42 protein-coding genes and 1 pseudogene are annotated in these 44,544 nt (G+C 42.3%); 31 read left to right on the forward strand and 12 right to left on the reverse strand.

Going from position 1 to position 44,544, the window contains the following annotated elements; all coding sequences use genetic code 11:
• Nucleotides 1-157: 157 nt before the first annotated feature.
• From NT178_06220 to NT178_06325, 22 genes and pseudogenes are all read left to right on the forward strand, one after another.
• Complete coding sequence (locus tag NT178_06220; protein MCX5812125.1) at nt 158-280, forward strand: hypothetical protein; 123 nt, start codon at nt 158-160, stop codon at nt 278-280.
• Nucleotides 281-325: 45 nt separating this feature from the next.
• Nucleotides 326-700 carry a hypothetical protein gene (locus NT178_06225; protein ID MCX5812126.1) on the forward strand — a complete coding sequence of 125 codons (375 nt, stop codon included), beginning with the start codon at nt 326-328 and terminating at the stop codon, nt 698-700.
• A gap of 13 nt (nt 701-713) precedes the next feature.
• A complete protein-coding gene (locus tag NT178_06230; GenBank protein MCX5812127.1) occupies nt 714-902 on the forward strand; it encodes a hypothetical protein in 189 nt (62 codons plus the stop codon).
• Between the two features lie 26 nt (nt 903-928).
• Entirely contained in the window at nt 929-2,113 is a 1,185-nt protein-coding gene (locus NT178_06235) for an aminotransferase class I/II-fold pyridoxal phosphate-dependent enzyme (protein ID MCX5812128.1), read from the forward strand.
• Entirely contained in the window at nt 2,110-3,402 is a 1,293-nt protein-coding gene (locus NT178_06240) for a homoserine dehydrogenase (GenBank protein MCX5812129.1), read from the forward strand. Before NT178_06235 ends, NT178_06240 begins: the two co-directional genes overlap by 4 nt.
• 74 nt (nt 3,403-3,476) lie before the next feature.
• A complete protein-coding gene (locus NT178_06245; protein MCX5812130.1) occupies nt 3,477-4,667 on the forward strand; it encodes a cofactor-independent phosphoglycerate mutase in 1,191 nt (396 codons plus the stop codon).
• Nucleotides 4,664-6,313, forward strand: a pseudogene (locus tag NT178_06250) (CTP synthase). The gene NT178_06245 and the pseudogene NT178_06250 overlap by 4 nt, the downstream one beginning before the upstream one ends.
• A complete protein-coding gene (gene kdsA, locus NT178_06255; protein ID MCX5812131.1) occupies nt 6,298-7,110 on the forward strand; it encodes a 3-deoxy-8-phosphooctulonate synthase in 813 nt (270 codons plus the stop codon). The pseudogene NT178_06250 and the gene kdsA overlap by 16 nt, the downstream one beginning before the upstream one ends.
• Nucleotides 7,111-7,200: 90 nt before the next feature.
• Complete coding sequence (locus NT178_06260; protein ID MCX5812132.1) at nt 7,201-8,178, forward strand: KpsF/GutQ family sugar-phosphate isomerase; 978 nt, start codon at nt 7,201-7,203, stop codon at nt 8,176-8,178.
• A gap of 101 nt (nt 8,179-8,279) precedes the next feature.
• Nucleotides 8,280-9,191 carry an LPS export ABC transporter periplasmic protein LptC gene (gene lptC / locus NT178_06265; GenBank protein ID MCX5812133.1) on the forward strand — a complete coding sequence of 304 codons (912 nt, stop codon included), beginning with the start codon at nt 8,280-8,282 and terminating at the stop codon, nt 9,189-9,191.
• On the forward strand, nt 9,191-9,934 hold the full coding sequence (gene lptB / locus NT178_06270) for an LPS export ABC transporter ATP-binding protein (GenBank protein ID MCX5812134.1): 744 nt from the start codon (nt 9,191-9,193) through the stop codon (nt 9,932-9,934). Before lptC ends, lptB begins: the two co-directional genes overlap by 1 nt.
• The gene (gene rpoN / locus NT178_06275) at nt 9,921-11,276 is read left to right on the forward strand and encodes an RNA polymerase factor sigma-54 (protein ID MCX5812135.1); all 1,356 of its coding nucleotides are present in this window, start codon (nt 9,921-9,923) and stop codon (nt 11,274-11,276) included. Before lptB ends, rpoN begins: the two co-directional genes overlap by 14 nt.
• A 188-nt stretch (nt 11,277-11,464) precedes the next feature.
• Nucleotides 11,465-11,989 carry a ribosome-associated translation inhibitor RaiA gene (raiA, locus tag NT178_06280; GenBank protein MCX5812136.1) on the forward strand — a complete coding sequence of 175 codons (525 nt, stop codon included), beginning with the start codon at nt 11,465-11,467 and terminating at the stop codon, nt 11,987-11,989.
• Complete coding sequence (locus NT178_06285; protein MCX5812137.1) at nt 11,986-12,447, forward strand: PTS sugar transporter subunit IIA; 462 nt, start codon at nt 11,986-11,988, stop codon at nt 12,445-12,447. The genes raiA and NT178_06285 overlap by 4 nt, the downstream gene beginning before the upstream one ends.
• A complete protein-coding gene (gene hprK / locus NT178_06290) occupies nt 12,404-13,447 on the forward strand; it encodes an HPr(Ser) kinase/phosphatase (protein MCX5812138.1) in 1,044 nt (347 codons plus the stop codon). Before NT178_06285 ends, hprK begins: the two co-directional genes overlap by 44 nt.
• Nucleotides 13,444-14,289 carry an RNase adapter RapZ gene (gene rapZ / locus NT178_06295; protein MCX5812139.1) on the forward strand — a complete coding sequence of 282 codons (846 nt, stop codon included), beginning with the start codon at nt 13,444-13,446 and terminating at the stop codon, nt 14,287-14,289. The genes hprK and rapZ overlap by 4 nt, the downstream gene beginning before the upstream one ends.
• A 34-nt stretch (nt 14,290-14,323) precedes the next feature.
• Nucleotides 14,324-14,734 (forward strand): PTS sugar transporter subunit IIA, encoded by a 411-nt coding sequence (locus tag NT178_06300; protein MCX5812140.1) that lies wholly within the window; start codon nt 14,324-14,326, stop codon nt 14,732-14,734.
• A gap of 6 nt (nt 14,735-14,740) precedes the next feature.
• Nucleotides 14,741-15,007 carry an HPr family phosphocarrier protein gene (locus NT178_06305; GenBank protein ID MCX5812141.1) on the forward strand — a complete coding sequence of 89 codons (267 nt, stop codon included), beginning with the start codon at nt 14,741-14,743 and terminating at the stop codon, nt 15,005-15,007.
• Nucleotides 15,004-16,782 (forward strand): phosphoenolpyruvate--protein phosphotransferase, encoded by a 1,779-nt coding sequence (ptsP, locus tag NT178_06310; GenBank protein MCX5812142.1) that lies wholly within the window; start codon nt 15,004-15,006, stop codon nt 16,780-16,782. The genes NT178_06305 and ptsP overlap by 4 nt, the downstream gene beginning before the upstream one ends.
• A 65-nt stretch (nt 16,783-16,847) precedes the next feature.
• Nucleotides 16,848-18,011, forward strand: a complete 1,164-nt coding sequence (gene metK, locus NT178_06315; GenBank protein ID MCX5812143.1) for a methionine adenosyltransferase — start codon at nt 16,848-16,850, stop codon at nt 18,009-18,011.
• A gap of 166 nt (nt 18,012-18,177) precedes the next feature.
• The gene (gene ahcY / locus NT178_06320; protein ID MCX5812144.1) at nt 18,178-19,503 is read left to right on the forward strand and encodes an adenosylhomocysteinase; all 1,326 of its coding nucleotides are present in this window, start codon (nt 18,178-18,180) and stop codon (nt 19,501-19,503) included.
• The gene (locus tag NT178_06325; GenBank protein ID MCX5812145.1) at nt 19,503-20,420 is read left to right on the forward strand and encodes a PfkB family carbohydrate kinase; all 918 of its coding nucleotides are present in this window, start codon (nt 19,503-19,505) and stop codon (nt 20,418-20,420) included. The genes ahcY and NT178_06325 overlap by 1 nt, the downstream gene beginning before the upstream one ends.
• A gap of 523 nt (nt 20,421-20,943) precedes the next feature.
• Here the strand turns inward: NT178_06325 and NT178_06330 are convergent.
• The 8 genes from NT178_06330 to NT178_06365 all read right to left on the reverse strand — a co-directional run bounded on the left by NT178_06330 (nt 20,944) and on the right by NT178_06365 (nt 29,990).
• Nucleotides 20,944-23,400: a pitrilysin family protein gene (locus NT178_06330; protein MCX5812146.1), complete on the reverse strand. Its 2,457-nt coding sequence runs from the start codon at nt 23,398-23,400 to the stop codon at nt 20,944-20,946.
• A gap of 81 nt (nt 23,401-23,481) precedes the next feature.
• Nucleotides 23,482-24,078 (reverse strand): indolepyruvate oxidoreductase subunit beta, encoded by a 597-nt coding sequence (locus tag NT178_06335; GenBank protein ID MCX5812147.1) that lies wholly within the window; start codon nt 24,076-24,078, stop codon nt 23,482-23,484.
• 8 nt (nt 24,079-24,086) lie between these two features.
• On the reverse strand, nt 24,087-25,898 hold the full coding sequence (gene iorA / locus NT178_06340) for an indolepyruvate ferredoxin oxidoreductase subunit alpha (GenBank protein ID MCX5812148.1): 1,812 nt from the start codon (nt 25,896-25,898) through the stop codon (nt 24,087-24,089).
• 243 nt (nt 25,899-26,141) lie between these two features.
• Nucleotides 26,142-27,455, reverse strand: coding sequence for a M20/M25/M40 family metallo-hydrolase (locus NT178_06345; GenBank protein ID MCX5812149.1), 1,314 nt, complete (start codon nt 27,453-27,455; stop codon nt 26,142-26,144).
• Complete coding sequence (locus tag NT178_06350; protein MCX5812150.1) at nt 27,442-28,851, reverse strand: diguanylate cyclase; 1,410 nt, start codon at nt 28,849-28,851, stop codon at nt 27,442-27,444. The genes NT178_06345 and NT178_06350 overlap by 14 nt, the downstream gene beginning before the upstream one ends.
• Before the next feature lie 193 nt (nt 28,852-29,044).
• Nucleotides 29,045-29,263 (reverse strand): NifU family protein, encoded by a 219-nt coding sequence (locus NT178_06355; protein MCX5812151.1) that lies wholly within the window; start codon nt 29,261-29,263, stop codon nt 29,045-29,047.
• A 100-nt stretch (nt 29,264-29,363) separates the two neighbouring features.
• Entirely contained in the window at nt 29,364-29,636 is a 273-nt protein-coding gene (locus NT178_06360; protein ID MCX5812152.1) for a hypothetical protein, read from the reverse strand.
• Between the two features lie 93 nt (nt 29,637-29,729).
• On the reverse strand, nt 29,730-29,990 hold the full coding sequence (locus NT178_06365) for a hypothetical protein (protein MCX5812153.1): 261 nt from the start codon (nt 29,988-29,990) through the stop codon (nt 29,730-29,732).
• 66 nt (nt 29,991-30,056) lie between these two features.
• Between NT178_06365 and NT178_06370 the strand changes: the two genes are divergently transcribed.
• The 3 genes from NT178_06370 to NT178_06380 all read left to right on the forward strand — a co-directional run bounded on the left by NT178_06370 (nt 30,057) and on the right by NT178_06380 (nt 31,702).
• A complete protein-coding gene (locus tag NT178_06370) occupies nt 30,057-30,791 on the forward strand; it encodes an alpha/beta hydrolase (GenBank protein MCX5812154.1) in 735 nt (244 codons plus the stop codon).
• 38 nt (nt 30,792-30,829) lie between these two features.
• The gene (locus tag NT178_06375) at nt 30,830-31,261 is read left to right on the forward strand and encodes a peptide chain release factor-like protein (protein ID MCX5812155.1); all 432 of its coding nucleotides are present in this window, start codon (nt 30,830-30,832) and stop codon (nt 31,259-31,261) included.
• 222 nt (nt 31,262-31,483) lie between these two features.
• Nucleotides 31,484-31,702, forward strand: a complete 219-nt coding sequence (locus tag NT178_06380; protein MCX5812156.1) for a hypothetical protein — start codon at nt 31,484-31,486, stop codon at nt 31,700-31,702.
• A gap of 32 nt (nt 31,703-31,734) precedes the next feature.
• On the opposite strand, the gene NT178_06385 is transcribed toward NT178_06380, so the two are convergent.
• On the reverse strand, nt 31,735-32,436 hold the full coding sequence (locus tag NT178_06385; GenBank protein MCX5812157.1) for a hypothetical protein: 702 nt from the start codon (nt 32,434-32,436) through the stop codon (nt 31,735-31,737).
• Between the two features lie 211 nt (nt 32,437-32,647).
• Between NT178_06385 and NT178_06390 the strand changes: the two genes are divergently transcribed.
• From NT178_06390 to NT178_06410, 5 genes are all read left to right on the forward strand, one after another.
• Complete coding sequence (locus NT178_06390; GenBank protein ID MCX5812158.1) at nt 32,648-33,535, forward strand: DUF4384 domain-containing protein; 888 nt, start codon at nt 32,648-32,650, stop codon at nt 33,533-33,535.
• A 9-nt stretch (nt 33,536-33,544) separates the two neighbouring features.
• Nucleotides 33,545-34,303 (forward strand): hypothetical protein, encoded by a 759-nt coding sequence (locus NT178_06395; GenBank protein MCX5812159.1) that lies wholly within the window; start codon nt 33,545-33,547, stop codon nt 34,301-34,303.
• An 11-nt stretch (nt 34,304-34,314) separates the two neighbouring features.
• Nucleotides 34,315-35,574: a caspase family protein gene (locus NT178_06400; protein ID MCX5812160.1), complete on the forward strand. Its 1,260-nt coding sequence runs from the start codon at nt 34,315-34,317 to the stop codon at nt 35,572-35,574.
• A gap of 14 nt (nt 35,575-35,588) precedes the next feature.
• Nucleotides 35,589-36,239 carry a tetratricopeptide repeat protein gene (locus NT178_06405; GenBank protein ID MCX5812161.1) on the forward strand — a complete coding sequence of 217 codons (651 nt, stop codon included), beginning with the start codon at nt 35,589-35,591 and terminating at the stop codon, nt 36,237-36,239.
• Nucleotides 36,240-36,460: 221 nt separating this feature from the next.
• Nucleotides 36,461-37,960 (forward strand): alginate export family protein, encoded by a 1,500-nt coding sequence (locus tag NT178_06410; GenBank protein ID MCX5812162.1) that lies wholly within the window; start codon nt 36,461-36,463, stop codon nt 37,958-37,960.
• A gap of 16 nt (nt 37,961-37,976) precedes the next feature.
• Here NT178_06410 and NT178_06415 read toward each other — a convergent pair whose 3' ends face one another.
• Genes NT178_06415 through NT178_06425 form a run of 3 tightly spaced genes read right to left on the reverse strand, consistent with a single transcriptional unit; the run spans nt 37,977 to nt 42,151 of the window.
• The gene (locus NT178_06415; GenBank protein MCX5812163.1) at nt 37,977-39,380 is read right to left on the reverse strand and encodes a hypothetical protein; all 1,404 of its coding nucleotides are present in this window, start codon (nt 39,378-39,380) and stop codon (nt 37,977-37,979) included.
• On the reverse strand, nt 39,377-40,342 hold the full coding sequence (locus NT178_06420) for a glycosyltransferase family 4 protein (protein MCX5812164.1): 966 nt from the start codon (nt 40,340-40,342) through the stop codon (nt 39,377-39,379). The genes NT178_06415 and NT178_06420 overlap by 4 nt, the downstream gene beginning before the upstream one ends.
• 21 nt (nt 40,343-40,363) lie before the next feature.
• Nucleotides 40,364-42,151 (reverse strand): carbamoyl transferase, encoded by a 1,788-nt coding sequence (locus tag NT178_06425; GenBank protein MCX5812165.1) that lies wholly within the window; start codon nt 42,149-42,151, stop codon nt 40,364-40,366.
• A gap of 418 nt (nt 42,152-42,569) precedes the next feature.
• Between NT178_06425 and NT178_06430 the strand changes: the two genes are divergently transcribed.
• On the forward strand, nt 42,570-44,544 hold a 1,975-nt coding region (locus tag NT178_06430; protein ID MCX5812166.1), incomplete at its 3' end, for a PAS domain S-box protein.

The following is a 44,544-nucleotide window of genomic DNA, read 5'->3' on the forward strand; positions in this document are numbered from 1 at the left end:
AATTATTGAAGCAGGTAAGGAATTGGGGGACACCATAGCCCTTCAACTCACAGAGAACCTCCAGCGGGAAGACTTAAATCCTATTGACCAGGCAAAAGGGATTCTTGCATATATTCAGGCAAAACATCCTGAGAAGGGGTAAGATGTGGAGGGGGTGATGAGCGAATTAGTGAAGGTCATGCGTGCACCGGATTATGCCTCAGAAGATTTTTTATTCACATTGAATAAAACTTCTGAAATCTCTGCAAAGTCTTATCCTACCTTGTTTCGCACGATTTAACTTTTAAAACTTTCTCCTGAGATTCAGGCGGCAATTGTCCCTCCGTTGTCGGGATTAAACCGTACAGCAGGAAACCTCCCCGTTTCTCAGGGGTATCTCTTTGACGCAAACCTTGATTGCCCGGATCTTAAGAATATATTCGATGCTATCATAAAGACACCGGTAACAAATGCCACATTGGAAAGAATGCTCACCGCATACAAAAAAGTAAACCCTGACCAGAATAATACAAAATCCTTATCCGTGAAGAAACAGGTTAAAGACCTTGTATCCATGAAGACAACCTTTGAGAAAAGCCTTGCAACGTATATAAGAGAAGACGTTGAAAATTTCCTTTATGAACTGCAAGTGTTCTGTAATTATGTCCAACAACAGGTGCCCAAGATCCCATATGGTAAGAAAAGATCCCCACAAGTGTAAAGGACCGTGAAGCGTGAAGCCCCCGCAAGCGAGGACAGGCGCAGAAGAAACTGACGTGAAGCGTGAAGAGTTAAAAGATAAAGACCATAAAACAGGAAAAACGAAATATGGCTTTTACGAGATAAACTTCACGAGATATGGGATATGGTTTTTTAGAGATAAAAATCAGGTGATGGATTTAGGTTTAGGTATTGATTGTTAATATTTTATATGGTAATTTTCATCTAAATGGACGAATTTTATAGAATATCAAGATTACCACCTTACGGGCTCGGCATTGTAAGAGACCTCATGATAGAAGCCAGAAGAAACAATGAGGATATCATAGACCTCGGCATGGGTAATCCGGATATGACTACTCCAAAGCATATTGTCTCAAAGCTCATTGAGGCTGCAAGAAACGGAAAAAACCACAGGTATTCTGTAACAAAAGGTATCTACAAATTGCGGGTGGCAATTGCCAAATGGTACAAGAGGAAATACGATATAGATGTTGACCCGGAAGACGAGATTGTTGTCACCATGGGTGCCAAAGAAGGCATAGGGCACCTTGTCCTTGCTACGATCAGTCAAGGAGAAGTGGTGTTTGTACCGGATCCGAGCTATCCCATTCATACATACTCTGTAATTATTGCGGGCGGTGATTTAAGGACTATCCCGATCCTCCCGAAGGAAGAATTCTTTGACAGACTTAGTATGGCAGTAAAGACAACCTGGCCTCAGCCGAAGATGTTGATTATCAGTTTTCCCAATAACCCGACTACCGAAATTGTTGAAATTGATTTCTTTGAAAAGATAGTTGCCTTTGCAAAAGAATATAACCTTATGATAGTCCATGATCTGGCTTATGCAGACATAGTATTTGACGGCTATCAAGCACCGAGTTTTTTACAGATTGAAGGAGCAAAGGATGTGGGGGTAGAATTTTTCTCTCTTTCAAAAAGTTACAACATGCCGGGATGGAGGGTTGGGTTCGCCGTTGGAAACAGAAGGATGATCTCTGCCCTCGGCAGGATCAAGAGTTATTTTGACTATGGTATGTTCCAGCCAATTCAGATTGCTTCAATCATAGCCTTGAACGAAGGTGATGAAGATGTACTGGAAATTGTTGAAAAATACCGGAAAAGGAGAAATGTTCTCTGCGATGGGCTGACCCGTTACGGATGGAAAGTGGACAGGCCAAAGGCAACAATGTTTGTCTGGGCAAAAATTCCCGATGAGTTTGTATCAATGGGTTCTCTGGAATTTTCAAAACTTCTGCTGAAGGAAGCCAAAGTAGCTGTTTCCCCGGGCATTGGATTCGGAGAATACGGAGAAGGTTATGTACGGTTTGCCCTTGTAGAAAACGAGCATAGAACCAGACAGGCAGTAAAAGGCATCAAAAATCTGTTGTATACCTCAAGCAAGAAATGATAGGCATCGGCATCATAGGTCTCGGAACTGTCGGCGTCGGTACATACAAAATCCTCACAGAACACAATTCCCTGTTAAAAGAACGGACAGGGTTGGATATAAAGATTGTCAGGATCGCAGATATTGATCTCAAAAGGAATAGGGGCATAAAGATAGATAGAGGCATCCTTACAAAAGATGCCTACGAGGTTATAGAAGACAAAAATGTGGATATTGTTGTTGAGCTTATGGGGGGGATAACCCCTGCTTATGAATACATTACCTCTGCCATAAAACATAAAAAACGAATTGTAACTGCCAATAAAGCGCTTCTTGCCGAAAGAGGGGATGAGATATTCGATCTTGCCGAAAGAGAGGGTTGCGAGATAGGCTTAGAAGCAAGCGTCTGCGGCGGCATCCCGGTGATAAGGGCAATACGGGACGGTCTTGTAGGGAACAGAATTTCTTACATCCTCGGTATCCTAAACGGCACGAGCAACTACATCCTCACAGAGATGACCGAAAAAGGGGTGAGCTTTGCCGACGCGCTGAAGGATGCCCAGAAACTGGGTTTTGCCGAACAGGATCCTACCCTTGACATTGAAGGTATAGATGCAGCCCATAAATTATCCATCCTGGTGCGCTTGGCTTTTAACTGTCCTATTAAGATGAGTGATATGGTAATGAGTGGAATATCAAAGATTAAGCCGATAGACATAGGTTTTGCAAAAGAATTCGGATACAAGATTAAGCTCCTTGCACTGGCAAAAGAGGAAAATGGTCTCATAGACGCCCGTGTTGAGCCGGCCATGATCCCCATAGGCCATTTAATGAGTAATGTAAACGGGGTTTACAATGCTGTATATGTTGTAGGCGATAGAATAGGCCCAAATCTCTACTATGGAAAAGGGGCCGGCAGTGATCCTACAGGGAGTTCTGTTGTAAGTGATATTGTAGACATGGCGTCGAGGATTAAAGAAAACAGATCAAAGACAAGGGTTCCAAAACAGATCAAAAAAGAGATGAAAATAAGAAAAGGTGAAGATATATCTGTTCCTTATTATATGAGAGTTACTGCACAGGACAGCCCGGGTGTGCTTTCTAAAATTTCCGGAATATTATCGGAATATAATATAAGCATCTCTGCTGTTATACAGAAGGGAAGAGAGGAGAAAGGCTATGTCCCTATCGTGATGCTTACCCACGAAGCAGTAGAAAAAAACCTGAAAGCAGCAAAGGTGAAGATAGATAAACTGCCTTTTATAAAGGGAGAAAGCGTACACATCAGGATCGAGGAAGGACCGGCGTAAGAGCAAAAAACTATAGGTCTTATAAGTCCTATAGGGCCTATAATGATCTTAAAGGTAAAACAAAGACAGGTAAGATGAAATATATAGTTATCATCGGCGATGGTATGGCTGATTTTCCGCTTGACGAGCTTGACGGTAAAACCCCGCTCATGGTTGCAAACAAACCCTATATGGATATGATGGCAAGAGAAGGCGCTTGTGGTAAGGTATTGACTATACCGGAAGGGTTTTCGCCGGGGAGCGATGTGGCATGTATGTCCATATTTGGTTACAATCCTGCAAGATACTATACCGGAAGGGCGCCGATTGAAGCTTCCGGAATGGGCATAAAAATGGAAGAAACAGATGTGGCATTCAGGTGCAACCTTGTTTATCTTAAAGATCTCTCCGGCAGCACCATTATGGGCGATTACAGCGGGGGGCATATAACAACCGATGAAGCAAAAATTATTATAGAGGATTTATGCAGGACAATAGGCGGCAGCGAATTCACATTTTTTCCGGGCGTGAGCTACAGGCATATTATGCTCTGGAAGAACGGTCTCTTTGAAATGGAGACAACGCCGCCTCATGATATTACAGAAAAAGATATTTTATCCTACATCCCGAAAGGAAAAGGTGCAGACAGAATTATCGCTTTAATGAAGGACTCTCAGAAGATATTGCGGGAACACCAGGTGAACAGGAAGAGAGAAGAGGCCGGCAGGTTCCCCGCCAACAGCATATGGCTGTGGGGTCAGGGAAAGAGGTCTCAATTCCCGTTGTTTTTTGAAAAATATGGTTTACGGGGGGCAACTGTTGCTGCAGTAGACCTGATAAAGGGAATAAGCGCCCTCATCGGTTTTAATACTCCCCATGTGGAGGGGGCAACAGGTTATTTAGATACCGATTACAATGCAAAGGCAGCGAAGGCCGTTGAGCTCCTCCAGGATCACGATATAGTATACATCCACATAGAGGCCCCTGATGAAGCGTCCCATAACGGAAATACGGACGAAAAGATAAAAGCCATCGAGCATATTGACAGGGAAGTTGTGGGTAGTATATATGAGAAAACAGGAGAAGAGGTCAAAATTCTTATTGTCACAGATCATGCAACGCCTATCACGATGAAGACACATTATGCATGCCCGGTCCCTTTTGTAATATTTGAGAAAGGCAATAAAGGAAACGGTTGTCCATCAGGGTATGATGAACGTTCGGGTGATTCGGTACTGGACGGCGAAGCATTGATTGAGTACTTCATAAAAGGAAAACAGACATGAGGCAGAAATTTATTTTTGTTACAGGCGGCGTAGTCTCCTCACTTGGTAAAGGTCTTGCCTCTGCATCCATAGGCGCGCTTCTTGAATCGAGAGGGCTTACCGTGATGCTAATGAAATTGGACCCTTATATAAATGTTGATCCTGGTACAATGAGCCCTTTTCAGCATGGAGAAGTTTTTGTTACTGATGATGGGGCGGAAACAGATCTGGATCTGGGCCATTATGAGCGGTTCACAAATGCTGCAGGCTCAAGAAAATGCAACTTTACTACCGGCCAGGTCTATGATACTGTCATTTCAAGGGAGAGAAGGGGTGAATATCTGGGTGGAACCGTTCAGGTCATACCGCATATTACCAACGAAATAAAGCGAAGAATCCTCAACGTGGATGATGGTACGGATGTAGTAATAGTGGAGATCGGCGGTACGGTTGGCGATATCGAAAGCCTGCCCTTTCTTGAAGCGATACGTCAACTTCACAATGAACTGGGCAAGGAAAATTCACTGTTTATACATCTCACGCTGGTGCCTTTAATTAAAACTGCCGACGAGATGAAGACAAAACCGACGCAGCACAGTGTAAAAGAATTGCGGGGAATTGGTATCCAACCTAATATTTTATTGTGCAGGACCGAAGGCGATCTACCGCAGGAGATGAAAGATAAGATTGCACTTTTTTGTAATGTTGAAAAAGATGCGGTTATAATGGCAAAAGATGTAGGCGTAATATATGAAGTTCCTCTGATTTATCACAAGGAAGGACTTGACGAAAAGATAACCAACCTGCTGAATATCTGGTCTAAAAAACCCGACCTTTCTGAATGGGAGCGCATTGTTGATACGATAAAACATCCGGAGCACCAGGTAGTAATTGCAATGGTCGGCAAATACGTCAAGCTTAAAGACTCATACAAGAGTTTGAATGAGGCTCTTGTGCACGGAGGCATAGCAAACAAATGCAGGGTTATTGTCAAGTATGTGGACTCAGAAGAAATTGAGAGAGGTGAGGCGTCTGTGCCGGAAGATGTTGACGGCATACTGGTGCCCGGAGGCTTCGGAGACAGAGGGATCGAAGGCAAGATTGCCGTTATACAATATGCACGTGAACATAAAATTCCTTTTTTCGGTATATGCCTTGGTATGCAGCTTGCCGTTGTTGAAACATGCAGACATCTTGCCGGGTTTACGGATGCCCATAGTACGGAATTTAATGAAAATACAAGTTGTCCTTCTATATATCTTATTGAGGAATGGACAGACAGAGAAAATAAGGTTCAAAAGAGAGACAAAAATTCCGATAAAGGCGGCACCATGAGGCTCGGCGCTTATCCCTGTAAATTAAAACAGTGAAGCCTTGCTCAAATGGCATATAAGCAGGATTTAATCCATGAGAGACACAGACACAGGTATGAATTTAATATGTCTTTTCTGAAACAGATAGAGGAATGTGGCTTATCCGTTACAGGTATATCTCCTGATGAAACGCTTGTTGAGATTGTTGAATTTAAAGATCACCCGTGGTTTTTAGGGTGCCAGTTCCATCCTGAGTTTAAATCCAAACCCTTTAATCCACACCCACTGTTCAGAGATTTTATTAAAGCATCATTAAATTATGGACAAGAAAGACTGAAATGCAAAAACAAGTAAGTATAGGACATATAAGTATAGGACAAAAACCTTTTGTATTTATCGGGGGCCCCTGTGTTATTGAGGGGAGAGACATCACCCTAACAATAGCTGAAAGACTCCTGAAAATAACCGGGGCATTGCATGTGCCTTTTATTTTTAAATCCTCATACGACAAGGCAAACAGAACATCGGTAGGAAGCTTTCGTGGTTTGGGTATAGAAAAAGGATTGGAGATACTCAATGAAGTCAAAGAAACGCTCGGCATACCAATATTAACAGATGTCCACAACGTTGAAGAAGCAGTCATGGCAGCCCGCGTTGTTGATGTTCTCCAGGTCCCGGCGCTTCTTTCGAGACAGACAGATCTGCTTATTGCATGCGCAAAGACGGGGAGGGCTGTAAATATTAAGAAAGGTCAATTCCTGTCTCCCTACGATATACAATATGCCATAGGTAAAGTGGAATCTACCGGAAACCAACAGATATTGATTACCGAGAGAGGAACAAGCTTCGGATATAACACACTGATAAATGACTTCAGATCTATACCAATCATGAAGGAATTCGGATATCCTGTCATATTCGATGCAACCCATAGCGTTCAGAAACCGGGGGCAGCATCGGGCCGTTCGGGCGGGGAAAGAGAATTTATTTTCCCGCTGGCAAGAGCAGCCATTGCTGTCGGGGCTGACGGCATATTTATGGAAGCCCACATTGACCCGTCAAAGGCACTGTGTGATGGTGAAAATTCTATTGCCCTGGATGATCTGCCTGCTATACTGAAAACGTTGAAAAGCATAGAGGAAGCTTTATGATAATTTTGGATTGTCCCTCCTGTGTCAGGATTGAATCTTATGGATTGCGGATTTACCCTTCTTTTACTTCGATTACTCTGAGGCCCAATAATGCCTGAGCACTCACGCATTGTCAAGATCGGAAAAGAAGTATTAGAAAAAGAAGCCAAAGCAATTCTTCAAGTGATGGAAGGACTTGATAATACCTTTGAACAGGCAGTTAATATCATATTTAAATGTACAGGAAGGGTTGTGCTCACGGGTATCGGAAAATCCGGTCTTGTTTGTAAAAAAATTGCCTCTACATTGTCAAGTGTAGGCACGCCTGCTCTATTCCTGCACCCTGCAGACTCGCTCCACGGAGACCTCGGCATGTTGCAAAACGGTGACGTACTGATCGTTGTCAGCAACAGTGGTGAAACGGATGAAGTTATAGGCATACTCCCCTGGATAAAAAGGATGGGTATAACTACACTTGTTATTACCGGTAATGCAGGCTCATCAATAGCGCAATTCGGCGATGTTGTTCTTAATGTTAATGTTGACGAGGCATGTCCCTTCAATGTAGTGCCTACGTCAAGTACCACTGCAACACTCGCGCTGGGCGATGCAATTGCTGTAGCCCTGATAGAAATGCGGGGTTTTAAAATTGAAGATTTTGCCTTCCTGCATCCTGGAGGTACGTTGGGAAGAAAGCTTTTACTCAAGGTGGAAGACCTGATGCATACCGGAGATGCTCTACCTAAAGTATATCAGGATACTCCCATGAAACATGCAATCCTTGAGATCACCTCAAAAAGGCTTGGAGTTGTGGGAGTATACAACAACACAGAAGAGCTTATGGGTATAATAACTGATGGTGACCTGAGAAGGGCGATTGAAAAACATGAGAACATTCTGGAAAAAAAGGCCTTTGATGTGATGACAGGCAACCCGAAAACAATACAAAAGGATTCCCTTGCTGTTTATGCATTGAAAAAGATGGAGGAACTTTCTATAACATCACTTTTCGTTCTGGAGAGAGAGGGTAAAGCAAATCCTGTTGGGATAATCCATATTCACGATCTTTTAAAGGCAAAAATAGTGTGATTATTAAGTCGAAAGATGAGAAGGCAGGAACAAAGGATGGTTAGGTTCTCTTAATCCTTCAATCCTTAAACCTCTAAATTTCAAGGTAGTTATGGTGATAGATGAAACACAGAAAGGTCATTATTTATATAGCTTCAGGGTTTATAATTGCAAGTCTCCTCTTAGCGCTCTATTTCTTCGTTAAAAAACCTTTAAGAATATCTATCCCCGTATTAGATGAAGAAAAAAAGGTTATAGTTTTCAAGGATGTAAAGTATTCCGGAGAGAAAAAGGGGACTATAGACTGGGAGATAATCGCAAAAATTGCGCGAAAATATATTGACAAACCTCTTATAGAAATGGAAGACCTTGAGGGCAAGTACATGCCGAAGGCGGGCGTCGTTGTTTCTTTCAAAGGCACAAAAGGTACGATGAACACGGAAGAAGAAAAAGGCACCGTTGAGAATGTGGACTTTATATATAAAAACAGTTACAGGCTTAAAAGCAGGTACATGGATTTTGATTTCAGGAAAGGTCTTACGTATACGAATGCACCCGTGGATGTTCAAGGTACTAAACTGACCCTCAGGGGTGTGGGATTAACCGCCAATACAGAAGAAGAAACCGTAAGAATAGAAAGAGATGTTACGGGATACATAGAAACCGATAAAGGCAAATACAGGTTTGAGTCTGACAGACTTACATACACCATGAAAGACAATGCATATATCCTGGAGGGCAAAGTCATCATGAAGGGTCAGGATATAAACCTGCTGTGCGATAAGCTCTATCTTCTCAGTAAAGACAATGAATTGGAAAGAATAGATGCAAAAGGGAAGGTGCGGTTGATTTCCAAAGGGACTATTGCGCAAAGTGAGAAGGCGGTATATCATTTCAAAGAAGACAGAGTTGTGTTGACTGAGAGACCAAAAATATTCAAGGACAACGTAGAGATGGAAGGGGAGTCCATTGTATATAACCTTTCCAGCAGAAAGTTTTCTATAAATAAGCCAAAGATGAGAATGGAGAAATAATGCCTGAAATATTAAAACTTTTCACTGAGAATCTCACGAAGTCTTATAATTCACGGAGGGTAGTTGACGAAATCTCCATATATATAAAAACAGGCGAGATAGTCGGGCTGTTCGGCCCGAATGGTGCGGGAAAAACCACTACATTCTACATGATTATAGGGTTTACGAAACCGGACAGCGGCAAGATACTCCTTAACGCTGAAGACATTACTACACTGCCCATGTTTATGAGAGCAAGAAGAGGAATTACCTACCTGCCCCAGGAACCGTCTGTCTTCAAGAAAATGAGCGTTGAGGATAATCTTTTATCCATTCTTGAATTTAACGATATGGCCAGGGAATCAATGGGACATAAAGTAATGGAACTGCTCGAGACATTCAAGCTTGATCATTTATCCAAAAACAACGCCGACTCGCTTTCAGGAGGTGAAAGGAGGAGGCTCGAGATTGCAAGAGCTCTCATGATTTCCCCCAGGTTTATGTTGCTTGATGAGCCTTTTTCCGGCATAGATCCCATATCTGTTTCCGATTTAAAAAAGATCATAAACGGTTTAAAAAAGAAAGATATAGGCATACTTCTATCCGACCATAATGTAAGAGACTCGCTCCCTATTTGTGACAGGGCCTATGTTGTGAATAACGGCAAGGTGCTTCTTGAAGGTACCCCTGAAAGCGTGGCAAGAGATAAAATAGTAAGAGAGGTATATTTAGGCGAGGAGTTCAAAATTGATGTTGGAGCTTAAACAGACCCAGAGACTTCTCCCCGTATTGACCCAGCAGCTTCAGCAGGCAATAAAACTCTTGCAGATGTCACAACTTGAATTGGTTGAGGCGATTGAACAGGAACTCGAAGAAAATCCCATTTTAGAAGCAACCGAGCAAGAGCCTGCAGAAGAACAGGTACAGGAGGAGGAAAACACAGAAGAACTTTTTGAAAGATATACACCTTCAGAGGAGTTTGTCGGCAGGCAGGATAAAGAGTACCCTGACTATGAAAATATTGTAAAAAAGACATATAACCTAAGAGACTATCTGCGGTGGCAGATTGGGCTTTCAATATTTGATTCGAATGAACGCATCGCGTCAGAATGGATTATCGAAAATATTGATGATAATGGATATTTAGCCGACCAGATTTCAGAGATATCAAAAGCATCCGGTTACACAACGGAGTTGCTTGAAGGTGTTCTTAAAAAAATTCAAAAGCTTGACCCGGCAGGGGTTGGCGCGAGAGACCTCAGGGAATCTGTGTTTCTCCAGTATGAGGCAAAGGGGGAAAAGGATCCTGTATTCGAAGATATAATGAAATTATACTTTGATTTGTACCCGAAAGTAAATATTAATGAAATTGCAAAAAAAACCGGGTATGCTCCGGAAAAAATCCAGGATGTTTTCAACAAAATAAAGGAGTTTGACCCGAAGCCGGGAAGAAATTTCGCTGATGATTTTACATCTTATATTGTACCTGATGTTTATGTCGTAAAGGGAGAAGATGGTTTTGAAGTATATTTAAGCGATGACAGCATCCCCGAGCTTAAACTAAACGGTTACTATATAGACCTCTATACAGCCGGCAATGTCAACGGTGAAACAAAAAGATATATAAAGAAAAAACTCAAACAGGCGGAATGGATTATAAAAAGTTTGAAGCAGCGACAAAAAACCATCTTCAACGTTTCAAAAAGCATCGTGAAATTTCAGGAAGCGTTCTTTGAGAGGGGCGTACGATTTTTAAAACCCATGATATTGAAAGATATTGCACAGGACATAGGTGTCCATGAATCCACGGTAAGCCGGATAACAACAAGCAAATATATGAGTACCCAGTTCGGAGTTTTTGAATTAAAGTTCTTCTTTCCCACAGGCATATATCAGGAGGAAGGGGATCAGCTTTCTACAAATATCATAAAGGATTTAATTTTAGAATATATTGAAAAAGAGGATAAGAAAAACCCCTTAACTGATGACGAACTGGTTTCTTTGCTGAAAACGAAACGAGACATAAAAATCGCAAGAAGAACAATAGCAAAATATAGAGAAATACTCAACATAAGCTCTTCACGGCAAAGAAGAGTGCAGGAGTAAATTGGATTGACATGATATACTATATCTGGTAACTTTGTTGCATAAGGTTGGATATGTGCCAACCTTATTTTTAAAAAGAACGGCTATAGACAATCAGCGTTTGGCAACAAAGCCATTCAACAGTTTTTTTTGAGCTTTTTTGCTGGTGACTGTATGGTTGAAAGCTGAATTTGATCATTGGAGGCAACATGGACATAACAATAAGCTTCAGACATCTCGAGCCGGATGATAATCTAAAAAAATATGCTGAAGAAAAGCTTGCAAGATTACAGAAATTTGTGGAAGTGCCCCTTGATGTTCATGCAGTGCTTTCGCTTGAAAGAAAATACAGATACAGAATAGATGTCATGTTTACCTTGAATGGTGTTGTTATAAATGCACATGAAGTTATGGATGATATGCATGCGGCTGTCGACAAAATACTTGATAAACTCGAAAGAAGACTGACAAGGTATAGGGATAAGCTGAAAAAATACCGGGAAAATAAACCAAAACGTGCTATCTCTACTACAATAGAAGCAGAGTCGAAAATTATAATGACAAAGGCTATCAATGCAAAACCGATGGACCCTGAAGAAGCCATTATGCAGCTCGAAGCATCCGGAGATAATTTCATCATATTCAGCAACGCGGAAATGGGTAATATCTGCGTAGTCTACAAGAGAAAAGACGGCAATTTCGGGCTCATCGAAACGACTGGAAAGCCTGTATGAGAATAGAAGATATACTCAAAGAATCGTGTGTTGTATCAAATATAAAAAGCAAGGGTAAAAAAGAAACCCTCTTTGAGCTTGTCAGTGCTTTAAAGGAGGCAAATCTTATCAATGATGTTGAAAAAGTGGTCAATATCGTTCTTGAGCGCGAAAAGCTCGGCAGCACGGGAATAGGCGATGGTGTTGCAATTCCTCACGGTAAGATGAAGGGCATAAACAATATCCTTTGCGTCTTTGGAAAGTCAAAAAACGGTGTAGACTTTGATGCAGTTGACAGGAAACCGGTCCGTATCTTTTTCTTGCTTCTTGCGCCTGAGGATTCGGCAACCCTGCATCTCAAAACATTATCGCGCATCTCAAAGTTGTTGCGCGACCCTTCATTTAAAAAAAGACTTATGGATTTGAACAATTCCCATGATATATACAGCAATATTCTCGAAGAGGACAGAAAGATTTGACATTGATATTTTCTTTATTAAAAAAATCCAAAATCCAAAATCCAAAATCCAAAATCTGATGAAGGGCGTAACGGTTCAGGAACTCAATGACAACAAATCGTACGGATTGGAATTAGAGGTTATTTCCGGATTTAAAGGTCTTTCCAGAAAGATATACAACCAGAGGATACAAAAGCTCGGGCTTGTTGTTACCGGTCATATGGTATATCTGCACCCGCACAGGATTCAGATCCTCGGCAACACTGAAATATCCTATCTGAGATCGCTTGATAAGGCAGAGTGCCTCAAAATTGTTAAAGAACTCTGCAAACATGATGTGGTTTGTTTTGTTGTAACACGGAATCTTAAAATTCCTGAGTATGTCCTTAACGAGATGGAAGAAAAGGGCATACCATTGTTACGTTCCAAGCTTACGACTTCTGTGTTTATTGAAAGGATCACAAAACTTCTTGAAGAAAAACTTGCACCCTCTACAACTGTTCATGGGGTTTTAGTCGACATCATGGGTGTTGGGATCCTGATCATAGGGAGACCGGGTATCGGAAAAAGCGAAAATGCCCTTGAGCTTATTATGAGAGGACACAGGCTTATTGTTGATGATGTAGTATATGTAAAAAAACTTGGAGCCATAGACCTTTATGGAGAATCACCTGAGATGATTGAGAATCTATTAGAAATACGGGGCATAGGCGTTGTAGATATAGGGCGTCTTTTCGGGGTTTCTTCCGTGAGAAAGAAAATAAAGATTGATTTTGTAGTTGAACTGGTTGACTGGAATGAAAAGGAAGAATACGACAGGATTGGTTTTCAGGAAGATAAATACAGGCTTTTAAGTATTGATCTTCCTATGGTAAGGGTTCCGATCAGTCCGGGGAGGAACGTATCCACAATCATAGAGCTTGCCTGTAGAAATTACATTCTTAAAAAGCAGGGGATAAATACTGCCGTAGAACTGGAGGAAAAAATGCTGAAATCCATGAAGGCAGAAGAAAAATCTTGAAACTCATAATTCTCAGCGGCATTTCGGGCTCAGGGAAGACAACGTTCTTAAGAGCGCTTGAAGATACAGGCTATTTTTGCATAGACCATTTCCCCCTTGTTTTACTGAAAAGATTTTCAGTATTGTCAAAAATGATAGGCGATAAAGTGCAAAAGTGTGCGCTTGTCGTAGATATAAGGGAAAAGGAATTTTTTGACGTAGGTAAGGATACCCTGAAAAACATCAAGGAGAAATTTAACGCAGAACTGATATTCCTTGAAAGCTCTGACGAAGCTTTGCTAAAAAGATTCAGTGAAACAAGAAGAATCCACCCTCTGTATGCTACTTCAAATATAAAAGATGCATTGAAAGAAGAAAGGGAACTTGTAGAGTGGATAAAAGAGATTTCAGATAAAGTAATGGACACTTCACACCTAACCCCTCATGAACTAAGACGCTTCGTACTAAAAACTTACGGCCACACTGAAAATAAGATGAAGATAAACCTCATGTCTTTCGGCTATGTTTATGGGATACCTCTTGAAGCAGATATAGTGCTGGATGTAAGATTTTTATCGAATCCTTTTTTCATTGAGGGGTTGAAAGACAAAACAGGTCTTTCCGAAGAGGTATCCGAATACATTATGTCCGACGATATTTATAGTAAATATTTTCTTTTGCTTTTGGATTTTTTGTTATATCTTATACCGTTATTTGAAAAAGAGGGCAAAAGCTATCTGACCATATGCTTTGGATGTACAGGGGGAAAGCATCGGTCTGTCTTTATTGCAAGCAAGCTCTCAGAGAGGTTTTTGTGTATGGACTATAACTTATCTACGTTTCACAGGGATATTGATAAATAATGGCATACAGGGAACGAGGCGGCAAGGAGGCATAATGATCGGAATAGTAGTAGTGGCGCACTTTAATCTGGCAAAGCAAATGGTAGCAGCCACCGAACTGATAGTGGGCGAGCAAAAACAGTTTGAATCGGTTGATTTTTTTCCTGATGAAGATGTAGATAGAATCAAGAAAAGGCTTACAGATGCTGTAAATAGTGTTGAGAACGGTGACGGCGTATTGATAATGACAGATATGTTCGGCGGCACACCTTCCAATATAAGCCTATCTTTGTTGAATGAAGGAAAGGTTGATGTTGTTGCCGGGGTAAATCTGCCTATGTTGATTAAACTTGTTATTTACAGGGAGGGAAGGCCGCTGGATGAATTGGCCAGCTTTATTGCTCAATATGGTCAGAACAATATCTACCTTGCAACAGATATATTAAAAACAAGAAAAAAGGAATAGGATAAAGTGGTGGAGGGTATTTTTGTTATAAAAAACAGACTGGGTCTTCATGCAAGGCCGGCGGCCACATTTGTAAAAAAGGCAGATGAATTTGCATCAAGTATATGGATTGAAAGGAATGGGACAGAAGTGAATGGAAAAAGTATTATGGGTCTTTTGATGCTTGCATGTCCTCTGGGAAGTAGAATTAAAATAAAAGTCGAAGGAGACGATGAGGAAAAGGCATTTGAAGCACTTGGACGATTAATCGAAGATGGGTTTTACGAAACATGAGCGAAGATGTTTTTTCAAATAAGATTCTAAAAGGTATAGGAGCCTCATCCGGTATAGCTTTCGGCAAGGTACGCCTGCTTGAAAGAGGAAAGATATCCATTACCCGGCGTTCCATCAAGACAGAGTCCATAGAAAAAGAGGTCAATAGATTCCGGCAAGCAGCAAAAAGCGCCGTTGAAGAGTTGAAGAGTATTAAAGAAACAATTCTTGATGATGAGATAAGAAAACATGCATTCATTATCGATGCACACATGATGATTCTTCAGGATGTTTTTTTTTCAAACGCTGTGATTGATGCAATAAGAGAGGGGAAAATAAATGCCGAGTGGGCCCTTGACATTGTTGTATCAAAGTTCCTGACGAGCTTTGAGAAAGTTGAAGACTCCTACCTGAGAGAGCGCGGTCAGGATATCAAGTATATATACGAAAGACTTGTAAGAATCCTTGTAAAAGGTAAAGCATCGGATATAGATAATGCCGGCATAAAGGGAAAAACAATCATTGTTGCTCATGATCTATCCCCTGCAGACACTATTCAACTGAACCTCAATAAGATATCCGGGTTTGCTATTGATGTAGGCGGGCGTACATCACATACTTCGATTATTGCCCGGGCCCTTGAAATTCCGGCAGTTGCAGGTACCGGGAATATCACAAGTCTTGTTAAAAATAATGATATGGTTATTGTTGACGGTGATGAAGGCATTGTAACAATCAATCCTACAAAAGAGATGCAAAGAGGCTACATTGCAAAGCACCTTCATCTCAAAAACCAGAGAAGGGAACTTTTGAGGACTGCAAAACTAAGTGCTGAAACCAAGGACGGGTTCAGGGTTAAAGTCGGTGCAAATATAGAATTTCTGGCAGAGATGGATATTATCGAAAAATACGGTGCCAGAGGAGTAGGCCTTTACAGAACAGAATATATCTATCTATCAAACAAAACTCTGCCTACCGAGATGGATCATTTTCAAATATACAGAAAGCTTGCTGAAAATAAGGCATTAGAGTACATAACGATAAGAACCCTGGATATAGGCGGAGACAAATTAGCATCGAATATTGACGTTCCGAAAGAGATAAATCCTGCCATGGGCTTAAGGGCAATAAGACTGTGCATGAAAGAGGAAGAACTTTTTAAATCCCAGCTTATGGGCATATTGCGGGCAAGCGCATATGGTCCCTTAAGGATATTGATTCCCATGATCTCAGGTATTGAAGAAATCAGAAAAACTAAAGAGATTATCAAAGCATGTATGGAGGAGCTAACCTATAAAGAAATTCAATTTAACAAAGATATAAAGCTCGGCATCATGATGGAGGTACCTTCTGCCTGTATGATAAGCGATATGCTTGCGCCTGAGGCAGACTTCTTCAGCATAGGGACAAATGACCTTATTCAATATTCTCTTGCTATTGACCGGGGAAATGAATACGTTTCATATCTTTACGAACCGCTCCATCCGGCTGTGCTGAGAATGATAAAGCAGACTGTTGAAAATGCCCATGCTCATAAAATTGAGGTTGCATTATGCGGAGAAATTGCCGGAGAGCCTCTCTACACACCTATCATGCTCGGATTGGAACTTGATGAACTGAGTATGAACGCATATTCTATCCCTAAGATCAAAAAGATAATCCGCAAACTTGAGCACAGCTATTGTAAAGAATTGCTGAATAATATTTTAAGCATGGGATCTGCAAAGGAAGGTGAGTCGTTGCTGAGAAAGGAGATGGCAAGGTTTTTTCCGGAGGATTTTTATATAAAGTTATGAAAAACACTAATTCTGTGCTAAGTTATTAACTTAACACGATAAATTAAAAAACAGGAGGTAGAAACATGGGAATGAGTAGATATCTTTTCACATCAGAATCTGTGGCAGAGGGGCACCCCGATAAGGTGGCCGATCAGATATCTGATGCAATACTCGATGCATTGATTGAACAGGATCCAAAATCCAGGGTGGCATGCGAAACGTTAGTTACGACAGGACTGGCGCTTGTTGGCGGGGAAATCACAACAAGCGGCTATGCAAACGTGCCCGATATCGTCAGACAGACGGTTAAAGATATAGGATATAACAATTCAGCTATGGGGTTTGACTGGGAAACATGTGCAGTTATTACGACAATAGATGAACAGTCGCCTGATATCGCAATGGGTGTGAATGAGTCAGGGGACCATGAGCAGGGGGCTGGGGACCAAGGTTCAATGTTTGGGTATGCCTGTAATGAAACACCAGAATTTATGCCCATGCCTATCATGTACGCCCATAAACTGATAAGCAGGTTGGCAGAGGTGAGAAAAAAGAATATATTGAACTTCCTGAGGCCTGACGGAAAAAGCCAGGTCACTATTGAATATATTGACAGGTTACCGGTAAGGGTTGACGCTGTGGTAATCGCCGCTCAGCATAACCCGGATGCATCTATAACGGCAATAAGAGAAGGCATCACCGAAGAGGTGATAAAAAAGGTGATTCCTCCTGAACTGATGGACGAGAATACCAAAATCTATATCAATTCTACAGGCAGGTTTGTTGTAGGAGGACCAAAGGGCGACTGTGGCATGACAGGAAGGAAGATCATCGTTGATACCTATGGTGGTTTTGGTAGCCATGGCGGAGGCGCCTTTTCCGGCAAAGACCCTTCAAAAGTAGACAGAAGCGCCTCATATATGGCGCGCTATATTGCGAAGAACCTTGTAGCTGCCGGCCTTGCAGACAGGCTTGAGGTACAGCTTGCCTATGCCATAGGTGTGGCTCAGCCTGTTTCGGTTATGATAGATACCAAGGGAACGGCAAAAATAAACCCTGACAGAATTGCTCAGATCGTGAACGAGCTTTTTGATATGAGACCGAGAAAGATTATTGAAAGGCTCAATCTGCTCAGGCCTATCTACAAAAAGACAGCTTGTGGCGGACATTTTGGAAGAAATGAAGAAGAGTTCACTTGGGAACGACTTGATATGTTAGAGGCGATCAGAAAGAAAGCGGGAATATAGAAGCGGTTTGCCGTATACGGCTCACGGTTTACTCTATAAAGCCTTAAATTTAAGGTCCTTTGGTTTTTTTAGTACCTGACCTGTGCAGCAAAACAACTGCCGGATAGTTTAACCTTGACTTTATTGCGATGATTAACCGTAAACCTTGAAAAAATTAGGAGGAAAGATGGAATATGATGTGAAAGATATAACCCTGGCGGACCAGGGCTATGATAAGATCGAGTGGGCAGAAAGAAGGATGCCTGTTTTACGGAAGATACGGGGAAGGTTCGCAGAAGAAAAACCGTTAAAAGGTGTAAAGATTGCTTGTTGTCTTCATGTAACCACAGAGACGGCAAACCTTGTTTGGACGCTGAAAGAAGGTGGCGCCGACGTGGTGCTTTGTGCATCAAACCCATTAAGTACACAGGATGATGTTGCAGCCGCAATTGCAAAACATATGGAAATCCCGACCTTTTCAATAAAGGGAGAAAATGAGGAACAGTATTATACCCATATTATGAAGGCGCTTGCATTTATGCCGAATATTACGATGGATGACGGCGCTGACCTGGTAGGGGCGCTCCATATGATTGCCCTGAAAAGATATGAGGCTTTACACGGTTCCGTGAAGAGCTGGGTATTAAAACTTGATGAAAAGAAGAAAAAGAAACTGATAGGGAATGTTATCGGTGGGTCGGAAGAGACCACAACAGGGGTGATAAGGCTCAAGAGCATGGAAAAAGAGGGCGTATTGTGTTTCCCTATTGTAGCGGTTAACGACGCCTATACGAAACACATGTTTGATAACAGGTACGGCACAGGCCAGAGCACCATTGACGGGATTATCAGGGCTACGAATATCCTTTTTGCCGGTGCAACATTTGTTTTGTCGGGTTACGGGTGGTGTGGCAAGGGTGTTGCCCAACGGGCAAAAGGGCTTGGCGCGCACGTGATCGTCACGGAAGTTGATCCACTCCGGGCGCTGGAAGCACATATGGATGGTTTTGAAGTTATGGATATGGCCCATGCTGCCCCTCGCGGAGATATATTTGTTACTACAACCGGGGATATACATGTGCTAAGGGCAGAGCATTTCAAAAAGATGAAGGACGGGGCGATTATCTCCAATTCGGGTCATTTTAATGTTGAGATTGATATAGATGCGCTTGAGAAAATGAAAAAGAAAAAAAGAAGAATAAGGGAATTCATTGAAGAATATACCTTGCCCGGCAACAAAAAAGTTTTTCTTCTGGGCGAAGGCAGATTAGTGAACCTTGCCTGTGCCGAAGGGCATCCGTCGGACGTTATGGATATGAGCTTTGCGAATCAGGCATTATGTTCCGAATATATGTGGAAGAACGGAAAGAAACTTGAAAAGAAGGTCTATAGCGTTCCCAAGGAAATAGATGAAAGTATATCATTTTTAAAACTTGCATCGGCAGGCATCACGATAGACGAATTGACAGAAGAGCAGAAGATATACCTTGCTTCCTGGGAGATGGGTACATGATAAAGCTGCTTGTTATCGGCACTGTTGCCTATGACTCCATAGAGACCCCCTTCGGCAAGGCAGATGATGTCCTTGGGGGATCAGCTCTCCATTTTACCAATGCAGCAAGTTTTTTCACGGATGTGGGTATTGTAGCGAATGTAGGAAAGGATTTTAGCTTAAGTGATATAGAATTCCTGAAAGCCAGGAATGTTGATTTAAGCGGAATAACGATCGATGAAGGAAAGACATTCAGATGGGAAGGAAAATACGGCTACGACCTTAATCAGGCAATTACGCTCAAAACTGAGCTGAACGTCATTGAGACTTTCAGACCACATGTCCCACAGGATTTCGGGGCAGCCGATTTTGTTTTCCTTGCAAACATTGACCCTGTGTTACAATCTTACGTGATCGATCAGATTAAAAAACCGTCTGTTGTTGTCCTTGATACGATGAACTTTTGGATAGAAAACAGGCTTAACGAGCTTATTGATGTAATAAAAAGGGTTGATATGCTCGTCATTAACGAGGCAGAGTTGAGAGAAATATCCAAGGAATACAATCTCGTAAAGGGGGCACGGAAGATTATGGCATATGGCCCCTCATGTATTGTAGTAAAAAGGGGTGAGTACGGCGTCCTTATGCTGAACGGGGAAGAGATTTTCCTTGCACCTGCATTTCCTTTGGAAGATGTTTTTGATCCGACCGGGGCAGGTGACACCTTTGCAGGCGGCTTCATGGGCTATATTGCAAACGTGGGTAATATTTCACCGGAAACGCTCAAACAGGCTATTATAATGGGTACTGTCATGGCATCTTTCAACGTGGAGGACTTCAGCATCAACAGGCTTAAGGACCTTGACTATGCAGAGATTCGGGAGCGGTACACGGCCTTTAAAAAATGCCTTCAGTTCGGGGATATAACTTTAGAATAGATATTTAATAAGATAATGAAAAATCCAGCCTCCAGGCTCCCTGCACATTGCAAGATCTTTGCAAAACTCCAAAAATGCCGTCATTAAGCCTCTCCCGGAGTGCGGGTACCCGCAGGTGATCCGGGGGCGAAAACCGGTATCCAGAAATAATTGAATTTACTAGACATAATAGCTGAAAGTTATGAAAAAACCTGCCCCTTATGAAACATGGGGTATAAAACTATGATTGCAATCAAAGGTGTGAAGACCTACCATAGGCAGCGGTGTCCACAGTGGACACCATTTTTAAAATCTCCGTAAAGTCAATATACACCTTGTTTCGCATACCTTTGTTTTTAAATATATTTTTCCGAAATTCGAAGAACAACTACCCTGGAAAACGTACTGGGGGAACTAACGCGATGTTATTTAAAAAGCAAGAGACTGCTTTATGTTCATTCTTGTGCAGTGATGCTATTTCATTATGCCACAGCCTTTAGCCTGAGAAACACACAGTGGACCTTTCTCCGCCCCAGGATTGCCCCTACAGCCTGCCACCTACTGCAATATCAACCATCCTGTCCAGAGAAAGATATTTCTTCGCTACTCTGTCCACATCTTCTTTCTTTATTGCCTCAATATGTTTCGGCCATGCCTTGAAATAACCGGGACCTAATCCATATATCGTATCAAGACACATACTCGTAGCTTTAGCGCTATTGGCCTGCATGCGTATATAGTGCGTCCCGATAAGATACTTTTTTGCATCCTCAACCTCTTTTTCAGTAAATCCTTCTGATACAATCCTTTCTATTTCAATATTTACTATCTTTCGTACCTCTTCTGTCAGTTTTTTATCTGTCCCGATATATATGCCCATCCCACCAACTTCATAAGCCATCTGGTTGAAAAATGTCAGTGCATAGGCATAAGGCTTTTCTTCCCTCAATATCTTTTGTATTCTGCCCCCCATTCCGGAGAGAATTGAATCCATTACCTCTATGGCATATCTGTCTTCATTGCCTATACCCGGACCTAAAAAACCGAAAATAAGATGTGTCTGCATTATCTCTTTATCTATATGCTGTATGCTTTTATGTACCGCTGTAACCGGTTTATTTTGCAGGATACCGACCTCTCCAGACCAGTCCGAGAACATCTTCCGGAAAAGATCCTCGACCTTTTTCTCATCAACATCACCTGATATCGCCAGTACCGCATTTGAAGGGGTAATAAATTTATTATAAACACCTTCAAGCTCATTAAGCTTTATAGATCCTACATCGGATTCCACGCCTACAGGGTCTTTACTGTATGGGTGCCCTTTGTACAAAATTTCATTGAAGCGCATGAACGTGTAACCTACCGGGTCGTCATCCCGTTGCCTGATCTCGGAAAAGACATCTTCCTTGACCTTTTTCAGTTCCTCTTTTTTTAAATCAGTTGAAGTAAGTAGATTTTTAAGAAGACCGAAAACTTCTTCAATATCCTTGCTGAGAAATTTTCCGGAGAGCCCAAAGGTATTTTTCCCGTTGAATGCAGATACATTACCGGCAAGGAAGTCAATCTCTTGTGCAATTTTTGTTGCATCCTTGTCTTTTGTGCCTTTTAACAACATTTTGGAGAGGACATTAAATATGCCGTTCTTTCCAGCAGCTTCTTCTTTTACTCCCCCGATAAAACCGACCCGGAAGGCAAAGGTCGGCGATGCCTCTTCCTTATTTACGACGCATTTTAACCCGTTTTTTAACTGAAATGTATATGGGTTGGATGGACTTTTCGGCAGCAATGCAACAAGGGCTTTATATTTCCCCGTAACATACTTGTCCATCACCTTTATTATATCATCTCTGCTAACCCGATCTACTCTTGCCAGAAAATTGTCAACGAAGTACGGATCGCCTGTTAAAGTCTGAAAATTACCTATCTGCCTTGCCTTTCCCTGAACTGTCTCTGTTGAGTAAACATACGATGCTTTAATCATGTTTTTCGCTTTTTGTATTTCCAATGGCGTCGGTCCTTCTTTGCGCAACCTTGAAACCTCTTTTTCTATCTCTACGGCTATCAAGCGATAATCTTTGCCTTTAAAGGTTGCATAAAAAACAAACAGCCCTTCTTCTTTGGGGGTGAACAGGTAGGTAGAGCTATCGGTAACAATCCCTTTTTTGTTTTTTAGTTGTTTCTGAAGACGGGAGCTCTCGCCTTCACCAAGAATTGTCCCCAAAACCTCCAGCGCCGGCAGGTCTTCATGTGTTATAGAGGGAATATTGTACGAAAAGGCAAGATAGCTCTCCCTTATATTTTTTTCAATGAGCTTTTCCCTGTTTCCAGCTCCTCCATCGCTTTTTATATTCTCAAAGGTTGCTTTATTTTTACCGCCCTCTCCTGCAATATGTTTTTTTATCATTTCGCCGGCCTTTGTCTCTTCAAAATCACCGGTTATGACAATTACCATATTGTCAGGCACATAATGTGTTTTAAAATATTGCCGTATATCATCCCTGCTTATGTCTTTAACAGTGCCTTCGTATCCTATAATCGGCCTTCCGTAAGGGTTGCCCTCATAGCTCAGGGAAAATAACTCTTTAAAAAGCTTTCGCTGGGGGTCGTCCTCTCCCATTTTGATCTCTTCCAGGATAACCTTTTTTTCTTTTGCAAGCTCCTCTTCCGGAAAGGCAGGGTTCTCCACAGCATCGATAAGTATCGCAAAACCTTCTTCAAAAGCATTTTTGGGTACCACGATATGATAGACAGTGTTGTCGTGAGAAGTGAATGCATTTATATTGCCGCCCAGCGATTCTATTCTGGAGGCCATCTCGTTGGACTTAACCTTCTCAGTGCCTTTAAATATAAGGTGTTCAATGAAATGGGTGATACCTGCATTTTTTTGTTCTTCATATCTGCTGCCGGTTTTCACCCAGATCTGAACTGCTACGACACCCGTACCCTTACGCTGTTCAAGGATGTATTGCAACCCGTTATCTAAAGAAAATATATTCATAGAATGTACCGCCCTGCTAAAGAGTAGTATACAAAAGATGCACGCAAAGAGGACGGCCTTTCGCAAAATAAAAAAAGGCCCTTAAAGGGCCTTTCTCCCTTCGCTGAAGGCTTTGATATTAAGCTCATGGAGCTTTTCTTTCAGTAACCCCTTAATTGCCTTTACCCACGCCGCTTCTTTTATTTCAGGAAAGAAATTAGAGAAGGCGCCGATAAGTACCACATTTGCAGCCTGTACATTCCCAAGTTTGCCTGCAATCTCCTGCCCATTTATTACTTGAACATTCTCTTTAAAGTATTTTTTAAACACTTCCTCGACACCATCAGGATACTTTGCCACTCCAAGATTTACCGCCGGTGGAAAAACCTCCTGCTTATTGATTATTATTTTTCCGTCCTCCTTAACCCAGTTTATATATCTGAGCGCCTCAAGGAGTTCGAAGGAGAGAAGGAAATCCACATCCCCATACTTGATAAGAGGTGAATACACCTTTTTCCCGAATCTGAAATGGGTTGTAACGTCTCCGCCCCGTTGTGCCATCCCGTGGACTTCGCTCTTCTTTACATCGTAGCCGGCGTTAAGAAAAACCTCGGTCAGAATATTACTCGCGAGGATCGTGCCTTGACCGCCGACACCTGAAAGAAATATATTAGTTACTTTATCGTTATTTTTCATCATCCACCCCCTCACCTTTTACCAGGAACAATGGCTTTGTATTTACAAATTTGAGTACAGATGTCACATCCTATACAGACTCCCTTATCGATATACACAGTTCCTTTTCTCTTATGACCATCTTTTGTTGCCCCTGCGCCTTCTTTCCAACTGATTGCAGGGCATCCTATCTCAAGACACATTTTACAACCTCTGCAATTGTCTTCATTGATTATGAAGAACGGGTCTTTGAATTTCCTGTTTGCCCTTTTCAACATAATACAGGGACTGTTTACTGTAATGATTACTGAAGGCTCATCCTTTGCCAACTCTTCCTTTATTATTTTCATGGTTTCTTCTATTTTATAAGGATCAACCTTTCTTATACTCTTTACGCCGAGAGCCTTTGAAAGTTCTTCATAATTGACCATGTTGGCAGGTTCCTGCCTTACTGTAAAGCCTGTGCCGGCATGTTCCTGATGGCCTGTCATGCCTGTTATCCTGTTGTCAAGGATGATGGTGGTGGAATTTCCTTTATTATACACAACATTCATAAGAGATGTTATTCCGCTGTGCAGAAAAGTGGAATCACCGAGCACTGCACACATCTTTCCAAGCCCTGCTTTCCCGAATGCCTTCATTGCACCATGGGCTCCTCCGATACCTGCACCCATACATATACAAGCGTGAAGCGCTTGAAGCGGAGGGGCTGCTGCAAGGGTATAACAGCCAATGTCGCCGAAGACAAAGGTGCCAAGCTTTTTCAATGCATAGAACAAGGGTCTGTGTGAGCAGCCTGCGCATAAATTTGGCGGTCTTCTTGGAAGGTCTTCAGGCTTTATCCTGATTTTAGGTGCTTTGTACTTTTTGCCCATCAGAGACTGCTCAACAATCTCAGGAGAAAGCTCATACATATTAGGTATCAGGTCCTTTCCGTGGAATACCTTGTAACCCATGGCTTTTATCTCTGTTTCAAAAAACGGATCAAGTTCTTCGACGATGATAACCTTCTTTACCTTTTTATAAAATTCTGCAATCATCTTTTTTGGAAGCGGCCATATCATACCAAGCTTCAGGAAAGAGTATTCCGGAAAGACCTCTTTTGCATAGAGGTAGCTTACACCGCTCGCAATGATGCCTACACCCGGATCGTTAATCTCCATCCTGTTATACTTGAATCCATCCGCATAGGCTTCAAGTTTTCTCATTCTTTCTTCAATGAATTTACGTCTTACCCGGACATTTGCCGGTACCATGACATATTTAGGCGCGTCCTTCGGATCAAGCCCTATAGGTATCTTGGATTCTTTCCTGTTTTCAAGAGTAACAGGGGAATCGGAATGTGACACCCTTGTTTCACCTCGCAGCAATACCGGCGTATCAAACTCTTCGCTGATATCAAAGGCAACTTTTGTAAAATCTTTGCACTCCTGAGCATCGCCCGGTTCCAGCATGGGAACCTTTGCAAATCTTGCCCAGTTACGGCTATCCTGCTCGTTCTGTGAGCTGTGGACATTCGGATCATCGGCTACAACAATCATCATGCCGCCTTTTATCCCTGTATAAGCAAGTGTCATAAAGGGGTCTGAAGCAACGTTCAATCCTACATGCTTCATCGAAGCCATAACCCTTGCCCCTGATATTGACGCCCCGCTTGCAACTTCAACTGCTACTTTTTCATTTGGAGACCATTCAGCATAAATATCGGGATAATTGTCAGCAATCTCCTGCAATATTTCACTACTCGGTGTTCCGGGATATGCAGATGCAAACGTTACGCCTGCTTCCCAGGCGCCTCTTGCAATCGCGCTGTTTCCTTGCAGCACTTTTACTTCTTTTTTCATATTGCCCCCATTCGGCCTTTCAGCCAAAAATTTTGATTTGTAGTAACTTTTCACCTCCTTTATCATCTTTTCATATCAACAATTTTAGCGTTTAATGACTATTTCATTTATTATTTTCAACAGAAAAAATGGCTTTTGTCAAGAATATAACGCAAATCCAAGTTTAAATTTTGTATACGGAAAATTAGACCAAATGTTTTAACAAATTACCCTGGCAGGCTTGCCTGCAAACACTACAATACATTAAACACCGGGATGAGAGGCAAGAAATTTCAGAATTTTGTTTGTTCCTTCCAAGCCCTCATTGAGTGCTTCAACGGATATTCTTTCGTTTTTGCCGTGCATTCTGAGAAACTCATCATTCGTGAATGTTGCCGGGAAAAAACCATAAGATAAAATTCCAAGGTTTCTGAAATAACGCAAATCTGAAGCGCCTGTCATTAAAAATGGAAGGACAGGAATGGGGCCTTTCAACTTTTTTACAATCTGCCGTATACCGCTGAAATAGCCGGTATTGTATCCTGAAGGGACTGATTTGCTTGTCCCTGACCCGATCTGTTCAATTTCAACATTATCTCCGCACAGTTTCTTAATTTTCTTAAAAAACGCCTCATGATTTTCTGTTGGCAGGAGCCTTGCGTCAAAATATGCTTGAGACGTTGCCGGGATTACGTTAACCTTATCGCCACCCTTTAGTATTGTAAGGGTAACCGTATTTCGTAATAATGCGTTATAAGAGGGGCTATCCTCCAGAAAGTTCCTGAAATGTTTATTTTTCAGCGTCTCTTTTAAGTTGGTATATACAAAACCCTTGCCTTTTTTGCCCTTTAAAATACCGTTCATATATGTATTTACAATGCCGGTTGGCTTAAAAGGCCAGTTATACGATAATATTGCCTGAGCTGCATTTACGATCTTTTCATTTGCATTATTATTGTGTGGTTTAGATCCGTGACCGCCCGTTCCAACGGCCTTCAACATAAACTGGCTCAATTGTTTTTCATCTACAGAAATCTGGGCATGACGAAAGCCGTCCTCATTCATAATGCATCCGCCTTCGCTCAAAACAAAAGAGGCATCGCGAAGTTCTCTGACCTGATTCAGCATATATTCCAATCCATGTTTTCCGCCAACTTCTTCATCGCATGTAGCAAGAAAAATAATATCCCGTTCAGGCACTACCCCTTCTTTATATAAATTGATGAACGAGAGGAGTTGGCATATAATCTGCCCCTTCATGTCAATTGTGCCTCTTCCGTAGATGAATCCATCCTTCAAAACCCCGCCGAAGGGGTCCACTTCCCACTCATCGGCATTTGCCGGTACGACATCAACATGGCCAAGAAGTATGACCGGTTTGCCTTTCTTCCTTCCCTCAATGCGTGAAATAATATTTGCCCTTTTTGGCACCGACAAATAGATTTCTGTGCTTAAACCCTCTTTTTGAAGGATATTTTCAAGGAACTGAATGGCTTTTTCCTCATTTCCCGGAGGGTTTGTGGTATCGATCTTTATAAATTCTCTTAGCATTTCTGTAGCAATATCAGCACTTATCATAATAGACCCTGTTTTTTCCTGTATTCTTTGCTTTGTACATATTTTCGTCGGCAAGCTTTATGAATTTTTTTACGTCTATCCGGTGAGAAAAAGGGGCAATCCCACCGCTGGCTGTAATCTTTATGCTTTTATTTTCGTAAACAAAGCTCTCGCTTTCAATATCTTTTATTAAACGTTCACACACCTTAGCTCCTTGTTCTAAAAATGTTTCCGGCAGTATTACAAGAAACTCATCCCCGCCATATCTTCCAACCATATCAATAATTCTCAAGCCATCCTTTAATATCTCTGCAATCCTCTTCAATGCATAATCTCCTGCAAGATGTCCGCATGTATCATTAACCTTTTTAAAATCATCTATGTCAAAAAGTGCAATTGTAAGTTTGGAGCCGTATCTTGTCGATCTTTCAATCTCCTCCTCCAGTGCTTTAATAATATAAGCATGGTTATAAACACCGGTAAGACCGTCATGCATGGAAAGGGCTTTTATTTCACTAAAAAGTCTTATCTTTTCATGAGTCAAGGAGATGTGGGAACAGAACCTGTTGAATATGACCTGTTCATCCAAGGTAAAAGATGAAGACCTGAACAGCCCTGCATAACCATATACACGCTTCTTTGTCGAAAGATCGGATATGATATATGTAAAATCTTTTTCGTCAGAATGGGGAACTGCTTCATCAATGTCAATAATTACTTTTGTCTGTGTTTCAACAGATGATAAATCGGTTACTTTTTCCGACAAGGCATTTGATACAAAATCTAAAAGTTTCTTGTTTGTTTTTATATTCGGAAATATCTGGATAACGATTTCATCATCCTTCTGCATCAATGTTGCAAATATATCAAAAGAAATAAATGTTTTTATGAGAGCAAAAAAGTTTTTCATCACAAATATGGGGTCTTCAGTCTCACCGATCATATGGTGAAGACCCTTTAAAAATTCGAGCTCAACCAAATTTAACTTTTCATTTTCACGTTGTTTGCTTACTTCTTGTGTTAACTCAAATGTTTTCAAGAATTCGCTATAATAATTTATTGCATTATTCACAATGTGATACAATTCCTCGTAGCTGGCAAAAGGCTTCGTTAAAAACGCATAAGCGCCCCTTCTTAAAGACTCAAGATGCTTCTCATTATCAGCATGCCCTGTCATTATGATAACAGGCAAATTCGGTTTTAACTTTTTTATCTGTTCTAAAAGATCGATCCCGGAGGTTTTAGGTAAATAAATATCGAGAAGCACTGCATGTGGATTTATCTCTTTTAATTCTTTCTCTAAGTCTGGAGGCACGCTATATGTATAAGAAATTACCCCGAACTCATTAAAATATTTCTTTAAAACAAGATTCAGATTAGTATCGTCATCAATGATTAGTATTCGTTTATTTTCCATAATATAAAAAAGAAAGGGGGGAGTATATCCCCCCTTTCTTTTTGCTACTTCTTAGTCTTCTTTTCCTTTTTTGAAGTTGTCTTTTTTGTAGCTTTTTTCGGTGTCGCCTTGTCCCCCTTCATTCCACACGTTGCCACAATAACCACCTCCTTTTTTAAAAAATAATATTTTAATTAAAATATTTTGTCAATAATTATATGGCAATAACTTCTTTAACTTCAGGTATTTCATCTTTTAGCTGCTTTTCTACTCCCATTTTTAAAGTCATCGCACTCATGGGGCAACTGCCGCAGGCACCCTGGAGCTTAACCTTTACTATACCGTCAACCACATCAATAAGCTCTATGTCTCCCCCGTCTCTTTGTAAAAACGGCCTTATCTTCTCTATTGCTTTCTCAACTTTTTCTCTCATTTTGACCTCCTGTATTATTAAACCCTATGAAGGATTTTCCTGAATATAATCATAAATGGCAGATTTGTAAACATTCTCCCATTTCCATTAACTCAAGCTTTTATGTATTTTTACCCTCTTCCGTTAAAGGTTTTTTCCAAAAACTTACGATACCCAGCGGACGGAAAAAGAGCTGGACCATCTCCCACCCCTCTTCGCCCATTTTATTGAACAACTCTGATAGATTTTCAAGCTGTTCTGCGCCCACGTTATGAACCTCGCATTCGCCATCAGGACGGCATGCATATACAATATTGTTTTCCGGGTCAACAACTATACCTTCTTTACTCAAGTCTTCCATAGAGAATATCTTTATCGTATACTCATATTTCATCTTGTTTACCTCGTGTTTTTGTAATTGCATCTTTTATAATATTAATTCATCATTTTCGATTTTTAAAGGGGCTTTGGGATTTAATTCGTGTATCTACTCATTAAGCTTTTTTCTCAAAATATCATTTGCTTTCAAGACTTCCTGTGCATCCTTTCCTGCAATCTCCCAGCTATATCCCCCTTTTCCATCTTTTTTAAGCTTGATCTTCACTTCACCTTTCAAGGTTTTCTTAATATCATCCATTTCTTTTTTATATTGGGTTTCATTGTTTTTATCATCTGCAACCCCTTGTTTTATTGTAACATCTGTGCCCTTACTGCAAGAAACAAGTAAAAAAATAAGTAAAATAATCATTAGAAATCTCATAACCTCATGATATAATTTCTCCCTGATTTATTGCAATACAATTCTGGAGGTTATATGAACATTCATGCAGAGAGGTACGGGAAGGGCGAAAAAGTAATCTTTATTCACGGGGCGGGCGGCAATGCCAGGTCATGGTACTTCCAGAAAGAATACTTGCAGTCTTCCATGGAAGTAATTTTGATAGATCTGCCCGGACATGGCGAGGATGCTGCTGGCACAGGACGCAGCACTTTGGCGGGTTATATAGACTATGTACACGAGGTAATTCGTGAACTGGGAATAGATAAATGTTATATTGCGGGACATTCGATGGGCGGAGCAATAACCATGTCTTTTGCGCTATCCTTTCCGGAGGAGCTAAAGGGTATAATCCTGATTACAACAGGGGCAAAGCTCAGAGTTTTTCCTGAAATTCTTGACGGGTTAAAAACGGATAAAGAGAGCGCCGTCCGGGGCATAATGGATTACGCCTTCTCAAAAAAGGCCCCGGCAGTCTTAAAAGAAAACGGTTTTAAAGATATGATGAAGTGCAAAGCAGAAGTAATATATGGCGATTTTATCGCCTGTGAAGGATTTGATTTAATGAATTCTGTAAACAGAATAAAGACGCCTGCACTGATCATCTGCGGGGATGATGATGCCCTTACCCCGCCTAAGTATTCCGAATATCTTTATAAGCAGATAGAAGGGTCCCTGCTTGTGACAATTAAAGATGCAGGTCATATGGCGCCACTTGAAAAGCCGAATGAAGTAAGCAAGACCATTCAGGAGTGGGTTGCTTCACACTAAAAGCAAGCTGTAATGAAAAATCTAACTTAGGATAATTTATGTCTTTTTTAAAATACGGGGTAAGCCCTGAAAAAGTAAGATTGCTTGAAGAGAAGATGGAGGAACTTGACATAAAAGAACTGGATATTATAGAAAAATTTGTGCATTCAAGCGGCCACGGCGGCCAAAAAGTCAATAAAGTTTCAACCTGTGTATATTTAAAACATCTTCCCACAGGGATTGAGGTGAAGTGCCAGCAGGAACGTTATCAATCGCTGAACAGGTTTCTTGCTCGCCGGATTCTTATTGAAAAAATAGAAAACATGGTTCTTGGCAAAAAGAGCAAGAAAGAACAGCAGATTGAAAAGATACGAAGACAGAAATGCAGACGGTCTAAGCGTGCAAAGGAGAAGGTGCTCGAACTTAAACACATCCAGTCAAGGAAAAAGCAATCCAGGGCTTTTAATTCTGATGACCCCTCCGAATATTAAACCCTGACATCTCAAAAAAATATAAAGTTTTTTCATGCTTGGGCTATCCTTTCTGTGATTTTAATGGTACTATTTATTTATTTCTGCTGTTTTTTTACATATTTATTTGCTGGATGTCAGCTATGCGGCAATCCCGGAAAGGGGTTTTTGTTTCGTCCGGAATAACTTGGAAATAGACCTGTTATAGGATATGGCATATGTACTAAAGTAAGGAGGTTTTAAATGGGAAAATACGGTGGGTTCAAAAGCGAAAAAAGGAAGAAAGAAACTGCCCGGCTTAAAAAGCAGGAAGAAAAGCGGCAGCGCAGATTCGGGCTGAAGGCAGAAGAAGGTTCCGAGATGCAGGAGGGGGAGATGGTAGAAGGACAGGAAACTGTTGAAGAACAGCAGGTTACAGGGGAACAGGAAATCGCCAAAGAAGAGGGGGATGTAAAGGCATAATCCTGAAAAAATAGAGGGGCAGTCTTAAATGCTCAACCTCGAATCTTTGCGCACTTATTCAAGCAGTTTTTACACATGAGCTTTGCATTGTAAAGTTCATAAAATCGTTCAGGGTGCTTGTAATATAGATATTCCCACTGAATAATAATAATAACAGACAAAAACAAAATTGAATATGTCCAGAAAGAAGGGATAAATATTAAAGGAGAAAAGGCCATCAGATATCCCCAATTGTTTATCCTGCAGGTATTACAGCATTTATTTTGAATGATTGTCTTAAAGGGGCACCACACTGTAATGCAGAACTGGTCCATAAATATGAAAAAGATAACGATAATAATGAGCCACATCGGATCAAGCAGCCCGGCAACACACCAGAAACCTATATCAAGAACAAGCAATGTCCAGTATACGGCAGAACGAATTGCCCCGAAATTCATCTTTTTTATATAATCTTCCAGCCTTTTCTGCTTTGTGTTGCTGTCCTCACCGGCCTGAACATAGTTTCTTCCGTATATCTTCCCAAGGTTAATTTTCGGGTTCAGTCGGGGGATCAACCGTTTTACCAATATCAGGACTGCAAGAAGCCATAGTAAATGGTATACCTTGAAGAAAGGAAGACCATAGGTAAAAGATTTTACAAGGACATGGGGATAACAAATCGCAAGAACCAACGATATCGCTAAAATCCCGCCTTTCACTGAAAGCTTAAGGATGTTGCTGTTTTTGTGCATAGCTATAAGTTTCTGATTCTAACAAATTTTAGTTGTATTGACAAACATAGTCTGCTCAAATATAATTAACTTAATATATTATGCTAAAGCAAGGCCACCCAATCACTTTACTGTTTTCTCACAATCACATTTCCGTTCTTACTACTTTAAATAAAGAAAATAGTTGTTAAATTAAGAGAGAGAAAAGTCGTTCAATTAAAAGGAGGTTAACATGAAAAAGTATTGTTTGATCATTATGGTGCTGTTTCTTGTTTATTTAATGGGCAGCAATGTTTTTGCCCAGGGGATGCCAAGAGGCGCCAAAGCCCTTTTTGACAGTGGAGAAGGTACGACGGTAAAGATGTCTTCGGGTCCACGCACATCTACCCCTACAGCTACTTCCGCAGCCGCACCGGCAAAATATGTGGGGATTTCTTACAAACTTGTTCTTCTGCGCCCTGACGGGAGTTTCGACATTGTCCCCAAATCACGTGTCTTCAGATCAGGCGAACGGCTTAAACTCCTTGTTAGAACAAATAAGCCGGGTTACCTCACGATTTTGAATATAGGAACGTCCGGTAACACAAATGTTTTATTCAACGATCATGTTGAGGGGATGAGCATGCAAGAAATTCCGAAAACAGGTAATTTCCGCTTTGCCGGCGCCCCCGGTTCGGAAAAGCTGCTCATCATGCTTTCCGGCAATCCAAACCCGCTTGGATCACCCCAGACAACAACTGTTGCGCAGGCTCCCGGAGCAGTACCACCTCCACAGTCAAGTGCAAGCAATTTACCTCCTCCTCCGCCTCCACCCGGGGCCGACAGTTCACTGCCTCCTCCTCCACCTCCACCCGGCGCAAGTGCAGATGCCGGTGCACTTCCTCCCCCGCCTCCTGTCATGATGGCTTCGCTTCAAGGGTCAAAAGACATAGTTATGGATGATAACCAGAAAACTACTTATGCTGTTATCTCGCCAAAAAGCGGATGGAAACCGGAGCCCAAAGGCAAAAAGGATATTGTTCTCGAATCAAACGGCGGTGAAAATTATGGTGTCATCCCTGCATCGTATATTGAGGACGGGAAGATACTCACCCTTGAAATCAACTTAAGGCACAAATAGGAGATAAAGATGAAGCTTAAACACATCAAGATTTTAACAATGATCGTAACTTTCATATTCATGCTCTCATCTTGCGCTTCAATGCTGCCGGCGCCTGACCAGATTACGTCGGAAGAGGATTTGGTTATAGCAAGGAATAAATGCTTTGCCATGTATACCGTGGGCGGAGCAGCCATTGGTGCGCTTGTCGGCGGACTTGTAAAGGGTGATTGGAAAGGCGCAGGCGTTGGGGCTGCAGCAGGCGGCGCCATCGGGTTTGCATATGCCTGGGGTAAATGCCTTTCCCTGTATTCAACACTTAAAAGTCAGCCCGTTGCAGACTATAACACAACAGCCCAAAGAACAAAATATAACCCCTCCCAGGGAGATGTTGTGAAAATTGAAGGATTCAACATAAACCCTACCAGTGTTCCCCAGGGTGGGGCAGCTAACCTGAACGGGTCTTATTATGTAATGGCCCCTGAAGGCGCAAAGGAGATGAAGGTCACAGAGACAAGGACTGTGAAATACTTTGACCCTCAGAAGAAAGAATTTGTCGAACTCGGTCAGGTTGATCAGGAAATCACTGCAGCGCCGGGGTCGAGAAAGGCGGACGGCAAGTTCGATGTGCCAAAGGATGTGCCGGAAGGTCGCTATAGAATTGCCTTCAAGGTTTCTGCTTCAGGTAAAGAAGATGTTATTGAAAAAGAAATGCTCGTTCAAAAGGCAAAGGCATCCAATACTGAAACAAATATCGAGTTGGCCGGCCTAACTGCAATCATGTGGTAGAGGAGCATTACATGAAAAGGCTTTTCCAATGTTTATTGGCAGTATGTTTTGTCTGTTCCTTAATAACCGTGACAGGCCTCCTGTATGCCGCTGAGTCGCCTGTCACGCAATCACATCTATCTGAAATAAATGATCTTTTTAAAAGAAACAATGTACCGAAAGGGTTTGTGGAATTCGATCAGTACAACAGGGTTGTGCTAAGAGGCGAATACTCTGACGAGAAAGAAGTGGATACGGCATTCTCCCTTGCCCAAACGATTGTTGGAGTAAAATGGGTTTCTCCTGTTACGCCTGAAAATATAAAGGTTAAGGAATGGGAAAAAAGACTCGGTGGGTTATTCAGCAGGGCTGCCGTACTCAAGCCGCGGGTATCTGACGGTATACCCGGACCGATAAGAAATAGATACGGACTGGTTGTCGGGGTCGGAAAGTTTAAAAGCAATATAAACCCTTTACAATACTCTGTCAGAGATGCCGGAAGCTTCTATAATTTTCTTGTTGATTCGAATAAAGCAGCCTTTCCGAAACAAAATGTCTATTTTCTTGTAGACCAGAATGCGACAAGGGCCAACATTGCTATGTATCTTGACGGTATAAAGAAAGCTGCCGGTCCTGACGATCTTGTCGTTATCTATATGAGCAGCCACGGTACGCCGCCGGACAAATACGGCGGTGTGAATGTTGTCACCTATGACACAGAGGTGAAACCTCGCGAAAGGATCTGGCAAACTGCGGTTACAGAGACTATGCTGAAAGATTTTGTTGAAAATTTACAGGCAAAGCGGCTTGTTATGATTCTCGATACCTGTTACAGCAACGGCGCATACAGGGCTGTACCGGGCTTCCTTCCTGCCGGAGGCAAATCCCTCGGTGTTGGAGACGAAGATGAGGGGTACGGTGTTTCGAAAACTTACGGCAAGAGGCTTTTGGGGGCTAAAGATATTGTCTTTGAAGATGAACCCAGACCAAAGGCAAGCTCTGCAAAGAGCGTTGATTCACAGGATGGCTATGGTAAGGTATTGATAAGCGCAAGCAGTGCAGGGGAAAAATCCTGGGAATCAGATACGTTGCGTAACAGCGTGTTTACTTACTATTTTGTAGATGGGCTTGGACGTAATCAGGGATCGGTGAAAGATGCATTCACTTATGCCAAACCGCTTGTATCGCAAAAGGTAAAACAGGAAAAAGGGGCTGATATAGAACAAACCCCGCAGGCTATGGCGACTAATACGGACTGGAACATGCGGTTCATCCAAAGGCCGAACCGTTAAATTTAAGGAGGTTTATGGACATGAGAAAAGGTTCTTTAATTATGTTTCTGGCATTATGTGTTTTATTTACAGGATTTATCGGCTGTCAGCAGAAATCAGAGGCCCCTGTTGTTGCAAAGCAGGAAGCATCTCCACCACCGCCGGCTCCTCCGCCACAGGGAACCCAGCCACCACCACCGCCATCAGGAGCACAACAAGCACCTGCTGCAGGCGAGCCGAGTCTCGAGGTAAAGTCCCACATTAAACAAGGCTTATCATACGTGAGTGTCGCAAAGAATGCAAATTCTCCTGGCATATTTAACGAAAACATCGAGAATGCCATCAATGAATTTTCCAATGCCATTAAGAAAGACCCCAACTATGCAGAGGCATATTCAAACAGGGGAGTGGCTTACATGATGCAGAAGAAGTATAACAAAGCCCTTGACGATCTTAAGAAAGCAAAGGAACTGAAGCCGGACAGCGCAAACATACGTTATAACCTCGCATCCTGCCATTCTCTTATGGGCAGTGTCGATTACGGTCTTGACGAGCTTGATGCGGCACTGGCAAGAGGGTTCAACAGCTATGATTCGCTGAGAAAGGACCCTGATATTGCAAATTTAAGAAAGCACAAGGAATTCAGAACAATACTGGAAAAACACAAAGTCTTTATAACGCAGTAAAATCAAACCATAAGATCACCATAGACCCTGCCAGATTCCAATTATCCGGCAGGGTTTTTTAAGGCAGCGCATCGAATAAAAATCCCTTAGATTTGTAAAGTTCTGTGATATAGAATAAGACCACAGGCACATTGGAAGCAGAAATATCATTTTACTGGGATTCAATACAATAGGGGTTGATAAGTTGTGTAAAAATCACAAATCAGGTAAAAAGAAACAGCATGGTTAGACAAAATCTGTCAGGGTATTGTTTCTTTGACTTTGCTCAAAAGGCAAAAAGATCTTTTGTATTGTGGGTTTTGTTGTTTCTCCTGTTTTTTGCGATATCGGCAAGGGCCGAAGAGGGCGGGGTCCCGTCATCTGAACGCAAGGGCATTCCCATTAAATTCGGCGGTGATGTACGTGTCAGGCAAACTTACTTCGACAATGTTCCATATTACAAGGATGTCCATTTTACCCCAACTGATTTTCTTCGCTTAAGGAGCAGATTATGGGTTGAGATAAAACCAACAGAGGATTTGAGCTTTAAGGTCCGGGCAGTGAACGAGTTTAGAAAATATTTTGAACCGTTTAAGATCCGGGCAGTGAACGAGTTTAGAAAATATTTTGAACCGTCTGACAAAACTTCCTACCGGTTCCCCGACGAGATATTTATAGACCAATTATATATGGATATACGAAATCTATGTAACGGTGAACTTGACTTCAGAATAGGAAGGCAGGATATGCGCTATGGAACAGGCAGGATTATTGCAAACGGCACCCCTAAAAGTTCAGGGCGCACTGAATATTTCGATGCAATAAAACTCACCTGGAAGGGGATAAAGGATACCCAGATCGATATCATAGGCATTTATAACAAGCCTACAAATCAATTGATCATCAATTCGCAGGGAAGGGACCTAACGGGCTACCCCGCATCGCGCACATGGATGACGGAAACAGGCGCAGGAATATATATTAAAAACAAGACTTTTCCGGATGTGCCTTTTGAGGCGTATAACATTTTTAAACGTGAAAGCAGTTGGGATTACAATGCGGATGACCCTTCCTATTCTCTGGCAGGCTATCAAACGCTTAACCCCGATACCGACATGATTGAAACCCCGGTGTTAAACTACAACACTATTGGTTTACGGATCATGCCGAAATTTACCGAAGCCATTGAAGGCAACTTTGAGGCAGCATACCAGTTCGGGCGTTACGAGGGCGGGCCATCCAAAACAGGTTATATGACTGATCTGTATTTAAAATGGAAGATGCCGCTTGTGCGTGAAATAAAGCCTGTGATGGGTTTGGGATGGTACTACCTCTCGGGGGCCGATCCGAACACAAAAAAGAATGAGGGTTGGACATCGCCCTTTGCCCGGGGTGCAGGATACAGTTTGATTTATTCAACTACGCTGAGCTATGAAGATGCTGCAAGGTGGTCGAATATGAGCATGTACTATGCAGATATGACAATAACCCCTTTTCAGTGGTTAAAGACCATTTTAACAGTAGGTTATCTCCTTGCCCCGGTAAAAGACGGTCCCGGAGAAGGAAATGTCAGAGGATGGCTCACCGCAATACAGGCAGATTTTAAGCTTGGTAAAGATCTGCTGAAAAAAAACGATGCGTTGACCGGAAATTTCCGGTTCGAAACCTTAAAGTCCGGCAATTACTACTCTGACAATGACTACGCATATTATGCCCGCTGGGAGATTGTTTATACGTTTTGATTTTTCCTGCCCGGTATTACCAGGACTCGCGCTGAAGGCCGGAAACCCCTTCATATACAATGTCACTTTCTAAAGAGCTTTTTTGTACGTCCTTAAAAACCTGCTTCTTATCAACATTAATGCCCTTTACCACCTTCAGATAAAAGCGCATTCTGTCCCTTACACTTATCCGCCCCGGGATTGTCGTATTCAATTGCATCAGCATCCTTTTCAGCCTTTCTTCATCTATGACAGTGAACAGTATATCTTCCACATCCAGCAGGAGAAATCTGCCGTCATTCAGTACAAATATGTTGCACCCCTTCAGATCCCTGTGGGCGATCTTTTTCTCAAAAAGTGCTGCAAAGAATTGCGCGAGCGTTTTGATAAAGGCTGTTTTTGCGCCTTTGCTCATATGGTCATAAGTCTTATCAAGGTATCTATCGAGTTCAATACCTGAACCGGTGAGGTCTTCCATGGCGACATATCCCCAGGAAAAGAGGGAATGACGTTTAACACAGTATGGCTCAGGTGTTACGCAGAGGTCTAAATATTTCACTGCAACATGGTTTTTCCACGCCAGTTGGAGTCTTCTTTTACTGCGGTAATACTTCCGTATATGGTCGTTATGCCTCTCGACTATGATCTTTTTATCTTTCTTTATTAACTGAACAGGATCGCTGTCAACAGGAATTTTCTTCCCTGCCATACAGGTATAATCTCCCCTGACAACTATCTTTGACGTATTTTCAAAGGCCCTTTCCTGTTTTTTTCTGATCCACCTTTTCCACAACCTTCCCATTTCTTTTTCAACGGATGCTCTTATGTCCTGCTCTCCATATTGGCTGAAGAAAAGTGTTTTTTCATCTGCTGTCATGCCACCATACAGCATGGTGATTGCATGGGACAGGCTTGACACCTCATCTTTCAAGCTGACACGTCCTTTAACCTGCATTTTATGCAAATCGATGAGATATAGATTTTCATTATGAATGATAATATTATTCAGATGGAGATCGTTGTGAACCACCATTTGTGTCTTTAAGGTTCTTAAAAGGTCTGCAAGCTTCAGGAGGAGCCCTGCCCGGTCTTTGCTCTCAAGGAATACATTGACAAATGTATCCCCCTCTATCCGTTCCTGAATAATATATGAACCTCTGTCTGAAATACCATACCCGAGCGGTTGGGGAGTCATGACAGAGAGCGCAAGGAGCCTTTTCCCTGCAAGGTATTCCTTCCTGCCTCTCGGCGATACCCTGTTTCTTATGAAGCCGACATTTCCCTTTTCCTTGAAGAATTTTATAAAGATTCCTTTGTCCTTATAATCGCATGTAAAGTATCCTCTCTTTACCTCTTCCTGTAAGGGAAGACCATCCAACAGGGCAACCATTCCGCTGTCATCTAAAAACCATTTTATGTTGTTGAACTTTGGAGTTTTCATAGGCTGCCTATTATTTTCGCCACTTCAGGACCCCAGGACTTCAAGGAGTATTTTGCTTCTATGTGTTCCCTTGCGGTATTCCCTATTCTGCTTCTTAAGGCCGTATCCTTTGAGAGCGCCTCTACAGCGTCCTTCCACCCGGCCGGATCATCCTGCAAAAAACCGTTTACCCCGTCTTCTATTATATCATTTACAACACCAACGGGATGGGCTATGGACGGAAGCCCCGACGCCATATACTGAATGAGCTTAAGCCCGCACTTACCCTGTGACCATATATCATCCCTTGCAGGCATAATCCCTGCATCGAAGCTCAAAAGTAACGATTTTTCTTTATCTTTCTCCCACTTTTCAAATATTATCCCCTTCTCCTCCATGCCTGAAGGCTTGTCTGCCACAAATTTAAATATTATATGCCTGTTATGGCGAAAAGAAAGAAAAAATTCCTTTATATCGGAAAGATACTTTAACGTGGAACTGCTTCCCATCCAGCCCACCACAAATGGTTTGTGCTCTTCGTGTACCTTCACAGGATATTCGTCGGTATCAACGACTGTGGGTACATAATATGCACCTGTGTCCCTGTGCTTTTTTGCCTCATCAAGGAGGAAGGAGTTCCCGCAAAATACGGCATCGGCACATTGCACCGTCATCTTAAAACGGAACCTTCTGGTTACACTCTCTTTCCTTGTTCCGTACATAACAGCGTCATCATAGTCGTAGACAATCTTTTTTGCGCATTGCCTTAAGGCAAAAAGTTTCAGGGGATTTAAAAGTAACCTCTGCAGATAGACAACGTCTGCCTGGCTTGCCTGTTTCAGAACCTTTGAGAAGCCGGTTTTGGTCGTAAGGAGTTCAATTTCAAACCCCTTTTCTGCAAGATACGGGAAATATTGGTGAATTCTGTAGCCTTTCGGATTTTCAGGTGTAAATATATTGTGGGTAAAGAAGAGTATTTTCATTAGCTGCTTGCCTGAGGCAATCTATGAATTATTTTTAAAGAAACATTTGAAATATTTTCTAAAATCAGTTCTAAAATCCGTTGCCTTCAATTTATTTTCATCTATGACAGGCTTGCCAATAAGTTCCTTCGGCCCTGAGGCTTCTATAAAATAGTCTTCAATAATCAGGTAATCCATTTCTGTAGACATAAAACATTTCAGGGCATCGGCAGGGGTCTCCACTATGGGTTCCCCGGCAATATTAAAGGAGGTATTTAATATGACGGGAACACCGGTGATCTTACGGAATTCTTCTATCAGGTCATAGAATCTGCCGTTGTCTTCACGGGTGACGGTCTGCACGCGGGCAGTGTTGTCAACATGTGTTATTGAAGGGACAACTTTGCGCTTGTCCTCTTTCACTTCAGCTATAAGCAGCATATAAGGGCTTTCGCATGTAAGTTCAAAGTAATCCGATACGTATTCCTTAAGAATGGATGGGGCAAAAGGACGGAAGGCCTCGCGGTGTTTTACCCGTGCATTAAGGATATCTTTCATGTCAGGTTTTCCCGGATCACAGATAATGCTCCTGTGTCCCAGGGCACGGGGGCCTATCTCGCTGCCGCCTTCAAACCATCCGAGGATCTTGCCTTCTGCCAGAAGTTTCGCAGCCTTTTGTGCAACGTTCTGTTCTTTACTGAATTTTATATGGGTAGTGCTATTCAGGGCTGATAGAATCTCTTCTTCGCTGTAGCGTCTCCCTGTGTAAGCATTTTTGAATTTATACTTTTTCGGCTCCTCGTTGTTCAACATGTGGGCGCCATGCAGGGCGCACCCCAGCGCTATACCCGTGTCACATGCGGCAGGCTGCACAAAGATATTCTCAAAGGGTGTATTATCGAGAATTTTCTTGTTTGCTACGCTGTTTAACCCCACTCCGCCAGCATAACAGAGGTTTTTCGAGGGGCTTATCTTATAAAGATGCCCGGCAATCTCTATGAGTGCCTTCTCAAGGGCGTCCTGTACTTCAAAGGTAATTGCCGTATATACTTCATCAGGAAGTTTCCCCTTGTCCCTCTTGGGGATATCAGGATAATACATTTTCTGGAAATGATCGATGTGTCTCACGAAGTTCTTTTCGCTGGGTATCAACACGGCGCCGTCAACAATCTCATAGAAATTCCTACGGTAGCGCCCGTCGGTATGCTCACCATACGGCGCGAGACCCATGACCTTGCCTGAGCCGAAATCACCGAAGCCGACGAATACGGATGTGCCCATGTAGAGGAGGCCAAGGCCATTAGTGAATCCGGGCATGGCATAATCCTTCCTGATCGTATGAAGCCTGCCGTCTATTGCCCTGTAAAAAGATTGTACCTCTTCAAACTTTTTCTGTATCTTTTTATCTATAACCCTGAAGATGAAAGGGGTTTTAGCACCCGCATCAACATCGGCGGCATTACTGCCCAGCCCGTCTACCACCATGACAGCGGCTTCGTCAAAAGGGGACGGATAAAAGGCGCTTGCAGCATGGGCTGCATGATGCGATATGGTATGGACCTTTCCTTTGTAATCAAGCTCGGAACGGATCATCTCGATCTCTTTGTTTTTCCCGTCCTTTCCGATCCTTGTAACGCCTACGATCAGATCTATATTGCCTATATTCTTCAGACCGGCGGTTTCGAGGAGATAACGAACAGATTTATGAGGGAAAGCCCCGGAATGTTTCTGTCTGTTAAGACGCTCTTCACCTATGGCGAGGAGTTGGCCTCCCGATATCAGGGTTGCACCTGTGTCGTGCCCGAAGGTATGAATGCCTAATATATTCATAATTTATTTGAATTTTTAATATAACAAAACCACCGGGCACAGTCAATAGATTCCAACTGCCTGGAGCTTCCTCAATTTTCTCACTTGCTGTGGCCGGAGCACTGTCTTACTCCCTGCTCAACTGCGGGTCGTGCGCTCGATTACCCACTATCGGCCTTGCATGTATATGAAAAACTTACTTGACAAAGTTAACATCCAGGTTAACAAATAACCAGAAATATGGAATTTTCCTAAACCTCATAGTATATTGTGTGATAATGACAATCAAGCACATATACCACGCTGCCTACTCTATATACAATTTAGTGGAAACAACTGTGCTTTCACATGAATATACATTGACACCTCAACATATCTACTATAGCATTCTTAATGTATTAATATATCCCGGCACTATTTGTCACCATAGGGAGACCAGATGAAAGATCCATCCAGGACAAATCAGGAACTGACCAAAGAGGTATCTGCCTTAAAACAGCAAATCATAAAACTGGAACAATCGGAATCCGGACACAAAAAGGCCGAGGACGAACTGCGAAGGAGCGAGGATAAATACCGTACATTGGTTGAAACAACCGGCACAGGTTTTGTTATTATTGATAAGGACGGCTTAGTGCTTGATGCAAATCTCGAATATGTGCGTCTTACCGGACACCATGATTTGAGTGAAATAGTCGGCAGAAGCGTCATAGAATGGACTGCCGATTCAGAAAAAGGGAAAAATTCAGCGGCAATCAAAGCCACCCTTGAGAAAGGATACACAAGAAACCTGGAAATTGACTACGTGGATTCAAAAGGTAATATCACCCCCATTGAGATCAATGCAACATCCATGGAAATAGAGGGAAAAATACAAACTATAACGATATGTCGTGACATCACCGAACGCAAGCGGGTGGAAGAGGAACTGCTGGAAAGCGAATCCAAATTCCGCGCCCTTGCAGAAAGTTCTTCTTCTGCAATATTTCTTATTCAGGGCACGAAATATATTTATATTAATCCTGCATTCGAGTCGATCATTGGCTATACGATGGAAGACCTCGCCGATATGAATTTCTGGGATTTTACGCATCCGGATATGCGGGAGTTGATAAGGAGCAGGGGCCTTGATCGCATCAGCAGGGGCATTGATCGCATCAGCAGGGGCATTGATCGCATCAAAGGACAAGATCCACCATCAAGGTACGAAATTAAATTCATTGCCAAGAATGGCCAGGTGAAATGGGTTGATTATTCTGCTACTGTCGTCGAATTGAATAACAAACCGACTATCATGGGATCGACATTTGATATTACCGAGCGTAAGCGGGCGGAAGAGGAACTGCTGGAGAGCGAGGAACGGTTCAGGGCATTTATGGACAACATGCCCGGTATGGTGATAATCAAGGACAAAGAGTCGAGACCTCTGTTCTTTAATCAAAAATTCAGCAATATGTTCCCCGCAAATGAATGGCTGGGCAAGATACCAGAGGAAACCTTCCCTTCGGAAATTGCTGGCTCCATGCGTGAAAATGATCTAAAGGCTTTGTCGGAAGGTTTTGTATCGTACGAGGAAGAGTGGCACGACAAAAATGATTGCTTACGAGTTCTTGAAACCAGGAAGTTCTCTATTAACCAAAAAAACAAGGCACCGGTCCTTGGTGTCATTATTACTGACATCACTTCCCGCAAACAAGCCGAGGAGGAAAAACGAATTCTGCAGGAGCGTCTGCAGCACGCGGATAAGATGGAGGCCATCGGCACCCTTGCAGGCGGCATCGCCCACGACTTCAACAATCTGCTCATGGGGATTCAGGGCTACGCTTCCCTCGCGTTACTGGAGCTCGATCCCTCCCATCCCAATTATGAGCGGCTTAAAAGGATTGAAGCGCAGGTGCAAAGCGGGGCGGATTTAACCAGACAACTGCTGGGGTTTGCCCGCGGGGGAAGATATGAGGTAAAGACCGCGGATATGAACGATATTCTTGAAAAGAGTTCCTCGATGTTCGGCAGAACCAAGAAGGAAATCACCATCCATCGGAAATACGCGAAAGATCTCTTTACCGTGGAGGTTGACCGGGGGCAGATGGAGCAGGTATTTATGAATCTGTATGTGAATGCCTGGCAGGCCATGCGCGGGGGCGGAGAGATCTACCTGGAGACAGAGAACGTTCTTCTGAATGATGAACAGGCGTTTCCCTATGCCGTCAAACCCGGGAACTATATCAGGATATCCATGACAGACACCGGCACAGGGATGGATGAGAAGACCCGTGAACGGATCTTTGATCCTTTTTTCACCACAAAGGAAATGGGAAGGGGGACCGGCCTGGGACTGGCAACGGTCTATGGGATCATCAAGGGGCATAACGGTTTTATCAATGTAGACAGCTCTCCCGGTCACGGGACAACAT

It is taken from the genome of Pseudomonadota bacterium (assembly GCA_026388255.1).
GTDB lineage: Bacteria > Desulfobacterota > Syntrophorhabdia > Syntrophorhabdales > Syntrophorhabdaceae > JAPLKB01.

Excerpts from the sequence above, each read along its gene's own strand:
- NT178_06220 (MCX5812125.1), top strand. The coding sequence starts at position 158 with ATGAGCGAATTAGTGAAGGTCATGCGTGCACCGGATTATGCCTCAGAA.
- NT178_06235 (MCX5812128.1), top strand. The coding sequence starts at position 929 with ATGGACGAATTTTATAGAATATCAAGATTACCACCTTACGGGCTCGGC.
- NT178_06240 (MCX5812129.1), top strand. The coding sequence starts at position 2,110 with ATGATAGGCATCGGCATCATAGGTCTCGGAACTGTCGGCGTCGGTACA.
- NT178_06245 (MCX5812130.1), top strand. The coding sequence starts at position 3,477 with ATGAAATATATAGTTATCATCGGCGATGGTATGGCTGATTTTCCGCTT.
- kdsA (MCX5812131.1), top strand. The coding sequence starts at position 6,298 with ATGCAAAAACAAGTAAGTATAGGACATATAAGTATAGGACAAAAACCT.
- NT178_06260 (MCX5812132.1), top strand. The coding sequence starts at position 7,201 with ATGCCTGAGCACTCACGCATTGTCAAGATCGGAAAAGAAGTATTAGAA.
- lptC (MCX5812133.1), top strand. The coding sequence starts at position 8,280 with ATGAAACACAGAAAGGTCATTATTTATATAGCTTCAGGGTTTATAATT.
- lptB (MCX5812134.1), top strand. The coding sequence starts at position 9,191 with ATGCCTGAAATATTAAAACTTTTCACTGAGAATCTCACGAAGTCTTAT.
- rpoN (MCX5812135.1), top strand. The coding sequence starts at position 9,921 with ATGTTGGAGCTTAAACAGACCCAGAGACTTCTCCCCGTATTGACCCAG.
- raiA (MCX5812136.1), top strand. The coding sequence starts at position 11,465 with ATGGACATAACAATAAGCTTCAGACATCTCGAGCCGGATGATAATCTA.
- NT178_06285 (MCX5812137.1), top strand. The coding sequence starts at position 11,986 with ATGAGAATAGAAGATATACTCAAAGAATCGTGTGTTGTATCAAATATA.
- hprK (MCX5812138.1), top strand. The coding sequence starts at position 12,404 with ATGATATATACAGCAATATTCTCGAAGAGGACAGAAAGATTTGACATT.
- NT178_06300 (MCX5812140.1), top strand. The coding sequence starts at position 14,324 with ATGATCGGAATAGTAGTAGTGGCGCACTTTAATCTGGCAAAGCAAATG.
- ptsP (MCX5812142.1), top strand. The coding sequence starts at position 15,004 with ATGAGCGAAGATGTTTTTTCAAATAAGATTCTAAAAGGTATAGGAGCC.
- metK (MCX5812143.1), top strand. The coding sequence starts at position 16,848 with ATGGGAATGAGTAGATATCTTTTCACATCAGAATCTGTGGCAGAGGGG.
- ahcY (MCX5812144.1), top strand. The coding sequence starts at position 18,178 with ATGGAATATGATGTGAAAGATATAACCCTGGCGGACCAGGGCTATGAT.
- NT178_06330 (MCX5812146.1), bottom strand. The coding sequence starts at position 23,400 with ATGAATATATTTTCTTTAGATAACGGGTTGCAATACATCCTTGAACAG.
- NT178_06335 (MCX5812147.1), bottom strand. The coding sequence starts at position 24,078 with ATGATGAAAAATAACGATAAAGTAACTAATATATTTCTTTCAGGTGTC.
- iorA (MCX5812148.1), bottom strand. The coding sequence starts at position 25,898 with ATGAAAAAAGAAGTAAAAGTGCTGCAAGGAAACAGCGCGATTGCAAGA.
- NT178_06345 (MCX5812149.1), bottom strand. The coding sequence starts at position 27,455 with ATGATAAGTGCTGATATTGCTACAGAAATGCTAAGAGAATTTATAAAG.
- NT178_06350 (MCX5812150.1), bottom strand. The coding sequence starts at position 28,851 with ATGGAAAATAAACGAATACTAATCATTGATGACGATACTAATCTGAAT.
- NT178_06355 (MCX5812151.1), bottom strand. The coding sequence starts at position 29,263 with ATGAGAGAAAAAGTTGAGAAAGCAATAGAGAAGATAAGGCCGTTTTTA.
- NT178_06360 (MCX5812152.1), bottom strand. The coding sequence starts at position 29,636 with ATGAAATATGAGTATACGATAAAGATATTCTCTATGGAAGACTTGAGT.
- NT178_06365 (MCX5812153.1), bottom strand. The coding sequence starts at position 29,990 with ATGATTATTTTACTTATTTTTTTACTTGTTTCTTGCAGTAAGGGCACA.
- NT178_06370 (MCX5812154.1), top strand. The coding sequence starts at position 30,057 with ATGAACATTCATGCAGAGAGGTACGGGAAGGGCGAAAAAGTAATCTTT.
- NT178_06375 (MCX5812155.1), top strand. The coding sequence starts at position 30,830 with ATGTCTTTTTTAAAATACGGGGTAAGCCCTGAAAAAGTAAGATTGCTT.
- NT178_06380 (MCX5812156.1), top strand. The coding sequence starts at position 31,484 with ATGGGAAAATACGGTGGGTTCAAAAGCGAAAAAAGGAAGAAAGAAACT.
- NT178_06385 (MCX5812157.1), bottom strand. The coding sequence starts at position 32,436 with ATGCACAAAAACAGCAACATCCTTAAGCTTTCAGTGAAAGGCGGGATT.
- NT178_06390 (MCX5812158.1), top strand. The coding sequence starts at position 32,648 with ATGAAAAAGTATTGTTTGATCATTATGGTGCTGTTTCTTGTTTATTTA.
- NT178_06395 (MCX5812159.1), top strand. The coding sequence starts at position 33,545 with ATGAAGCTTAAACACATCAAGATTTTAACAATGATCGTAACTTTCATA.
- NT178_06400 (MCX5812160.1), top strand. The coding sequence starts at position 34,315 with ATGAAAAGGCTTTTCCAATGTTTATTGGCAGTATGTTTTGTCTGTTCC.
- NT178_06405 (MCX5812161.1), top strand. The coding sequence starts at position 35,589 with ATGGACATGAGAAAAGGTTCTTTAATTATGTTTCTGGCATTATGTGTT.
- NT178_06410 (MCX5812162.1), top strand. The coding sequence starts at position 36,461 with ATGGTTAGACAAAATCTGTCAGGGTATTGTTTCTTTGACTTTGCTCAA.
- NT178_06415 (MCX5812163.1), bottom strand. The coding sequence starts at position 39,380 with ATGAAAACTCCAAAGTTCAACAACATAAAATGGTTTTTAGATGACAGC.
- NT178_06420 (MCX5812164.1), bottom strand. The coding sequence starts at position 40,342 with ATGAAAATACTCTTCTTTACCCACAATATATTTACACCTGAAAATCCG.
- NT178_06425 (MCX5812165.1), bottom strand. The coding sequence starts at position 42,151 with ATGAATATATTAGGCATTCATACCTTCGGGCACGACACAGGTGCAACC.